The 57,671-nt window shown below is 47.2% G+C and carries 44 protein-coding genes and 1 pseudogene (1 of these 45 running past the window's edge); 10 read left to right on the forward strand and 35 right to left on the reverse strand.

Going from position 1 to position 57,671, the window contains the following annotated elements:
- Window positions 1–575: 575 nt before the first annotated feature.
- A complete protein-coding gene (locus ETR37_RS04325; protein WP_094238747.1) occupies window positions 576–1,172 on the reverse strand; it encodes a DUF5317 domain-containing protein in 597 nt (198 codons plus the stop codon).
- Window positions 1,173–1,580: 408 nt separating this feature from the next.
- Here ETR37_RS04325 and ETR37_RS04335 point away from each other — a divergent pair, with 408 nt between their 5' ends.
- Window positions 1,581–1,862, forward strand: a complete 282-nt coding sequence (locus ETR37_RS04335) for an AbrB/MazE/SpoVT family DNA-binding domain-containing protein (RefSeq protein ID WP_049626673.1) — start codon at window positions 1,581–1,583, stop codon at window positions 1,860–1,862.
- 20 nt (window positions 1,863–1,882) lie between these two features.
- Window positions 1,883–2,305 carry a type II toxin-antitoxin system death-on-curing family toxin gene (locus tag ETR37_RS04340; protein WP_129446928.1) on the forward strand — a complete coding sequence of 141 codons (423 nt, stop codon included), beginning with the start codon at window positions 1,883–1,885 and terminating at the stop codon, window positions 2,303–2,305.
- Between the two features lie 489 nt (window positions 2,306–2,794).
- On the opposite strand, the gene ETR37_RS04345 is transcribed toward ETR37_RS04340, so the two are convergent.
- The 3 genes from ETR37_RS04345 to ETR37_RS04355 are packed head-to-tail and all read right to left on the reverse strand — an operon-like array spanning window position 2,795 to window position 5,173.
- Window positions 2,795–2,941 carry a FeoB-associated Cys-rich membrane protein gene (locus tag ETR37_RS04345; protein WP_129446929.1) on the reverse strand — a complete coding sequence of 49 codons (147 nt, stop codon included), beginning with the start codon at window positions 2,939–2,941 and terminating at the stop codon, window positions 2,795–2,797.
- Window positions 2,942–2,956: 15 nt separating this feature from the next.
- The gene (gene feoB / locus ETR37_RS04350; protein WP_129446931.1) at window positions 2,957–4,951 is read right to left on the reverse strand and encodes a ferrous iron transport protein B; all 1,995 of its coding nucleotides are present in this window, start codon (window positions 4,949–4,951) and stop codon (window positions 2,957–2,959) included.
- Complete coding sequence (locus ETR37_RS04355) at window positions 4,952–5,173, reverse strand: FeoA family protein (protein ID WP_015374938.1); 222 nt, start codon at window positions 5,171–5,173, stop codon at window positions 4,952–4,954.
- Between the two features lie 227 nt (window positions 5,174–5,400).
- Here ETR37_RS04355 and ETR37_RS04360 point away from each other — a divergent pair, with 227 nt between their 5' ends.
- The gene (locus ETR37_RS04360) at window positions 5,401–6,360 is read left to right on the forward strand and encodes a bile acid:sodium symporter family protein (protein ID WP_015374939.1); all 960 of its coding nucleotides are present in this window, start codon (window positions 5,401–5,403) and stop codon (window positions 6,358–6,360) included.
- 161 nt (window positions 6,361–6,521) lie between these two features.
- Here the strand turns inward: ETR37_RS04360 and ETR37_RS04365 are convergent, their stop codons facing one another.
- From ETR37_RS04365 to ETR37_RS04390, 5 genes are all read right to left on the reverse strand, one after another.
- Complete coding sequence (locus ETR37_RS04365) at window positions 6,522–7,448, reverse strand: endonuclease I family protein (protein ID WP_015374940.1); 927 nt, start codon at window positions 7,446–7,448, stop codon at window positions 6,522–6,524.
- A gap of 63 nt (window positions 7,449–7,511) precedes the next feature.
- Window positions 7,512–9,017, reverse strand: a complete 1,506-nt coding sequence (locus tag ETR37_RS04370) for a Na+/H+ antiporter NhaC family protein (RefSeq protein ID WP_015374941.1) — start codon at window positions 9,015–9,017, stop codon at window positions 7,512–7,514.
- 171 nt (window positions 9,018–9,188) lie between these two features.
- Complete coding sequence (locus tag ETR37_RS04375; RefSeq protein WP_015374942.1) at window positions 9,189–10,037, reverse strand: metallophosphoesterase; 849 nt, start codon at window positions 10,035–10,037, stop codon at window positions 9,189–9,191.
- 60 nt (window positions 10,038–10,097) lie between these two features.
- A complete protein-coding gene (locus ETR37_RS04380) occupies window positions 10,098–10,673 on the reverse strand; it encodes a YkoP family protein (protein ID WP_033006121.1) in 576 nt (191 codons plus the stop codon).
- A gap of 458 nt (window positions 10,674–11,131) precedes the next feature.
- Window positions 11,132–11,437 (reverse strand): MerR family transcriptional regulator, encoded by a 306-nt coding sequence (locus tag ETR37_RS04390; RefSeq protein WP_081133016.1) that lies wholly within the window; start codon window positions 11,435–11,437, stop codon window positions 11,132–11,134.
- Between the two features lie 180 nt (window positions 11,438–11,617).
- Between ETR37_RS04390 and ETR37_RS04395 the strand changes: the two genes are divergently transcribed.
- Entirely contained in the window at window positions 11,618–11,833 is a 216-nt protein-coding gene (locus tag ETR37_RS04395) for a Fur-regulated basic protein FbpA (protein WP_015374949.1), read from the forward strand.
- On the forward strand, window positions 11,793–11,930 hold the full coding sequence (locus tag ETR37_RS19060) for a hypothetical protein (protein WP_015374950.1): 138 nt from the start codon (window positions 11,793–11,795) through the stop codon (window positions 11,928–11,930). Before ETR37_RS04395 ends, ETR37_RS19060 begins: the two co-directional genes overlap by 41 nt.
- A 225-nt stretch (window positions 11,931–12,155) precedes the next feature.
- On the opposite strand, the gene ETR37_RS04400 is transcribed toward ETR37_RS19060, so the two are convergent.
- The 8 genes from ETR37_RS04400 to ETR37_RS04435 all read right to left on the reverse strand — a co-directional run bounded on the left by ETR37_RS04400 (window position 12,156) and on the right by ETR37_RS04435 (window position 22,352).
- On the reverse strand, window positions 12,156–13,358 hold the full coding sequence (locus ETR37_RS04400) for a nitrate/nitrite transporter (protein ID WP_129446933.1): 1,203 nt from the start codon (window positions 13,356–13,358) through the stop codon (window positions 12,156–12,158).
- 199 nt (window positions 13,359–13,557) lie between these two features.
- On the reverse strand, window positions 13,558–15,705 hold the full coding sequence (gene nasC / locus ETR37_RS04405) for an assimilatory nitrate reductase catalytic subunit NasC (protein WP_129446934.1): 2,148 nt from the start codon (window positions 15,703–15,705) through the stop codon (window positions 13,558–13,560).
- An 11-nt stretch (window positions 15,706–15,716) separates the two neighbouring features.
- Entirely contained in the window at window positions 15,717–16,019 is a 303-nt protein-coding gene (gene nirD / locus ETR37_RS04410) for a nitrite reductase small subunit NirD (RefSeq protein ID WP_033006119.1), read from the reverse strand.
- Window positions 16,020–16,240: 221 nt separating this feature from the next.
- Entirely contained in the window at window positions 16,241–18,667 is a 2,427-nt protein-coding gene (nirB, locus tag ETR37_RS04415; RefSeq protein ID WP_129446935.1) for a nitrite reductase large subunit NirB, read from the reverse strand.
- 340 nt (window positions 18,668–19,007) lie between these two features.
- The gene (locus ETR37_RS04420; RefSeq protein ID WP_014195972.1) at window positions 19,008–19,412 is read right to left on the reverse strand and encodes a DnaA N-terminal domain-containing protein; all 405 of its coding nucleotides are present in this window, start codon (window positions 19,410–19,412) and stop codon (window positions 19,008–19,010) included.
- A gap of 18 nt (window positions 19,413–19,430) precedes the next feature.
- Window positions 19,431–19,832: an acyl-CoA thioesterase gene (locus ETR37_RS04425; RefSeq protein WP_063192686.1), complete on the reverse strand. Its 402-nt coding sequence runs from the start codon at window positions 19,830–19,832 to the stop codon at window positions 19,431–19,433.
- Between the two features lie 222 nt (window positions 19,833–20,054).
- The gene (locus ETR37_RS04430; RefSeq protein WP_129446936.1) at window positions 20,055–21,242 is read right to left on the reverse strand and encodes an iron-containing alcohol dehydrogenase; all 1,188 of its coding nucleotides are present in this window, start codon (window positions 21,240–21,242) and stop codon (window positions 20,055–20,057) included.
- A 75-nt stretch (window positions 21,243–21,317) separates the two neighbouring features.
- Window positions 21,318–22,352: a nitronate monooxygenase gene (locus tag ETR37_RS04435; RefSeq protein ID WP_129446937.1), complete on the reverse strand. Its 1,035-nt coding sequence runs from the start codon at window positions 22,350–22,352 to the stop codon at window positions 21,318–21,320.
- Window positions 22,353–22,526: 174 nt separating this feature from the next.
- On the opposite strand from ETR37_RS04435, the gene ETR37_RS04440 reads away from it, so the two are divergent.
- Window positions 22,527–23,078, forward strand: a complete 552-nt coding sequence (locus ETR37_RS04440; RefSeq protein WP_129446939.1) for a hypothetical protein — start codon at window positions 22,527–22,529, stop codon at window positions 23,076–23,078.
- Window positions 23,079–23,122: 44 nt separating this feature from the next.
- On the opposite strand, the gene xylB is transcribed toward ETR37_RS04440, so the two are convergent.
- From xylB to ETR37_RS04465, 5 genes are all read right to left on the reverse strand, one after another.
- A complete protein-coding gene (xylB, locus tag ETR37_RS04445; RefSeq protein WP_129446941.1) occupies window positions 23,123–24,622 on the reverse strand; it encodes a xylulokinase in 1,500 nt (499 codons plus the stop codon).
- Window positions 24,623–24,635: 13 nt separating this feature from the next.
- The gene (gene xylA, locus ETR37_RS04450; RefSeq protein ID WP_129446942.1) at window positions 24,636–25,973 is read right to left on the reverse strand and encodes a xylose isomerase; all 1,338 of its coding nucleotides are present in this window, start codon (window positions 25,971–25,973) and stop codon (window positions 24,636–24,638) included.
- A 235-nt stretch (window positions 25,974–26,208) separates the two neighbouring features.
- Entirely contained in the window at window positions 26,209–26,334 is a 126-nt protein-coding gene (locus ETR37_RS20055; RefSeq protein ID WP_205728137.1) for a hypothetical protein, read from the reverse strand.
- A 133-nt stretch (window positions 26,335–26,467) separates the two neighbouring features.
- The gene (locus ETR37_RS04460) at window positions 26,468–27,946 is read right to left on the reverse strand and encodes a glycoside hydrolase family 5 protein (protein WP_205728135.1); all 1,479 of its coding nucleotides are present in this window, start codon (window positions 27,944–27,946) and stop codon (window positions 26,468–26,470) included.
- 814 nt (window positions 27,947–28,760) lie between these two features.
- On the reverse strand, window positions 28,761–29,423 hold the full coding sequence (locus ETR37_RS04465) for an SGNH/GDSL hydrolase family protein (protein WP_013877023.1): 663 nt from the start codon (window positions 29,421–29,423) through the stop codon (window positions 28,761–28,763).
- 177 nt (window positions 29,424–29,600) lie between these two features.
- Between ETR37_RS04465 and ETR37_RS19360 the strand changes: the two genes are divergently transcribed.
- Both ETR37_RS19360 and ETR37_RS19365 read left to right on the forward strand, forming a co-directional pair.
- The gene (locus tag ETR37_RS19360; RefSeq protein ID WP_129446943.1) at window positions 29,601–30,164 is read left to right on the forward strand and encodes a helix-turn-helix domain-containing protein; all 564 of its coding nucleotides are present in this window, start codon (window positions 29,601–29,603) and stop codon (window positions 30,162–30,164) included.
- Window positions 30,151–30,657 carry an IS630 family transposase gene (locus tag ETR37_RS19365; protein WP_240673873.1) on the forward strand — a complete coding sequence of 169 codons (507 nt, stop codon included), beginning with the start codon at window positions 30,151–30,153 and terminating at the stop codon, window positions 30,655–30,657. The genes ETR37_RS19360 and ETR37_RS19365 overlap by 14 nt, the downstream gene beginning before the upstream one ends.
- Before the next feature lie 73 nt (window positions 30,658–30,730).
- Here the strand turns inward: ETR37_RS19365 and ETR37_RS04480 are convergent, their stop codons facing one another.
- From ETR37_RS04480 to ETR37_RS04505, 6 genes are all read right to left on the reverse strand, one after another.
- The gene (locus tag ETR37_RS04480) at window positions 30,731–31,462 is read right to left on the reverse strand and encodes a transposase (protein ID WP_483299676.1); all 732 of its coding nucleotides are present in this window, start codon (window positions 31,460–31,462) and stop codon (window positions 30,731–30,733) included.
- A 583-nt stretch (window positions 31,463–32,045) separates the two neighbouring features.
- The gene (locus ETR37_RS04485) at window positions 32,046–34,382 is read right to left on the reverse strand and encodes a glycoside hydrolase family 95 protein (protein ID WP_129446946.1); all 2,337 of its coding nucleotides are present in this window, start codon (window positions 34,380–34,382) and stop codon (window positions 32,046–32,048) included.
- Between the two features lie 110 nt (window positions 34,383–34,492).
- Window positions 34,493–37,291: a glycoside hydrolase family 3 C-terminal domain-containing protein gene (locus ETR37_RS04490; RefSeq protein ID WP_129446973.1), complete on the reverse strand. Its 2,799-nt coding sequence runs from the start codon at window positions 37,289–37,291 to the stop codon at window positions 34,493–34,495.
- Between the two features lie 47 nt (window positions 37,292–37,338).
- On the reverse strand, window positions 37,339–38,682 hold the full coding sequence (locus ETR37_RS04495; RefSeq protein ID WP_129446947.1) for a GH1 family beta-glucosidase: 1,344 nt from the start codon (window positions 38,680–38,682) through the stop codon (window positions 37,339–37,341).
- Window positions 38,683–38,696: 14 nt separating this feature from the next.
- Window positions 38,697–41,021, reverse strand: coding sequence for an alpha-xylosidase (gene yicI, locus ETR37_RS04500; RefSeq protein WP_129446948.1), 2,325 nt, complete (start codon window positions 41,019–41,021; stop codon window positions 38,697–38,699).
- Window positions 41,022–41,119: 98 nt separating this feature from the next.
- Window positions 41,120–42,796, reverse strand: a complete 1,677-nt coding sequence (locus ETR37_RS04505; RefSeq protein ID WP_129446950.1) for an ABC transporter substrate-binding protein — start codon at window positions 42,794–42,796, stop codon at window positions 41,120–41,122.
- A gap of 435 nt (window positions 42,797–43,231) precedes the next feature.
- On the opposite strand from ETR37_RS04505, the pseudogene ETR37_RS04510 reads away from it, so the two are divergent.
- A pseudogene (locus tag ETR37_RS04510) lies at window positions 43,232–44,461 on the forward strand (IS110 family RNA-guided transposase).
- Between the two features lie 181 nt (window positions 44,462–44,642).
- On the opposite strand, the gene ETR37_RS04515 reads toward ETR37_RS04510, so the two are convergent.
- The 6 genes from ETR37_RS04515 to ETR37_RS04540 form a co-directional block, all read right to left on the reverse strand.
- Window positions 44,643–45,557, reverse strand: coding sequence for a carbohydrate ABC transporter permease (locus ETR37_RS04515; RefSeq protein ID WP_129446951.1), 915 nt, complete (start codon window positions 45,555–45,557; stop codon window positions 44,643–44,645).
- Window positions 45,558–45,603: 46 nt separating this feature from the next.
- Complete coding sequence (locus tag ETR37_RS04520; RefSeq protein WP_129446952.1) at window positions 45,604–46,602, reverse strand: ABC transporter permease; 999 nt, start codon at window positions 46,600–46,602, stop codon at window positions 45,604–45,606.
- A gap of 187 nt (window positions 46,603–46,789) precedes the next feature.
- A complete protein-coding gene (locus ETR37_RS04525) occupies window positions 46,790–48,322 on the reverse strand; it encodes a response regulator transcription factor (RefSeq protein ID WP_164977980.1) in 1,533 nt (510 codons plus the stop codon).
- The gene (locus tag ETR37_RS04530) at window positions 48,315–50,120 is read right to left on the reverse strand and encodes a sensor histidine kinase (RefSeq protein ID WP_129446954.1); all 1,806 of its coding nucleotides are present in this window, start codon (window positions 50,118–50,120) and stop codon (window positions 48,315–48,317) included. The genes ETR37_RS04525 and ETR37_RS04530 overlap by 8 nt, the downstream gene beginning before the upstream one ends.
- Before the next feature lie 245 nt (window positions 50,121–50,365).
- Window positions 50,366–52,402: a beta-galactosidase gene (locus ETR37_RS04535; RefSeq protein ID WP_129446956.1), complete on the reverse strand. Its 2,037-nt coding sequence runs from the start codon at window positions 52,400–52,402 to the stop codon at window positions 50,366–50,368.
- Window positions 52,403–52,607: 205 nt separating this feature from the next.
- The gene (locus ETR37_RS04540; RefSeq protein WP_129446957.1) at window positions 52,608–53,249 is read right to left on the reverse strand and encodes a YesL family protein; all 642 of its coding nucleotides are present in this window, start codon (window positions 53,247–53,249) and stop codon (window positions 52,608–52,610) included.
- A 298-nt stretch (window positions 53,250–53,547) separates the two neighbouring features.
- Here ETR37_RS04540 and ETR37_RS04545 point away from each other — a divergent pair, with 298 nt between their 5' ends.
- Window positions 53,548–55,539, forward strand: a complete 1,992-nt coding sequence (locus tag ETR37_RS04545) for a cellulase family glycosylhydrolase (protein ID WP_129446974.1) — start codon at window positions 53,548–53,550, stop codon at window positions 55,537–55,539.
- 214 nt (window positions 55,540–55,753) lie between these two features.
- On the opposite strand, the gene ETR37_RS04550 is transcribed toward ETR37_RS04545, so the two are convergent.
- Window positions 55,754–57,671 carry the 3' portion of a glycoside hydrolase family 127 protein gene (locus ETR37_RS04550; RefSeq protein WP_129446958.1) on the reverse strand. 11 nt of this gene lie beyond the right edge of the window, so the window shows 1,918 of its 1,929 coding nt (coding positions 12–1,929); its start codon lies beyond the right edge, outside the window; its stop codon occupies window positions 55,754–55,756.

Genomic DNA, 57,671 nt, shown 5'->3' on the forward strand with positions numbered 1-57,671 from the left:
GCGTATACCGCACTCACCAAGTGGTGGGGATTTTCACGGAAAAATTAAATAAATGCTTCCATAATTCAATGCTTCTTTTATATAGGGCATATATAAAACTAAATATTCCCAACACAAGTAACGTAATATGTAAATTAAAAACAAATAAACAAGCCAAATAAATCGATGAATCCATAGAAATAGAGTTCCCTTTTGGGGGAAGGTAAATCAAAAAACGATTCACTATAAGAACAGAAGCTGTTAATACATAAATCAAAACCCAATCACTCAAAGAAAAAAATGAGACGGTCAAATGAAAAAAATAAACAAAGAGACCCAGTAAAGAAATCCCTAAAATATAGAGTTTGACACCGATAGACGATATACGATTTCCCATTCAAAATCACTCTCAGTAATTCAAAATTTATAAAAAAGCTAAGAGAGGCAGTTTTCAGCCCCTCGTCATTTCAATCGTTATTACACAATCATTATTACACAAGCTTCATACCCGATGTCAATGCAACAATCACAGACCCAATAATCAACAGGTTAATAAGAGTTTGTTTCCATTTCATAAATAAACTCCTCCCCTTAATTTATTGATTCGCAGGAGCGGCCGTTGTTTCTTTCTCAGCATCGTCTGCCCCATGCCGCGGTGCACTGAGCATCAGATGCTGGATGAACAAGAACGCCCCTACGTTCATCACGACGTCGCCGATACTGATGACTTGTTGGCGCGGGTACGGTGGAGACAGCGGAATGATGTCGCCGAGAAACGGCAGAAGCGTATCCGATGTGATCGCCTGGTGCTTGCCGTACAGACCGGCTTTTAACGCTTCGATGTATTCGCGGCCGAGAAATTGGGCGGCTTCGATCGATACCGGCATCCGTCCGCCGTTTACGGCCATGACGATAAAGTTAAGCAAGACGCCGGCGAAGATGACCGAAAACCCCGGCTGATGGCGGTTGAGCCATAAAAACGCGAGCCCGGTGATGTAGACGAGGAGAAAAATGCCGTTGCTCATGCTCGAGATCCATGCGACCCGCTCTTGCAGGAAAAAAACCACAAACTGCACCGCCAATAAGATCGGGAACAGCCAACCGCCGCGCAATTTCATGTTGGCCAACCCTTTCAGGCTTCCGCCGCGAAACCAGCCGATCAACAACGACAAAATGATTCCATCGTAAACCATAATGCTGTCCCCTTGATAAACAGAATTTTCTCTTTTTTCTAAACTAATGTCCTCACTTCTATTTTTACCGTTTTTTTCATTCCATGTAAATAGTCCGTTCGTCCTAACTACAAACAAATTTTGATGAATATCGTTTCCTTCTTTTCGTTTTCGTCATTCTTTGAAACAAGAAACGACAAAAACAGCGTCATGTATATCCATTGAATAGTGACAAAGAACCTACCCTCAATGGAATGATCCCCCGACTGCAAATGCGGCATGCGTTTTTCTCGTTGAAAGACAAAAAGCCCTTTTTTATTATTCCGTATTGCTTTTCGGAAGATCATTGTTATAATTGTTTATACAGTAATAATTTTATGGATAAAAACGTCCTTTTTGTCCATATTATGGAAAGGAGATGAAAAAGAAATGGACGCGGAAATGTTGGGAAGCAAGAATGACAAAACGTATACACGTCGGATTAGCCAAGTCGGGAATAGTTTGTCCGTTAGCATCCCGAAAGATTTAGCCACGATGCTAAACCTAAATAAAGGCGATGAAATCGAAATATATTACGACAAGGAACGAGGGGAAATCGTGATGAAACGCGCAAACCGAATTCCAAAAGGAGTCCGTCCTGAAGTCGCGATGGCGATGAACCGCGCGATCTCCAAATATGACGAAGCGCTGCGCAACTTGAAATATAGATAAAGGAGCAGCTGGAGGAAAACATGGTTTATTATTTGACAGCGGAAGAAATCATATTTATCCATTACACGGTCATGGAAATGTACGACGATGCAGAACAAGCGGGGATCCAATTCCCCGATAAATTCGCGTGGATGTTGGAAAGACCGAAAACGAAATTGTTCGGGGAGGAACAGTTCCCTTCGATTATTGAAAAGGCTTGCTGCTATTACCATTCCATCGCGACAGGTCATATTTTCCACAACGGCAATAAGCGGACGGCTTTAACCGTATTCGTCACGTTCCTTGATTTGAATGGATATGAGTTCACGATGACCAATAAAGAAGCGGAAAATTTCACAGTGTACCTTGTCGAGGATGCCAAGTTCCGAGGAAATGATTGCATCCAGCATCTTGCCCACGAATTAGAGAGTTACATCCGTCCCATCCAAAAACGAAAAGAGTGAGGAAAAGAGTGAGGAAAAGAGCGGGCCAAAGCCGGGTCAAGTTCAATTATTGCGTGAAATTCCATCGCCAACCCAGTAAACTTGGATGACAGGACCACAACGTCGTTTTTTGCTGCTTTGTTTTTACACAACTGTGCGAACCTTGATCCAAAGCCGCCTTTTCGCTATCCTCAATTTTTAGGTATTGTCAAAAGTTTATCCTCCACACTCACGGTCTTCCCTTGAGTTTCAACGGTTGAACGAAAAAAGCTTTCTACCCCCGGTGTTTCGGCCATCATTGAGGCAACAACACCCAACAGCCAAAACAAAGGGCGGCCTGATCTTTTGTCCTCCAGAGCCCGTTGAAACGGATGGTCCGTTGAAGCAGCTTACCCATTGTATCCCCGCTTATTTTTTGGCTATCCTACAACATGGAAGCGAAAGTCTTTCGTCGGAAAATGAGAAAAACGGATTCCGATCATCGTCAGGAATCCGTTCGTCTTGAACGGGTTACCTCTCCGTCCCGCAGCTGCCTCGGCAATGGTCAGCCACATGGCATGACGCGCACGCCCCTTTGGCGCTTTTTTTCACGTGGCGAACCAGCGTCCAGCCGGCGTAGGCAAAAATCGCTCCGCCGATCACAAGATTCACGATCATCGATTCTCTCTCCTTTCATGAATAACCAAGCATATGCCCAAACTGATAGACGGCAAACGAAATGACATACGCAACCGTCAGCGCGCATCCGATTGACAACAGCGTCCATTTCCGCGACCCGGTTTCTTTGCGAATCGCCGCCACCGTCGCTAGACACGGCGTATAAAGCAGGACGAACACCATAAAGCTGAACGCCGACAGCGGCGTGAAATGGGAGGCGATCACCTGCTTCAGCCCATTCTCCTCATGAACGTGGTAAATAATATTCATCGTCGACACCACAACTTCTTTCGCCAAAAAGCCGGTGATCAAAGCCGCGCCCGCCTGCCAGGCGCCAAAGCCAAGCGGGGCAAGCAACGGAGCGATGAGGCCGCCGATGGCGGCGAGAAAGCTGTCATCCATCGCGACGCCGACCCCATGCGGCCCGATATACGTCAACAGCCAAATGGCGACCGAACCGCCGAAAATAAAGGTTCCTGCTTTGCGGATGAATCCTTTCCCTTTCTCCCATGTGCTCCGCCATAACGTGAGCGCCTGCGGCACGCGGTATGGCGGCAGTTCAATGACAAACAGCGAACTTTCGTTTTTCAAGAGCGTCGATGAGAACAACTTGGCGAGCCCCAAAGCCACTACAATGCCAAGCACGTAAAGCGAAAAGACGACAAGCGCCTGTTCGCGGACGAAAAACGTGCCGGCAAACAAGGCGTACACCGGCAAGCGGGCGGAACACGACATAAACGGCAGCGCCAAGATCGTCAACAGCCGTTCTTTCGGCTGCTCGATCGTGCGCGCCGCCATCACTCCAGGAACGTTGCAGCCAAAGCCAATGATCATCGGGATAAACGCCTTGCCGTTTAACCCGATCGCTTCCATCATCCGGTCCATCACCATCGCCACGCGCGCCATATATCCGGAGTCTTCAAGCAAAGAAATGAAAAAGAACAAAATGAAAATTTGCGGCACAAACACCAACACCCCGCCGACCCCAGCGACAATCCCGTCCAAAACGAGTGCCTTGATAAACGGCGACGCCCCCGCCCAGTCGAGAAGACGGGACAGCCAATCAGTGAACGGCCCTGAGAAGAAAGCGTCAAGCTGATCGGCAAGCGGCGTCCCAAGCCAGTTAAACGTGAGCATAAACACGAGATACATCAGCGCCAAAAAAATCGGCAGCCCGACATAACGGTTTGTCACAACCACATCGATTTTTTCCGTCCATGTCAACGGTTTGTTCTCAAGCGCGATCGCCGCAACAGCGATCGCCTCACCGATCCAGCGGTCACGCGTCTCATAAATCTGTTCGGCGACCGAAGATCCGAGCTTCTGTTCCGCCTCTGCGCGGGCTTCTAGAAGCGGAGAAAGATCCAACCGCCCGCGCAAATAGGCGGCGATGCGCTCGTTTCCTTCAAGGAACTGCAACGCCGCCCATCGTTTGTTTCCAGGCACATCGTCCGGCAGCTGCTCGGCAATGCGGCGGATCGCGCGTTCCACCTCAACGCCGTAATCAATAAAAATGCGGGAATGGTGTCCGTCTTTTGCCGACAAAATGGTGCGCGATAACTCCTTTGTCCCCTTTCCCGTTCGGGCGATGACCGGAACAACTGGGACGCCGAGATGGCGTGACAGCTTGGCGGCATCGATTTTGACGCCGCGTTTTTCAGCGACATCCACCATATTCAAAGCGATGATGAGCGGGCGGCCAAATTCCAATAGCTGAACCGTCAAATGCAAGTTGCGCTGAAGTTGTGACGCGTCAACGATATTGACAATCGCTGAGCACGGCTCGGTCAATAAAAAATCGGTCGCCACTCCTTCATCACGCGACAGCGGCTGAAGCGAATACACGCCGGGCAAGTCGACCACCGAAACCCCGTGCTGGCGGAGCACTCCGATTTTTTTCTCGACCGTCACCCCGCTCCAGTTGCCCACATATTCATAAGACCCAGTTAAGCAGTTAAACAATGACGTTTTGCCGGTGTTTGGATTGCCAAATAAAGCGATGTAGGACATTTATTTCACCTCGATCGATGACGCCTCTTTGCGCCGCAAGCCGATCGCCTGTCCATCGATTTCGATCATCACCGGTCCGCCAAACGGCATCGCGGCTTTCAACCGCACCGTTTTCCCTTCTTTCACCCCTAGATGAAGAAGACGCTGTTTCAGTGCCTCCTGCTCAATGGCCAGACGGACGACGACCGCTGTTTCCCCTTTATGCAAATCAGTCAGCACCATGATCATTTCCCCCTGTTTTTCTATCCGTCTCTCCTGTGATTCAATAATGATTCTTCTTCTCAATTCCAATCATACCATAAGCAAAGAAGAAAGGAGTGACTTTTTTCACAATCATTCCTCATTGTCATCATTTCTTCAAAATTCGCCACCTCATCAGTTGAATTTTTCTGAAAAGTGTATATAATCTTTTGTATATCTTTCCCATCTTTGCTCAAGGAGGAAGCTCAATGAACACACTAGGAAAAATCAGCAACTTTGTCGGCAACACCTTTGCCATCTGGGTGCTTCTGTTTGGAGCGCTCGCCTTTTTCGCTCCCAGCGCATTTACGTGGATCGCTCCGTATATCGTGCCGCTTCTAGGCATCGTGATGTTTGGCATGGGATTGACGCTGTCAGCGAACGATTTTAAAGAGGTGTTCAAGCGTCCGCTTGATGTGTTAATCGGCGTCGTTGCCCAGTTTCTCATCATGCCGCTTGTCGCGTTTTTGCTCGCTTACTTTCTGCCGGTTTCACGTGAGGTGGCGCTCGGCATTATTTTAGTCGGCTGCTGCCCGGGCGGGACGGCGTCCAACGTCATGACGTATTTGGCGAAAGGGGATACGGCGCTGTCGGTCGCCGTCACTTCTGTTTCGACGATTTTAGCGCCGATTTTGACGCCGTCGCTCATTTTGCTTTTAGCGGGAAAATGGCTGTCGGTGTCCGCTGCCGCCTTGTTTTGGTCGATCGTTAAAGTCGTGCTGATTCCGATTGTTTTAGGGCTCATCGCCCAGGCGCTGTTCCAAAAGCAAGTAAAAGCGTGCATCCCGGCGCTGCCGCTCGTTTCGGTCATCGCCATTGTTGCCATCGTCGCCGCCGTCGTCGGGCAAAACCAAGCGGCCATTGCCAAAAGCGGGCTTCTGATTTTTCTTATTGTCGTTGTTCATAACGGATTGGGCTTGCTGCTTGGGTATTGGTTTGCCAAACTGTTTCGCCTGTCGCCGCCAAAACAAAAGGCGATTTCCATTGAAGTGGGCATGCAAAACTCTGGGCTTGGTGCGGCTTTAGCGACCGCCCATTTTTCGCCGCTCGCCGCCGTTCCAAGCGCTATTTTCAGCGTCTGGCACAATATTTCCGGCCCGATTGTCGCAACGTACTTCCGCAAACAAGCAGACCGCCAGGCAACGGATGAACAAACGATTTCCGCTTGACCTCTCTCACGCTTTGTTTAGCCGCAAAAAAGCTGTCTCCCGAAATGAAACGACCGTTTTTCGGAGACAGCTTTTCTGCCTATTATCACGCTGTTTTTCCGCTCTCGGACGATTAGGCGCTCTTTGGAAACAAAAAGCGGACATCCGCCCTCAATCTCATTTCACAGCGCCCCCTCAAACGGAAACACCATCCTTCCCGCTAGTTCCGGGAAATCAATGAACGGATTGCGGTTGCCTTGGATGAAGAAAATCGCGCTGTTGCGATGATGCTCATACACCGTTGGCGGAAATTGTTCGTGCCAACGGACAAGGAGCGGAATATCGATTTTGCGCCGGAATGATTTCGCGATCGCCTTCGGGTAGCGAAGCAGAAAGTAAAGCATCGCCCTTGCCGCCGTCCCTTTGCCGTATTCCGGCTCGAAATAGCCGTTATGGACGACGCCGCAGCGGTTTTGGATTTGCTCGTCGGGATCTTCCGGATTGTAAAACGGGAAATCCGCGTACGGAAAATTCGACCGCATCGTATTGCACTCCGGCTGGCAAACGAATAAATGATGCAAATCGCCTTTCATCGGTTCGCGGGCGCCAAACCACGACTGCGGGACAACATGTTCCGCATTGAATTTCCATTGCTGCTCGATCGTGTTCACCCGCTCGTGCACATCGCCCCATCCATTTTTCGTCCTTCTCAACAGTTGACGAAACTCTTCATAACGCCGCTTCATCGTTTCCACATCTTGAACGATCAGTGTTCGTGGATCTTTCCGCTCGCCGGAATACAAGCTGCGCACCGTTCCGTCCGGGTGCAAGTCGACCCATGTGTACAAATACTCATCCTTGCTGAAAAAATACGGCAGCCGCCGCTTATGGGTGTGCGCCGCCAGTTCATGATAGCGGACAAACAACATCAATCCGTCCCCTTCAAGCGGCAGATGGCGGTAATACCGTTCGCGCGCCCTCTCATCTTCTGCGGCCCGATAATACGCATCCTCCACCGCGAGCCGCTCATTCAGCTGCTCGAGCCGTTCTTTCGGATCTTCCTCCCGCCATTGGCCGAGCTCCTCAAGCCGCCGTTCCGCCTCTCCCATCAGCGTTCCCCTTTCTTTTTTCTTTTAGTGTATCACGGAAGGCGAAAGAGGGCGATAACGGCGTTAATGCAAAAGAAACGATGTCGCGCCGAACAAAACGGCGGCGATGCCGGCGGCGATCAACGACGGAATCAGCTTCGTTCGCGCGTATTCCATCACCGGCAAATCCAAAATGGTGCAAAGCGTCACCGTATTGTCGCTAAGCGGCGACGCAAACGCCCCGAACGTCCCGCTCGCAAACACCGCGCCGATGACCGGCAAAATGTTCGTTCCCGACTGGCTCGCTAGCGTTACGCCAAGCGGCATCAACATCCCCCACGTCCCCCACGACGAGCCGATGAAATAGGAAATGACAGCGCCAAGCAAAAACAAAATCGGGGCGACGAAAAACGGCGGAATCCATTCTTTGACATGGCCCGTAATGTATTGCGAAAACCCTAAATCCTCCGCCACAGCCGACAGCGCCCAAATGAGCGCCAGCATTAAAATGACGGAAATCAGCTCATTGCCGCCTTTGACAAAATGCGTCAACAAATCGTTCAATTTAAATCGCTGCCAAAGGAAGAAAGCAACTGTAATGATGACGGTAAACAACAGCGCCTCCAACATCGCGCCGAGCGCATCGCTTTGCAAAAACGCCTGCCAAAACGTTCTTGCCCCCCGGCGGCCGTCCCACCAGCTTAAAAACAACGTCAAGACAAGCACGATCGAAAGCGGAACGATCAAATTCCACGGCTTGACCGGCGTTTCTTTTTGGTAGGCGCGCGGGCATGTCTGCATCGCGTCCCCTTCTTCCCCTTGCGCTTCATTGGGTTCATGGTCAGCCGGCCGCTGTTCTTCCGCCATTTCGAGCGCCAACCGCTCGTTCCAGCTCCGAATCGGCGCCTCTTTCCGCTTTTCGCTTACTGCTGCTTGTTTTTGGCGCGAATAGACAAAAAAACTGTAGTAGAGCCCGACGGCAATAATGGCATACGAGAAAAAGTTAAACGGAATGCTTCGGACGTACACGATGTACGGCTCCGCGCCGATGCCGGCCGTATCAAGCGCCTTATCGATGACCGACACCATATAGCCGACAAACGCGGTGGCAATTGGGATGAGCGCGACAACCGGGTTGGATGTCACCTCAATGGCAAAGCCGATTTGCTGGGACGACAGCCCGAGCCGTTTGCGCAGCGCCTTCATGATCGGCGCGACGGTGACGATGCGAAAATCGGGGTCGCTAAACGTCACCATCGTCGAAATCCACGTCAGCAGCATAGCGGTTTTGGCCGATTTCACTTTTTGGCTGACGAGATGGACAAATCCTTTGATTCCGCCGGTGTATTTGATCATGCTCACAAGACCGGCGAACACATACAAGAAAATGATGATGCGAATGTTGTTCGTCTGCATTAAGTTGTCAACAACGTAATGAAGCATCGTCCGCAACCCGCCAAGCAAGGACGGGGTCATCAAATAACTGCCAACCAACAGCCCGACAAACAGCCCGGGGATGACTTGCTTCGTCCAAATCGAAATCGGGATGACAACTAAAAATGGCAAGAGAGCTTTCCACGACGGTTCCATTGGCCATTCACTCCTTTCTTTAAAAAGTATGGCGATGGTTTCCCTTGTCTATGCAAACTGTCATTGATTTTCCCCCAACAACGGGGAGACGAGTCTACACAAAAAGCGCGCCGCATGGTGGCACGCGCAAGCGAAACCGCTTTCCTACCTAAAAAAATAAAAAGCTGCCAATTAGACAGCTTTCACCGCTTCTCTTCGGGACGGCAGCGCCAACAAGTGGAGCGTCACTTCCGGCTTCGAGCCGATCCGGATGTTCACCCCGGTTTGCCCAAGCCCTTCGTTGATATAAAACGGTTTTCCCTCCCATTCATGATAACCTTTGATCATGTTCCGCTCGGTGAGCGTTTTGCTCATTTTCGCCAAATGGTACGGCTTTGGCCAATGAATTTGTCCGCCGTGGAAATGGCCGGACAACAAGTAGTCAAAATGATAGTCTTTCATATGCGGCACGATGTCCGGATCGTGCGTCAACACAAGGTTGATGCCGTCTTTCACGCCCGCATACGCCTTTTCGATGTCGCTGCGCCCCGTGTAAAAGTCATCGATGCCGATGATATTGACGGTTTGACCGTTGACGGTGATCGTTTTCGTCTCGTTTTGCAAGACGACGCAGCCGTGCGCCTCAAGCGTCGCTTTCAAGCGCGCAAACGGTTCGCCTTGCAGCACGTAATCGTGGTTGCCAAACACCGCATACATGCCGTACGTCGGTTTCAATGCATTCAGCGCGGCCAAATACGGACCGAGCTTGGCGATGCTTTCCTCACGGTCCAAAAAGTCGCCCGTCAACGCGATCAAATCGATCGCTTCCTCTTTCAGCTTTTCGTATAAATCGTCCGGGGTGATCGACAGTTTTTCAAGATGCAAATCCGATAGCTGCAAAATCCGAAGGGCTCCATCTCCATCCTCTGAACGACCGACTTGGACTTTATGCAAAACCGCTTCATACGTATTGCGGTGGGCTTTGCGAATGACCAAAGCAAGCAATGACAAGATTGCAAGAAAAACAAAAAAGAATGTCATCGTCTTCTCTCCTCCCTCGATACCCATTATAGTGAAATGGAGGAGAGAAGAAAGAGGGAGTTAGTGGATGAGATGGCAGCCGTACAACGAAAACAATTTTCCCTTTGACATCACCAAATATTTCGGCGGACGGACAAGCGGCATGAGACGGTGTTGGGCCACTGTCATCATCGGCCAATGGGATGCCATTTTAAACCAACGGTAAAATGAATTGCCAATGTTAATGACATCAAATCCGAGTCTCTCACAACCTTTGTTTAACATCGTCACGCCGATAATCCCTTTTATGCTGGCGGACTGTTCGTGATGGTAAAGATAATGGGCAACATACGGCAAACTGGCCTTCACTTGTTCGAAAATATAACGTCCTTTTTGAATATCGCTTCGATACTGCATCAGTTCGCGAAGCAGACGAACATTATGAAGGTGAATTTTCAACAGCCAGTCATTGGCCGCAATCGTCGTTCCGTCCGAAAGGTGAATGGTTTCACCCTTGTATCGAAGCAAACGGACGCGAAAAATGGAACGACAGCCGTTCTCTTTCCCACCAGCATATTCAAGGCGGGAACATGCATAATAGAGTGGATCCATCAGTCCCCATACAGACAACAGCCACTGCGTCGCTTTGCTTCTCATTGGCGGCATCCTTCCCCTGCTCGTTCTATCCATTTACATTATGGAATCGATCGAGCGGCATTATAAATGGAGAAAAAAGGAGAAAAGATCGCTGCATGACCAGTCGGGAGACGCGCGTACTGAGGTCCAGTTCCATTTCGTCCCCTGCTCGAGGCTTTATCAAAAAAAAGCGCGCACGAATCTCTGTGCGCGCCAAGCAACTATGCTCTTATTATTGGACAAACGCCGCTGTGTTTACATCCTGTTGGCACACGGCCAGGCGGTTTTCCGCATGCTCTGCTTCCAAGCAGGGATGCATCCAAAATTCGAATCTGTCCGAACCCCTAGAGGGCTGGTGATTTAGTACAAAAAGTTGCTGATCCCAGACGTTTTTCAATTAGAGAAACCTTGCGAGGCCATCTTTCTTTTTTGGCGAAATGCCGCTGATTTGCGCGTGACAGCCATTTTTCACCTGCCTTCTAGGAATGCATCCGAAAATGCGCATTCATTTGCCCTTTCAACATCCGCTCACGCAGCTCTTTCGTCATTTCCTGACGGATTTCCCACGTCGATACCCCTTCCTCGCGCTGATTGGCGATTTTCATCAACTGCTCCACATCAGCGAACGAATATTTGCGAATTCCTTTGGAACGGTCAGGGAACACCAGCTTCCGTTCCTCGTAATAACGAATTTGCCGCTGCGACAGCCCGGTCAGTTCACTGACAACCCCGATCGAAATGACTTTTTTGTATTTGTAGTGATCTTCTTGCGGATGAGCTGTCATACTCCTCACCTCAATTCGTTATATTTTCTAACGTAATTATACAAAAAATGATGTTAGCCCGCTAACTTTTGTAAATAAAATTAACATATTTTTTAAATTTCCTGTAAATGTGCTTAACACATTTGCTGTATGCTGAAGAAAAAGATGATATGGTAAAGGTAAAAACAGGGAGGGAATCGAATGGGGACATGGATGAGAAGCGCCGTGCGGAAGAAAAAGCAATTTTACATCGAACGACTGATGCAGTTCGGCTTAGCCGCCGACCGCGAGCGTCTCGAAGAGTGGACAATGGCCGAACTGCGCCGCGAATATGAACGATTCCACCCCGCCCAGACGATCGAAGGAGGACGCCGCCATGGACAAACAAGCCCTCGAACTGGCCAAGCGCATCATTGAACTTGACCTCGAGCGCGATGCGATGTTTGAACAGCTGATCGCCCTCATCGGCAATCAAGCGGATGAGCTGCTTCGATTTTTGCAAAATCGATTATAAAACGATCATGCGAAAGTGCCCTGAATTTCTTCACGGGCACCTTTTTTCACCCTCATTCTTCAATAGAAATCCTTCCGAAATCAGCGCCAAGGCTGGAAAAACTTAAGAAACGCCGCGAACCCCCCCTCTTTGTCAACCTAAAGAAAGGACTGTGTTCCACCAGTTTTTTCGTTCAATCAAACGATTTCCTTTGAAAGTTTGCAGCGTCTCTTTGGGTTACCCTATTCATTCTGCTGCTTTTTGAGAGAACGATTCGACCGCAACCGTAGTTCCTTGAAGGCGGCGAGCAGCCATTACCGCGGCCATGAAAACGAAGACCAGCATCCAAAACCCATACGCCGAAGAACCGGTCCACTGCTTCATCACCCCGAGCACGTTCGGCAGCAAAAACCCTCCCAGTCCGCCAGCGGCGCCAATGATGCCCGTCAACAAGCCAACCTCTTTCGGAAACCACGTCGGAACAACTTGGAACAACGCACCGTTCGCCGCGCCAAAACAAAGGAAAAGAGCAACCATCAATCCGAACAGGACGAAAAGAGACGGCAATGTACCGATGCAAGCCAGCAACAAAGTCCCAGCGGCAAACAACAAGGAAAGAAGCCGCATTCCCCCGATCCGGTCGGCGATATAGCCGCCAATCGGCCGGATGAAACTGCCCGCAAACACGACGGCGGTGACGAAATCGCCGGCCGTGACTTTGCTGATGCCGTATTCATCAAAGAAGAAAATGCCCAAGTAACCCGTCAGCCCCACAAATCCGCCGAATGACAAGCTGTAGAAGAAACAAAACAGCCATGCTTCTTTTCGCTGGAGGACTGCTCGGTATTCACGCAAGGAAATGGGCTTCACCGCTGTTGGACATTCACGCGCCAGCCAAGCGAACAAAAGGAAGACGACAACAAGCGGTACGAGCGCCAACCCGAACACCGCGTTCCAACCATACATCTCCGCCAGGCGCGGACCAAACAGCGTCGCCAGCACCGTCCCGCTGTTGCCGGCCCCGGCGATCCCCATGGCCAGCCCTTGATACTCTTTCGGATACCAGCGGCTCGCGAGCGGCAAGGCAACAGCGAAGCTGGCTCCGCCCACCCCTAATAAAAATCCGAGCGCATACACATCCGTCATCTGATCTGCAAACCGCCAGCCCCACACAAGCGGCATAGCCGTCACCGCCATGCCAAGCAGACCGGCCCGCTTCCCGCCCCAGCGGTCTGCCAAAAGCCCCATCGGAATGCGAAGCAGCGCCCCGCCCAACACCGGAATGGCGACCATCAGCCCTTTTTCCGCCGGTGTGAGCGCAAACTGTTCAGCGACAAACACCCCGAGCGCACCAAGCAAGTTCCAAATCATGAAACTAATATCAAAATAGAGAAACGACGACAATAGCGTCGGCGCATGCCCGACGCGCCAAAACGATTTTCTCGCCATCTTCCCCCAACTCCCCCTTGGCACAGAATGTTCGTTATGCTAAAATGGAAATGAAAGCGATTTCTCCACCTACTTCCCGCCGTATTGCCGGGAAGTTTTTTTTCTTATGGCGCGTCTCGGTCCGCGCGCCCCGCTGGGGATGATTCCCCGCCGCGGACGGAAAAGAGAGCGCTTTTTCCGGCGAAATGAACCACACAAGTCAATTTCTCCCTAAATCGACCACTGGCCGCACCCGAGCTGCGCACCGCTTAAACGCCGGCATGCGGCAATGCGGATCGAGCTCATCGGATGTGACGTTGTTGATTTGCCCAAGGCCGCTCCAGTGGAACGGGACAAAAATCGTATCCTCGCGAATTTGGTCATTGTATCGGCTGCGGACGACCGCCGCACCGCGGCGCGTTTCAATGCGCACAAGCATCCCTGGGCCGATCCCGTATCGTTTGGCCGTCCTCGGGTGGATTTCCACGACCGCCTCCGGCTGCCGCGCCGAAAGCGCCGGGCTCCGCCGCGTTTGCGTTCCGCTCAAATAATGAGCAAGCACCCGTCCGGTCGTTAAATAAAGCGGATACCATTCATCCGTCTCCTCTTTCTCCGGCCGAAACGGCAAAACCGCAAACCGAGCCTTGCCGTCCGGATGAGCAAACCGTTCCGTAAACAACCGAGGAGTCCCAGGATGATGCGGATCGGGGCAAGGCCAGTAGACACGTTCGCGCCGAAGCCGCTCATACGTCACACCGTAATAATCTGCTTTGCCGCCGCGGCTCGCCAACCGCAGTTCGTTGAAAATCTCTTCGGCTGACGTGAACGGGAAGAAGCGGCCTTTGCCAAGCTTGCAAGCGATATCACACAAAATTTCCCAATCGTGCTTCACCTCTCCCAGCCGTTTTCGCGCCGCCGGCCGAAAGCACACCCGCCCTTCGACGTTCGTCACCGTGCCTTCGTCTTCCAAATACGACGAAACAGGCAGCACGAGATCGGCCAGCTCGGCTGTTTCGGACAAAAACATATCCGCAACGACAAGAAACTTCAGTTTTTGCATCGCTTTGGCCACAAACGCCGCATTCGGGCTCGAGACGACGGGGTTCGACCCCATGACCAACAGCCCGGTGATCTCGCCCGCATCGATCTTTTGCATCATTTCATACGCTGACACCCCCTTTCGCGGCAGCTCATCCGGCGCAACGCCCCATACGCTTGCGATATACCGCCGGTGTTGCGGATGCTCAATGCTTCGGTAGCCCGGCAGCTGATCGGCTTTTTGTCCATGCTCGCGCCCGCCCTGCCCGTTCCCTTGTCCGGTGATCGAGCCAAACCCAGAGCCAGGACGGCCGATGTTTCCGGTTGCCAGCACGACGTTGATCCACTGTCTGACCGCCGCATAGCCGTCCGTCTGCTGCTCCAAGCCGCGCGCCGTGAGCACGATCGCATCGGCCGCCTCCCCGTACTTTCGCGCCGCCAAGCGAATCTTCTCTTCCGGCACGTCAGTCAGCCGGACGATCTCATCCATCTCCACTGCTTCTATGTGCTGTTTCCATTCGGCAAACCCAACCGTCCGCTCGCGCACAAACGCTTCATCGATATATCCTTCGTCAAGCAGCACTTTCCCGATGCCGACGGCCAGCGCCGCATCCGTTCCGGGCTTGAGCGGCAGGTGCAGATCCGCCAACGCCGCCGTTTTCGTTTCCCGCGGATCCACCACGATGATAAAAGCGCCGTTCTTCTTCGCTTCGTAAACATACGGCATCAACGTCGGCTGGCATTCGGCGACATTGGTCCCAGCCAAAATGATCGTCTGGGCGAGTGGAATGTCGGAGAGCGGATTCGTCAACCCGCGGTCAAGACCAAACGCGTCGTTCATCGCGGCCGCGGCCGCCGACATGCAAAAACGGCCGTTGTAGTCGATGTGCCGCGTCTTGAGCGCCACGCGGGCAAATTTCCCGAGCAAATACGCCTCCTCGTTCGTCAAGGATCCGCCGCCGTAAACAGCAAACGCATCGACTCCATCTTCCTTCTGAATGTAGATGATTCGTTCCGCGATCAGCGAAAGCGCCTCCTCCCAACGGACCCGCACAAACCGGCCGTCCACTTTCGCAAGCGGAACCAACAGCCGCTCGGGATGCAAAGCGTGCTGGTGGGCGTTCATCCCCTTTAAACAAAGGCGGCCGTTGGACGTCGGGTTGTCGGTCGGGACCGCCTTGTAGCGGCGCCGCTCTACAATCCGCTCCTCCACCAGCTGAAGCGTGCACTGGACGCTGCAAAACGGACATTGCGTCGCGGCAGCCGTTTCTGACGCCCGTTCTTTTTCCTTGGCGCGAAAGTAGCGCAGCAATTCGTTCGTCATCGCCATTCCCCCGCTTCCTACAGCTCGACATATACCAAGCCGTCTTTCACCGCCGCGCGGTACGTTTTGACACACCCTTCATCCGGCGCCTGTGCCTGACCGTCTCTTAAGCAAATTTTCCAATCATGAAGCGGACAAAACACATACTCGCCGCTGACAATGCCTTGCGACAGATCACCTCCTCTATGCGGACAGCGGTTTTCAACGGCAAATACTTGATCGTCACCCGTCCGGAACAACGCCAGCTCACGATTCCCGACCCGCACGCATTTTCCGAGCCGCTTCGGCAGCTGTTCCAATGTTCCCACTTCCACCTTCATCCTCTCTTCGTCCTCCCCCTGCATCGATGTCTGATCCTGTTTGGCCATTCCTTTACAAACTTTCATGAACAACAACGTAAAATCGTCGTTTCGCAAACGAAAACCTCGTTTCCGGCTGGACGATGGCCATCATTTCCCTCTCTTCGTTCCAGCATTGATCCTAACCCATGATCAATCCAGGCGGCGGAACATCAACTTTTTCCGCCCGCCGTCATCCCCCTTCATTCCACCGGCACCGGCTCTTTGTCGCCGATATCGCGGAACAACAGTTGCTGCAGTCTCTCGTTTTCGACGATGTCCCGCCACGGATCTGTTGTCGCGGAAAGAGCTTTGTGAAGCCGCTCAAGCAGCGCGCGGCGCGTTTCCACATCGAACAACACTTCGCGGATATGCTCGAGCCCGACGCGCTCCACCCATTTGGACGTCCGTTCCAAATAATGCGCGGACTCGCGGTAATATTGCAAAAAAGCACCAGTCATCTCGATCACCTCGTCTGCCGTCTTGACCGTGCAAAGCAAGTCAGCTGCACGCAAATGGGTGCCGCCGTTGCCGCCGACATAAATCTCCCATCCGCCCTCGACGCCGACGACGCCGACATCTTTAATGCCCGATTCCGCACAGTTGCGCGGGCAGGCGGAGACGGCCATTTTCACTTTATGCGGCGTTTTCAGCCGCTCAAATGTTTGTTCCATCCGAATGCCAAGCCCGGTCGAATCTTGCGTCCCAAAGCGGCAAAACTGCTTGCCGACGCACGTTTTCACCGTCCGAAGCGCCTTGGCGTAGGCGTAGCCTGACGGCATGCCGAGATCGGCCCAAATGCGCGGCAAATCTTCTTTTTTCACCCCAAGCAAGTCAATGCGCTGCCCGCCGGTGATCTTAATCATCGGCACGTTGTATTTTTCCGCGACATCAGCGATGTTCCGCAGCTGTTCGGCTGTCGTCACCCCGCCATATATGCGCGGCACAACGGAGTACGTGCCGTCGGCCTGGATGTTGGCGTGCAGCCGCTCATTGACAAACAACGATTCCGCTTCTTCATCGTACTCGCCCGGATACAACATGCCCAGGTAATAATTGAGCGCCGGACGGCATTTGGAACAGCCTTCCTCGTTTTTCCATCCCAATACACTCATCACTTCTTTGACCGTCATCAGCCGTTTTTCTTTGATCGCTGCAACCACTTCCTCGCGGCTTAGGTCCGTGCAGCCGCAGATCGTTTCTTTCACCGCATACCGGTTCGCTTCTTCACCAAGCATATGCTCAAGCAGCTCGGCGACAAGCCCTTTGCATCCGCCGCACGAGCGAGACGCGTTCGTATAGTCGCGCACCTCGGCGACCGTCTTAAGCCCGTGTTCGGCAATCGCCTGACAAATCGCGCCTTTTGTCACCCCGTTGCAGCCGCAAACCACATCGGTGTCGGCCATCGCCGCCGCAAGGCTTCCCTTCCCGCCTAAAGCGGCTTGGGCAAACAGCGACAGCGAGAGCGCCTCAACCGAATCGCCGCGCTGGATCATATCGAACAGCTTTCGACCTTCGCTCGTATCGCCAAACAGCACCGCCCCAACGATTTTCCCTTGGCGAACGACGACTTTCTTGTACACCGAGCGTGCTTCGTCATACAGTTTGATCGACTCCGTCCCTTCGCCATCCATAAATTCACCAGCCGAGAACACGTCGACACCGGACACTTTCAGCTGAGTCGCAACGACCGATCCTTCATACGGCTTTCCTTTTCGGCCGCAAATCGCCTCTGCCAGCACTTTCCCCTGCTCATAAAGCGGAGCGACGAGCCCATACACAACACCGCGATGTTCCGCGCATTCACCGACCGCGTAAATGTGCGGCACGCTCGTTTCCAAGTAGTCATTGACAACGATCCCTCGATTCACTTCAATGCCGCTTCTCCGCGCTAAATCAACATTCGGACGAATACCGACCGCCATCACCACCAAGTCGGCGGCAATGGACGTACCGTCCTTAAACCGCACTCCCTCCACACGGCCGTTGCCGAACAATTCGGCCGTCTCCTTGCGAAGCAAAACGTTCATCCCTTGTTTCTCCAGCTCCCGCTGCAGCAGCTTGGAAGCGGTCGGATCAAGCTGGCGTTCCATCAAATAGTCGAAAATATGGATGACATCGACATCCATTCCTAAGTGAAGCAGGCCGCGCGCCGCCTCCAAGCCAAGCAAGCCGCCGCCAATGACCGCCGCTTTTTTGTACGTCTTCGCATATTCGATCATCCGCTCGCAATCTTGGATATCGCGAAACGCCGTCACCCCGGGCAAATCGGCTCCCGGCACCGGCAAGATAAACGGATTCGACCCTGTCGCGAAAATCAATTCATCGTATTCGACTACCCGCCCACGGTCGGTCCGAACAAGCCGCCGCTTGATGTCGACTTCCGTCACCGTTTCGCCGGCAAACAGCCGAATGCCGTTTCGTTCGTACCATTCCCAACTGTTCAACGTAATGTCATCAAGGCGCGTATCTCCTTGCAGCACCTTCGACAACAAAATGCGGTTATAATTCGGATGCGGTTCGCTGCCAAAAATCGTGATCTCAAACGCCTCGCGGTCAAGTTTTAAAATCTCCTCGATGCAGCGAACCCCTGCCATGCCGTTGCCGATTAACACGAGTTTTCGTCTCACGTCGCCATCCCTCCATCTTCGTTACCTTGTTTATCGTCATCGATGCAGCCAAAGCCAAATCGTCATCACCAACAGCTCCCATAATCCGACCGTTCTTGTTCGCATCACCCTCACAATTTCCCCTTTGCCTTGGCTGTGCCCATCATATCACGTCAAACATGAAGCATGCATTTTTTATGTGATATTATATAACGCGATTTTAACAAAAAAACATATAAAAAATCAGATTAATATACGTATTTGTCGGAAATATGTAACTTTTTATAACATAAAAAAGCGACCTTCCGCTTGATGGAGCGGAGGCCGCTTCTTGTTGGAGGTTTGCTCGTTAAGGGGATCATCAGTGAATCGGACGGGATTCCAGCAGTTCATCGATGATGCGCGCGTAGTGGTCAATGCGCCGCTCCAGCTCCTCCATCTGCCGCTCAAGGCGGGTGACGTATTGACGGAAGGTCATCGGAGCGCCGAATCGCTGTTCGAGCCGCTCTTCGATTTTCTGCCGCTCGCCGTGGACAGAGACGAAGATGCGCATCTCGCGGCCGAACACTTCGCGGACGGTTTCACTGATGAGTTCGCCGTATCTTGTTTGCAGCCATTCACATTGAATGTCGTTGAGGCATTCGATGATGAGCCAATCGTCATCCACCGTCGCCGACGTCGAGGCAAACCACGTGTCAAACGACGGGCCGGGCAGCTTTTGCGCAAGCTTCGTTTTCACTTGCTCCCAAAGATGATGCTCCTTCACGCACTCACCCCCTTTCGTCTACTCGCCTGGCTGCCATACATGTTCGCGCAATTTCGCCCGAATGTCATCCGGAATCGGTTCAGGCCGCCCGGTGTCAAAATTGAAATTGACATACACCGCCCGGCCTTTCGCGCACACCACCCCGTTTTGGTGGATTTCTTCATAAATCGTAAGGCTTGTGTTGCCGATGCGTTCAATGCCGGTATACACGGTCACATCTTGCCCATAATACATTTGGTTGACATAATCGACTTCCATGCGGATGATCACCATTCGCCAACGTTTGAATGACAAATCAGGCGTAAACAGCTTGAAAATTTCATGCCGCCCCGCTTCAAACCAAACGGGCACGGTCGTATTGTTAATATGGCCGACGCCGTCCGTTTCTGACACGCGCGGCGTAATGACAGTCGTAAACACGAACGCCCCTCCTCCACAAGAACTGGAATCGTCTTTTGTCGAATTTCGGCGGCTGATGTATATGTGTTCGCTTCACGACGTGGAAATTCCTGCTTCACCATCAAGAAAACATGAAAAACGTCGCCCCTTGAGCGGAAGGGGGATCCAACCTGAGGAGCGAGACCCTATTTCCAACAGCCAAAGAAAAAACAGGAGCCTGAAGCAGCCCCTGTTTTTGTGTTCTCACTTGTTGTTCGGTTCCACGATCGCCCCGGCAAACGCGGCTTGGTAAATCGCGCGGATGTCGGCTTCCAAAAGCGGCATCGGGCTGCGGGCGAGCAGCCGTTTTTGCTGGACGGCGTCTTTCGTCAGACTTTCTAACGCGCTTTCCGGAATGCCAAAACCGCCGAGCGTCTTCGGAATGCCGACATCGGCGACGAGGCGCTCGAGCTCCTCGACGCAGCGGTGCGACGCCTCCTCCTCTGATAAAAAGCTTGAGTTGCCGCCAAGGGCGTTTAACATGTCCGCCATTCGTTTCGTGCAGCTTTGGCGAATGTAGCCCATCACATATGGCAAGAGCACGGCATTTGATTCGCCATGGGCGATATGAAACTGTCCGCCAAGCGGATACGCGAGCGCATGCACGCCGGCCACCCCGGCGTTGAAAAACGCCAACCCAGCCAGGTAGCTGCCGTTCGCCATATCGATGCGCGCCTGTTGGTCCGCTCCATGTTCCACCGCCTTGCGCAATGAGCGGGCAATGAGGCGCATCGCCTGAAGCGCCAAGCCGTCCGACGTCGGGCTCGCATTGACCGACACGTACGCCTCGACCGCATGGGTGAGCGCATCGATCCCAGTCGCCGCCGTCACCCGCGGCGGGACGGAAACCGTAAGCTGCGGGTCGACGATCGCCACATCGGCCAGCAAGTAGTCATGCGTCACGACATCTTTCGTCGTGTCTAGCGACAAGACGGAGATGTTCGTCACCTCCGACCCGGTGCCTGATGTCGTCGGAATCAATATTTTCGGCAATCCTTTTTTCTCAAGCGTTCTCGTTCCCGTCAAGTTTAAATACTCGGCGACCGAACCTTCATGCACGGCCAACACAGCGGCCAGTTTCGCCAAATCCATCGCGCTGCCGCCGCCGACGCCGATGACAAGGTCAAACTCTCCGCCGCGGGCAAACGCCACCGCCTTTTCCCCCGTTTCAAGCGGCGGCTCCGGCACAACATCCGTATACACATGCACGCTGCATCCTGCTTGCCGGAGCGGGGACGTCACTTGCTCGACGAGGCCAATTTTTTCAAGCGCTGGATCGGTGATCACCAACACGTGTGTGCCCCCAAGCCTTTTCACTTCCGGAACTAACTGCGTAAGCGCCCCCCAGCCGACATAGCTGAGCGGCGGAAAGACGATGCGGGATGCGGTCATGGTTTTCTCTCCCCCTTATTCAACATTTTTTCGGAAGAATGAACGCGTTTTCTTTCCATCCGCATAACCAAACTCCTATGCTCGCCAAGCTTCCTCGAGCTCCCTCTTCAGCTCTTCGACAAGCTCCGCCGCCGGAAGCTCCCGCGCCAGCCGATATCCCGTCCCGGCCCAAAGCGACATTCCCTCCGGGTCGCCCGCCTTGGCGGATGCGGCGCGCAGCGGCTTCGTCATATGGTGCACATGCGGATACGCTGCCGGCGCCAAGGCGCGATACTCCGCCATAAACCGGTTCACAAGCCCGCGCGCCGGCCGGCCGGTAAACGCCCTCGTCACGGCCGTCTCCACAAACCGCGGATCGGCAAGCGCCTGTTTATGAAGCGGGTGCGCCCCGCTTTCCGGGCAGCGCAAAAACGCCGTCCCGAGCTGCACCGCGCTCGCCCCGGCTTTAAGAGCCGCCGCAATGCCGCGCCCATCCATGATCCCGCCCGCCACCACAAGCGGAACCTGAACCGCCGCCCGCACTCGGGCCAGCAGCGGAAACAACTCAAGCGCCTCATCCTGTTCCGGATCGTTGCCAAACGACGCCCGATGCCCGCCCGCTTCCTCCCCTTGCACACAAAGCGCATTCGCCCCTGCTTCAGCAGCCATGCAGGCTTCTTCCCTTGATGTCACCGTCACCATGACAAACGACCCGGCCTTTTGCAAGGCGGCGATCACTTCTTTGTCCGGGCAACCAAATGTAAAGCTCACAACCGGCACTCGCTCCTGAAGAAGCACATCAAGCTTCGCCGCCCAGTCGTCGTCCTCCCATTTCGGCTCGCCGACTGACGCCCCAAACCGCTCCGCCTCCGCCGCCAGTGCTACACGGTACCGTTCGACCGCCTCCTCATCCACTGTTTTGTCCCCCGGCACAAACACATTTACCCCAAACGGCCGATCCGTCAACGTCCGAAGCTCGTGAATTTCCTTCCTCATGGCCTCCGCTGTCTTGTACCCGCCGGCCAAAAACCCAAGCCCTCCGGCGTTCGACACCGCCGCGGCCAGTTCAGGCGTCGACACCCCGCCTGCCATCGGCGCTTGAATGATCGGGATGGGAAGTGTAGAGAACATGGCAATACCCTCTTTCTGCATTAGCGGTTGTCCTATCCTCATTTACGGTTTCTTAACTCTTTCGCGTTTTACTCAAGAAATTCCTTCATCGTTGCGTATAGGAGCATTTTGATTCTCCTACAAAGGGATAAAAAACTGATACGGCGAAGAAATAACGAGACACAGGCTGTCTTTATGAAAGACTATGACGGGGATCAAATAATGAAGCAACTAAAAACCAAAATCGAAAACAACGAGGAACTAACAGAACGAGATGAGTTGAATCTTATCTTTTTACCCTTGATGAAAAGTACTGTAGACTGTTCAGAACGAGCAATTGAGGCAGTAGAATTAGCCCAAAAGATTACAGATCCAGAAAAACAATTCCGCTTATTGTCAACGATTATTGCTGTGTCGGACAAATTTATCGATGAGAAATACGTTGAAAGACTAATGGAGGCGATCAAAATGGTGAGAGTACTTCGGGAATTGGAAAAAAGAGCAGAGCTGAAAGGGAGAATTTTTGAAAGCCAACAAGCCATCAAAAAATATATGAAAGCCCGATATGGAGTAGCGGCAAAAGAAATACAGGACAAAGTAGATACGATCACCGATTTGTATATATTGACCCATCTGTTAGATGACATTTTCGGAGCTGAAACACGTGAAGAAATCGAACGACTAATCGACGAAGCGATCACAAAACAATCACAGATGAACAAAAGCACAAAACAGCTGGGAAAATAAAATGGTTTCTCCCCCAATCCGCCAGCCGGTTTGGGGGAGAGAAGTCACGGCCGAAACGCCTTTAACTGTTTCGCCAGTTCTTTCGTATGCGGATATACATCGCGATAAATCGCAAACAGCTCTTTGTATTTCGCCGCCGCATCCGGCCGCGGTTCGAAGACGGATTCGACTTGTTTGAACGCATCCGCGCATTGCTTGAGCGAATCGAACCAACCGACGCCGCACGCAGCGATCATCGCGGCGCCGAGCCCCGGCCCCTGTTCGTTTTTCAGCTTCTCGACCGGCAGACCGAAAATATCGGCTTGGATTTGCAGCCACTCGGCGCTTTTCGCCCCGCCGCCGATCGAGACGACCGAGTCGATCGTTTTGCCGCTCGCTTTGATGATCTCCACCGACTCGTTGAGCGAGAACGTAATCCCTTCCATGACCGCGCGGGCGAAATCCCATTTCGTCTGCCGCGAGTCGATGCCGATAAACGACCCGCGAATATCAGCGTCCGCATAAGGCGTCCGCTCGCCGACCAAATACGGCGTAAACAACAACCCGTTCGCACCGATCGGCGACTCGGCAGCGCGCTGGACGATCTCGGCAAACGGCACGTCTTCCGCAAACGTCCGCTTCCACCAATCAAAGCTGTAGCCCGCTGCCAGCGTCACGCCCATGATATAGTAAGCATTTGGCTCAGCATGGTTGAAATAATGCACTCGTCCAGCGAAATCTTTTTCCCCGCTTTGTTCATAGGCAAGCACAACACCCGATGTGCCGATGCTTGACATCATGCGGCCTTCTGCCAAAATGCCCGCGCCAACCGCGCCGCAGGCGTTGTCCGCCCCGCCGGCGAACACGTTCACCGATACCGGCAGCCCGGTCTGTTCGGCCACCTCCGGACGCAGCGTCCCGACGAACGCCGTCGCCTCGACAAGCGGCGGGCAAAGCGTGAGATCGACGCCGACCGCCCGGGCGATCGCCTCGCTCCACGTTTTCGTTTTGATATCCAACAGCAGCGTCCCCGCCGCATCCGATACATCCATCGCGATGTGCCCGGTCAAGCGGAAGCGGACGTAATCTTTCGGCAACAAAAACACCCGCGCCCGCTCGTACAGTTCGGGTTCATGATTTTTCACCCACAGCAGTTTCGGCAGCGTAAACCCTTCGAGCGCCTCATTTTTGGCAATGGAAAGCAGCTGGTCGCGGCCGACCTTCTCTTCAATTTCCCGACACTCTTCCGTCGTTCGCGTATCATTCCACAAAATCGCGTTGCGCACGACATTCCCATCGCCATCAAGCAGCACAAGCCCGTGCATCTGTCCGGAAAAACTAATCCCCACGATCGACTCGGGGGAAACGCCCGCCGTCTCCCACACGCGGCGGAGCGCGACGATCGTTTTTTTCACCCAATCGTCCGGGCGCTGCTCACTATAACCGGAATGCGGCTGGTAAAGGGGATAGGACTCGGTCCATTCCCCTTTCACCACGCCGTGTCGGTCGACAAGCAGCACTTTGACGGCACTCGTTCCTAAATCGACGCCAATGACGTATTCCATCCTCATCCCTCTTTCACGAACGGGATGCGCTCGGCACGCTGACTTCCAACAAGTATTGATTCAACAGCGTTTTCAAGCGCTCAAGACGGCCGGACGTATTGCGAATGTCGCCAAGCTGCAAGGCGTACTGCTCCAGCTTGTGGAAGTCCGCCGTCCCTTCGACGATCTCGCGGCCGATGCCTTCCGTATAGCTTTTGTACCGCTCTTCGATGAACTGTTCAAATACGCGGTCTTCCAACAAGCGATGCGCGACTTTCAAGCCGATCGCAAAGCTGTCCATCCCGGCAATATGAGCGTAGAACAAGTCTTCCGGTTCAAACGAGCCTCTTCGCACTTTCGCGTCAAAGTTCAAGCCGCCGCGCCCAAGGCCGCCGTTTTGCAAAATTTCATACATCGCCAACGTCGTCGTATACAAATCGGTCGGGAATTCGTCCGTATCCCAGCCAAGCAGCATATCGCCTTGGTTCGCATCGACCGAACCGAGCATGCCATGGATGCGGGCGACGCGCAGCTCATGTTCAAACGTATGGCCCGCCAACGTCGCATGATTCGCTTCAATGTTGAATTTGAAATAATCCTTGAGCCCGTACGTTTGCAAGAATGCCAACGCTGTCGCGACATCAAAATCGTATTGATGCTTCGTCGGCTCTTTCGGCTTCGGCTCGATCAAAAACTGGCCGTCAAAACCGATCTCTTTCGCATAGTCGACCGCCATGTGCAAGAAGCGAGCCAAATTGTCAAGCTCCAACTTCATGTCCGTGTTCAGCAGCGTCTCATAACCTTCCCGGCCGCCCCAGAACACGTAGTTTTCCGCTCCGAGCCGCTTCGCGATCTCCAGCCCTTTTTTCACTTTCGCCGCCGCATAGGCGAACACATCGGCATTGCATGACGTTGCCGCCCCGTGAACGAAGCGTGGATGGCTGAACAAGTTCGCTGTATTCCACAGCAGTTTCGTTTTGCTTGTTTTCATGTATTCTTCAATCATATCGACAATTTCATCCAAGTTTTTGTACGTCTCGCTGAGCGTTTCCCCTTCCGGCGCGATGTCGACGTCATGGAAGCAGAAAAACGGAACGTTTAACTTTTCAAACAGCTCAAACGCCGCCTCCACGCGCGCCTTCGCCAAATCCATGCCGCTGTACTTATTCCATGGACGAATCATATTGCCGACGCCAAACGGATCCGATCCATCCCCCGTAAACGTATGCCAATACGCCACCGAAAAGCGCAAATGCTCTTCCATTGTTTTATCGCCGACTTTTTCTTCCGGATTGTAAAACTTAAACGCAAGTGGATTTTTCGATGTTGGACCTTCGTACACGATCGTCTCGATATTTGGGAAATAAGCCATATCTAACTCCTCCTTAACTTTTAGTAGATTGTCAAAAAGAAATACTTGCTTTTGATTTAATTATAACGCTTTCAACTTTGTTTGTCTATCATATAAACTAAGTTTTTTATAACTATTTATAAAGTAATCGAAATCCGCTTAGTTATTTTGCCCATAGCCATCGCAGCAAGGCATCCTGACAAACGCACCTATAAAAGCAGCTCGGCTTTTGATAATTTATATTAAATTGATTTTTTCAAGCTGATTCATCAATTTTGCGGAGATTTCCTGTATTCTTTGATTCAATCAGCTCATTGACCAAAGCGGCTGTTCGATAAAATTTCACTCTTTTCCCTTGATGGTTACAGGATTCTACACCAATCGCTGTAGCTAAATGCGTCTTGCCTGTGCCTAGGTCAAGTCCAAATTATTATGTAAATTCTTCTTTGATAGAAAGCATGGAGTTGAGACTTGACAACGCTCGATTGCTTATTGGAATTAATGAAACTGTACATTTATAAACTTATACTGGACTGATTTGCATATTTCTTCAATATATCAAGCAGACCATAATTGATTTTACAGTTTTTAAACGCGAACGATTGCATAATATCGTCAATTTTTTCTTCCGATAAACCTTTAAAAAGTTTTGCATATGCTGGCTGAATCAATGCCCCTGTATAGACTGTTAAAATGGCTTGAGAGAGACAAGCAACATTATGACTATGCACAATATCGGGATCTCCAATCACTTCTTCCAGATGAGCCGCCAATTCTTCAACCGCCTTTCTTGCCTTAAAGCCCGGAAGCCAAACCATCCAATCATCCGTATTTAGTGCATGTTTCAGCTTAATAATCGGAGCGATTCGCTGCATATATTCCGATTCCGGATCCAGCGTAACAAGCCCCATTACCCCGACATCTTTATAGGTCCATGTGGTCCAATGCGCCCCAAACTCTTCGAAAATACTAATTTGATCGTCTATAGCCCGCAAACGGTCAGGAATTTCATTGGCCGGTCCATTATACACTGAACCAAACTCCCCTACCCAAAGCGGAACATGATATTTTTCGGCAAACTTTGTGCCTTGGTGATTTTTAAATTCCTGCCTTTGCACTTCTTTATCCCAATATTTTCCCCCTACAACACGGGCATTTTTAGCATCTGCCACTCCCGGATATGGTCCTGGTCCAAATCCTGCCGCCGTATAGTTATGGCTGCTGTAGACCAGATTATCTGCAAACGGTGCTTCCAAGCCTTCGAACAAAGTCGAATATTTATCCCCTTCAAGAAAAATAATATGGTCAGGATCGATATTGCGCACAGCCTCGACCGTCCGTCTGTAAATGCGATTGATCCTGTCCCAATCCGGCTTGTAGTTGTTGAAAAACGTATGTGGGTAATCTCCGTGCGGTGTATTCACGCAAGGTTCATTCATCAAATTATAGCCGGCAATGACTGCTCTTCCCCGATAACGCCGTGCGAACTCTTCCCACAATGCGACAAATCGATCTTGATATGTCCGGTCATGCCAAAATAGGCTATGGCGGATATCATTATCTGAATGCCAGTGAGTATTTTGATACCCTTGCACAGCGTGAAGATCTAAAATAACGTACAACTCATGTTTCTCACACAAATTGATGATGTGATCCAAACGTTCAAATCCGCTTTCCTTGTAAGTAAACGGACGCTCATCATCCTCAAAATGCCGATAATTCAAAGGCAGACGGATTACATTGGCCCCCCAGCTCTTAATAAACCGAATATCGTCTTCTCCAAAGAAATAATGTCGCATTCTCTCAAACAAAAACTCTGCCTTCCCTTTTCCAATAACTTCAGCAACCGTATGGCGCAATGTATGCTCTGAACCCGTATAGCCGTTAATAAAATCCTCCATATTCATCCAGCCACCGATGCAAGTGCCTCTTAATTGAATAGGATTGCCTTTTTGGTCTGTAATCTTATTTTTAGTGACCTTAAGCATTTCCATATTTATCTCATCCCTTCTTCTGATCTATTTTTTAGTAAAAGGGGTATCATATTGCCGTCAGACGTCATTAATTCTAATCAAGATCAATAACCGTCTCGGATTTTGGAGCAATAAACATCCTCTTGGCATTTTCGATTAAGTTCAGAACAATATCGCCGCTTATACCCTCTTGTTGACAACCCGGAATGCCAAATTCTTAAAAACCGCTTACAAAAAGTTACCCAACAAATAGGACACATAGCTCTTACCTAAGTCAATTTTCGCCCTTAACCTATTTTTATTTTTCTCTCTCACTTTCGGACTCAGTCTAAGGTGTGAAGCTTTTTCCAAAGAGCATCACCGTTTATGCCATTTTGTATTTCCCCCCTTCTAGAAGGCTGGTGAAAAACGGTGATTTCTTCAAAACACCTGTCCGTGAATACAAAGAAGGACTGTTGTTGTGCTGTTTTTCTATTTGAGCAAAGCCCCTGTTGGAGCGTTTCCTACATTAAATCACCAACCTTCTAGAGATAGCCCTCTTTAATCTATGTCTTTATCCTTCTGTATACAAAAAAGCAACAAATACTTTTCTCAGCTGCCTACTGAGTATTAAATCCTATCAATTCCGATTAACATTTAAATAGTTTGTTTATACTATAAACTATTCATCTTTATTTTATCACTATTTTAAGAATATTATAACTATTTGTTTATGAATTCCAGGAATTGTCTATCATTTTTTTGGGTTAGAAGTTCAGTGAAAAAGTACACCCCAAGGGGGATGACGAGTAGATTCAGCCAGTAATGGCCGGTCAGCCCGATCGCCATATCCCCCTTATCTATTGGACTTATCCCAATCAAAACCGATCGCCTTCAAAAAAGCCCTTGCCAAAATCATATGCCCTGCAACGGACGGGTGAACACGATCCCAAGCTAATGCTGCAGGATAAAGAGTTTTCAGTACTTCATTAAACGCTGATTGGGTATCAACGAATATACTGTCTGTTTCTTCGGCAATCTTTTTGACGACTTTGCCATACTGATCCATCGTCCGGCGCATCGGGTCGTGTTCATTGCCTTCTATATAGAATGGAGTCATAAGGATTATTCCTGTAACGAGCGGTTTTGTCTCGACCACTAGGCTACGGAGTGTTTCCTCGTATTCGTCCAAGTACACATGCTTTTCTTTTATAAACGGCAAATCGTATTGCCGCCAAACATCGTTAATGCCAATCATGATTGATACCCAGTCTGGTTTTTGGGCAATGACATCTTCTTGCCATCTCGCTTTTAAATCCCGAACCGTATTGCCGCTAATTCCTTTGTTGACAACCCGGATGCCAAGTTCCGGATAAACCGCTTGCAGAAGACCATTGACATAAGAGACATATCCTGTGCCTAACGCTCCGAATAATCCTTCCCCCTCTGGCTTGGCGCGGTCGCAGTCTGTTATAGAATCGCCAATAAATAACAGTTTTTGTCCTTGGCCGATTTTCATTTTCTCTTCTCCTCCTTGAAAATTGCTAAATTAACGCTCCAACTAAATTACATGAAATATAGGCTTTTCAGGGATAAAATATATACATGCACAATGAAACATTAACGTCCGTATAAGTTGTTCCCACCCCGGTTATACTGCTCCTAGGAAATTTACGGAAAAAGGAGCGGAACAAGGATGAAACGGTTAAAAATTACCAACGACCACGGATGGACATCACGCACTCTCCGAAAGCAAGAGAGGAAAATCAAAAATGTTGCCCTGCGCCAACGCGTCATGGCTGTTCGCTTGGTCATGGAAGGATATCTGGGAAAAGACGTCGCTGCCATGCTCCATCTATGTCGCCAAAGTGTCGCCTTTTATGTGTCCTTATTCAACGAAGGTGGGCTCGATCTCCTGCTCGATCGGAAATCTCCACCAGGCCGGGAACCGTTTTTGACACCGGAACAGCAACAGGAACTGAAACAGACGATCTTGACCCGAACCCCGGCGGAACTCGGTTGGGACATCGCTGCTTCTTGGAATACGCGGATCCTTCAGTCCTATATCCGTGAACATTACGGGGTGACCATGTCCCGGGAAGGAATTCGGAAACTCTTGCATCGAATGAGACTGTCTTGGACCCGCCCCACCTATACCTTAGCCAAAGGCGACGCCGAACAACAGCAGGCGTTTAAAAAACAAATGGAGCTGATAAAAAAACCTAATCACTCCCGATATGATTCTTTTGTATGTCGATGAAACGCACATCCGGTCGTATCAAATCCTGCGAACCACTTGGTCGGAAGTGGGCCAACAAAAGCAAGTGCCCACCTATGGCCACCATGCCCACGTTTCGCTTTTTGGGGCCGTGAATGTGCTCAATGGAGAAACCATTCTTCACCGGGTGGCGGCCGCCAATGCCACCACGTTTTTGGATTTCTTGAGAATCCTCAAAAGCCATTACCCTGACAAATTGATGGTGCTCGTACTGGACAATGCTCGCATCCACCATGCCAAGATGGTCAAAGAATTCTTGCGCCAAGAGGAGGAATCGTTTCACCTGATCTTTCTGCCTCCATATTCCCCGCAGCTCAATCCGATCGAACGCTTGTGGAAATGGATCAAAGAGACGGTCATTGCGAATGTGTTTCATAAAGATCAAATAGATATTGATCGAGCCATTGCCCGGTTTATGGAATATATTGATCAACAACCGGAAGAGGTGCTTCGACGCTTGGGGTGTGCTGCGTGATGCAAAGGTTAACTTTTCAAGGTGCATTTATATAGATAGGTATATTGAAAAAACCCGTGGTGCTAGTTGAGTATTAAAGCTCAACTAGCCCAAGTGTCACCAACGAATACGCTAATAAGATGCCATCCAGCGCCACTTCAAATCCAGTAATGGAATTGGCGCGAATCTCCGTGATCCGATACTGGTCGACGAGAATAGAAAACACCGTCTCGATCACTTTGCGTTTCTGTTGAATCCACTTCTCCCATGCCTTGGACGGGCGATGTTTCTGTTTTTTTCGAGACGGAGTCCAAAGGGCCATTTGGTATTCTTCGTACAGCCTCTTTTGCAAGTCACAGCTAATGAACCCTTTGTCCCCGAGGTTATAGGGATGAGGAATTTGGGTCATCACGCTTTCGGCTGCGATTCGATCGTGACAGGATGCTTCGTCACCACATATCCCATGGGCAAACCTTGATCGGTCACTTGAAGGTGCAGCTTCAACCCGTAGTACCATTGCTTTTTGGAAGCGCAATACCCGATGTCGGCGATTCCTTGAAACCGTTTTGCACGGTGTATTCTCGCGGCATGGCACAACTCTAACCGCCAAGCTATCGACCACGGCATAGGCATGATGTTGGCCGCGTTTCGCCAGTTCATAGCGGATCCATTTCATCGCCCAACGCAGCGCCCGGCAACGACGGTTGTATCGGGAACGTTCGAGGAACTGCCCGTTGGTAAACAAATTTCCAGTGACCAATCGATGCCATGCTCGTTCGGAGGAAAAGCCGAGCAGCTTCCCTAAAATGTGAATCGCTATAATCACGTCATCTTCCTACTTGACTAAATGGCGGTTGCGGTGTTGAAGGTGCATCTGAATCGACGATAGTTGGACAGAGACAAAAAAGAAAATGGCGGCGTATTGCTTTTGAATCTTAGCTCGATCTGTAGTAAAATGAAAGTGCTCTTGCATGGGGATTCTCCTTTCAATGTTTGGTCGCACTTTCATTTTAAGGAGATCCACCAGCAAGGACTATTTTTTTGCTTGACCGGGTGGTTTATCTAGCACCACGGGTTGATAAAATAAAAAAGCTGGGCAGTACGGTTCGTAAACATTCCGACCAGCCAATCCATTTGCCTTGCCGTTTCATTTGGTCCGTTTTTTATACGTTCACACTGATCACTGTACGACGATTCCTGTTTCCATCAGAAAACGACAGGAGCCAAGCGACGGTTTGATTACGTGCTCTGTCGAATATACGGGAGACGTGTTCCTTCAAGGATGGTGTATAAAAAGCGCTTGATGCGCAACGTTGTATGGACACCTAAAAGACGTTTCTTGGCTTTGCTTGTCATCAGCTGTTGCAATCACAGTTCGTCCCTCATAGTTTATTCCAAACTTAGTACAACTAGCAACGAGAGTTTTGAAAATTCCCACACTGATCCTTTTTGTGGGCTCGCTCAATAAAGTATACCCTATTTTTCTTCGTTTCAAAAATAATACAACTGTTTTCATTAATGTTAAATTTTACATCCTCCCCTTCCTGATCCGTAACCTTAAACCGTCCTTGGATATAAATTTTGCAATCATTTCCCTTTAGCGACCGTATTTTAGCCTTTACCAATTCACAATCCTCCCAATATATATCTACTTCAAATGCTCCCCTAGCGCGCAATCCTCTGACAGATCCGCTCTTCCATGATCGGGGTATAGCGGGCAACAAACGGATTCCGCCATCGTGGCTTTGCAGAAGCATCTCGGCAATACCTGCTGTCCCCCCAAAATTCCCATCAATTTGGAAGGGAGGGTGGGTATCAAAAAGGTTGGGCAATGTAGACCGCTTTAACAATTCCAATATATTCTCGTAAGCCTTTTCGCCATCCCCAAGCCTTGCCCATAAATTAATAATCCAAGCTCTGCTCCAACCGGTGTGCCCGCCGCCGTGTGACAGCCTACGCTCTAACGTGACCCTCGCTGCTTTTGCAAGCTGCGGAGTGCGTTGCGGCATAATTTGCTGGCCTGGATAAAGCGCGAATAGGTGGGAAATATGCCGGTGGCCCGGCTCTGCTTCCTCATAGTCCTCCATCCATTCCATTATCTGTCCGTATTTTCCTATCTTTGGTTCCGGAATTAGTTTGATTACTTCTTCTAGGTGGCGGCGAAAGTGTTCGTCAATGGAAAGAGATTTGCTGGCTTCGATACAAGCCGTAAACAGCGCGTGCAAAATTTGATTATCCATGGAAGGCCCCATACACAATGTGCCTATCTCGCCATTTGGCAAAATGTATGAATTCTCTGGTGAAACAGATGGATTGGTTACTAAATACCCATCTTCCGTTTCAGATAGAAAATCAAGGAAAAAGATTACAGATTCTTTGATCGTTTCATAACTTTTCTTTAAATGCTCATCATCCCCTGTAAATTGATAATGCTCCCACAAATGCAAGCAAAGCCATGCTGCTCCCATCGGCCAGTATGTAGCGGGCAAATATACATCTTGTGGTGCAGTATCGCCCCAAATGTCTGTATTATGATGGGCTACAAACCCACGGCAACCATACATCACTCTCGCCGTATGACGCCCATTCGGGCGCATCCGTTCTATTAGATCAAAAAGGGGTTGATGACACTCAGAAAGATTGCATACCTCCGCCGGCCAATAGTTCATCTGTGTATTAATATTGATCGTATATTTGCTGTCCCATGGCGGCAACATCTGATCGTTCCAAATTCCTTGCAAATTGGCCGGCAAAGAGCCCGGGCGGCTGCTTGAAATCAACAAATACCTGCCAAATTGAAAATACAATTCGATAAGTCCAAAATCTTCCTTTCCACTCTTTACCCGCTCCAACCGTTGATCAGTCGGAAGCTGCTCAAGCTCTCGTTCATAATGATTTGTCAAATGAAGGTCCACTCGATTATATAAAGCTGTATAATCATGGATATGTTCGGCTTTTAGTGCATCATAATCGAAAACACGCTGCAGTTTCATCAAACAGGAATTTTTTGGATCTTTGGAACGAAAACTAGTTTCAGCCGCCAACAACAACGTGACTGCATTTGCCTTCTCTACAATGATATGTTCACCAATAGTCTGAACGCTCCCCCTATCCGGAATGGCTTTCAATGCCGCCGAGAAATCGGATCCACCTTTTCCGCCGCAATTTCCATACATGAAAATGCTATCTTGGTTCATGCGTTTTATTTCGTCCATATATCGGCCATTTCCTCTTGTCATTCTAACTGTAAACGAAATAAAACCATCCCGGTCGGCCGTTAGACGAATGACTAAAAGGCCCGCTGGGTAACTTGAAAAAATCTCCCTTTGATATCGGACACCGTTTGCGGTATACCGAATCGTTACTATCCCATTGTTTAAATTTAACTCCCTATGGTAGTCTTCAACATTGTGATGCCCAAAATCAATATATAAATCGCCCAAAGGCATATAATGCCGCTGCGTCTCAGGTACACCAGACAAGGCGAAAACGGCTAATTTTTCAGCCTCTTTAATTTTCCCCTCCTGTATTAAACGCCTAATTTTTGGGAGATAAAGGAGGGCATCGGGGTTGTTTCTGTCTACAAATCCTCCATACCAAACAGAATCTTCATTCAACTGAATATGCTCAACATCAGTCTTCCCGTAAATCATGGCACCTAACCGGCCATTTCCTATTGGCAATGCTTCATTCCACGTCATCGCAGGTTGCTTAAACCAAATTTTTCTCAATCTGTCCTTGATCACTTATTCCAACTCCTTTACTGCGAATATGTCCGCAAAAACCTCTGTTTTGCAGGTATCTGCCGCCTGTTGAAAAAACTTCAACAACTTCCTGCTATTGATTATTGATTCATTCAGCAAATGCGAATCCAATCTAACTGGACTGTTCCGCTGAACGTTATATAAATATCGTGCAGCCCTTCTATTTTCTCAAGCAAAGGAACCTCTATCACTTGAAAGGATGCTGTTTTCGAAGCAGCATATTTTCCAGCCAAAAGCCCGTCGGGAGACTCGATTCGCACCTCAATAGAGGCCTCATCCACTTCAACGCTCAAACATGCTAGAAATGTTCGACCGGCTTTGTTCATATCAACTCGATGGAAAGTAATCCAACTCCTTGGACCGTTGCTTCTTACACAATAACCATTTTTTTCCTTGATATAAACAATATCTACAGACTGATAGTCATCAAAATGAACAGCTTTAGTATCGATACACAAAACATGGGGAGGAATTTTCTCTCCTTTTACAGTAAAATCTGCCTCTGCGTAAATACACTTGGATGAACTCCCTACCATCACAGTATACGTTCCTTCTTCAACTAAGTACCTTTCTTCCGACACGTTCCATATGGCCAGATCTTTAGCATACAAGTCGAAAGAAACCTCTTTACTTTCCCCTTTTTTTAAATGGATCCGTTTAAATCCCTTAAGCGTCTTTAGCGGTCTTGGCACTGCTGATTGGTTGGCGCGAACGTAAAGCTGCACAACCTCATCCCCATCATAATCGCCGCAATTCTCAACCGTTACGGTGACTCTTATGCTTTCATCAAGCTCTATACAATGCCTGTCTATCCGAAAATCTCTATATTGAAAGGTTGTATAAGACAGCCCGTGCCCAAATGGATATAATTCATCACCATCAAAATACTGGTACGTTCTTTTTCCTTTAATGATGTCATAATCCATGATATCGGGAAGCTGGTCTGCAGAACGGTACCATGTCATGCTTAGTCTTCCTGCAGGATTGTACTCCCCAAACAATACATCTGACAATGCCCTTCCTAATTCCTGACCAGCATGAGAAGTATAAAGAATAGCCGGCACATGTTCATCTGCCCAATTCACCGCAAATGGATAACTGCCAACAATCACAACAATCGTATTTCGATTTGCTTCGAACACCTTTTGAATAAGCAGTTCTTGAGCTGGCGGGAGTTGAATATCAGGACGGTCGATACATTCTTTTCCGTTAATAAAAGGATTGTTGCCGACAAATACAATCGCTGCCTCAGCTTGTTTAGCAGCTTTTACCGCCTCGTCGATCCCACTGGCAACGACGTCGATCTCAAAATCATCAGAGGATGGAAATTGCTCCCGAACAGCCAGGGCTCCATCATTTTGTACGAACACATCATTTCCATTCCACGATTTCATCTGTACATAGTTTCCATTTTCATTGATTTGAAAAACCTCTTTCACAAACCATCCTTTTGCCTCCTGCGACACCGCTGCTAAATAATTGTCATTATCAACCGCAACAAACTTTTCATTGCTCGCAGAATGCAGCGTATGACTTCCCCATCCCCAATCAGCATGAATAAATACCTCTCCCTGATCAGCCGTCTCCCCGGTCGCATACAACAAATGCGTTTTTTCATCCAACCGGATATATTTCCCTGTTAAAACTGAGCGAATTCGGATGCGGTCAAGCCCATCCGCATATATTACTTTGTCTCCTGCTCTTTCTACAATGCCCTGCAGAGGGGTGATTTTGTATGGCGGTGTGCCGCTGTACCAGTCTGTATGCACCTCGTTCGCTAAAGAGCCGATGACCGCTACTTTATCGATCTTATCGATTTTTAAGGGAAGAATCCCTTCATTTTTTAACAAGACGATAGATTCTCGTGCTGCACGCAAGGAAAGTCGGCTATGTTCTTCGCAACATAATCGGCTCTCAGGAATAAACGAGTAAGGATTTCGTTGCGGCGGATCAAATTCTCCTAATCGAAAACGAACACGAAACGTATTTTTTAGTGCCTCATCTAAATCTTTTTCTGTTAACAATCCCTCTTCCAACGCTTGGCGAATAGCTGGGAGAATAATATTTTTGTCATCCGTAATGCTGTCAACCCCGTTTTTAATAGATAATGCGACAGCTTCTGCATATGAATCCACATATCGATGCTCCCGAACCGTTCCTACCACGTCACCCGCATCGCTGACAACAAATCCATCCATTCCCCACTGTTTTTTTACTACATTTTTTACATCGCCACGCACATTACAAGGCACTCCATTCACCGCATTATAAGCGGTCATAATTGATTGCACTTTACCTTCTCTCACCTGCATTTCGAACGCCTTATAATAATACTCTCTCATATTACGCGGAGTTACTGTAACGGAACACTCCCCACGATCTTTTTCATTATTGTTAGCGAAAAAATGTTTTAGTGTTGCTGCCGCCTTTAAATAATATTGATCATCCCCCTGTATTCCTTTAATAAGCGCCGTTGTCAGTTTTCCGGTTAAATAAGGATCTTCACCATATGCTTCCTCTGTCCGCCCCCATCTAGGATCTCGCACCATATCGACAGTCGGCGCCCAAATCGTCAGGCCATTTAGCTCTGGATCTTTTTGATAATAAATCCTCGCCTCGGTCGCAATCACATCTCCGATTTGCTTCATTAATCCTTCATTCCATGTACATGATAAACCGATATTTTGCGGAAACACAGTCGCCTTCCCCAACCAAGCAACGCCGTGTGCGCCTTCCGTACCATGCTTATATTTCCTAATTCCCAGCCGTTTTATTTCGTCTTGATATTGGCACATAAGATGGATCTTTTCTTCTAGCGTTAAGCGGGAAATTAAATCCTCTACCCTTTCGTCGATGGGGAGTTCGGGATTTTGAAAAGGATAAGAAACCATCACAAATAAACACTCCTATTATTCAATTTTTTCTTTAAGTCGGAATCCTACGACTCAACTCGTCCCGTTTTAATGACATTTTGATACCAATAAAAACTATCTTTCTTTACCCTTTCCAATGTATCGAAGTCGACAAATACAATTCCGAACCGTTTGCTGTAGCCTTCCGCCCATTCAAAATTATCTAACAGTGACCACGCCATATATCCTTTGATCGGTATCCCTTCCTCAATACATCTCTGCACTTGAATAAGGTGCTGCTTCATATATTGAATTCTCCGCCGGTCATGAACTTGGCCGTTTACCGGTTCATCGTTGATGCATGCTCCATTTTCTGTAATATAAATAGAAATATTAGGATATTTATTTTTAATGTAACATAAAGATTCATATAGTCCTCTTGCATCGATTGGCCAACCGATATCCGTCTTCTCATATCCCACGTCCACCGCTTCACTTTGGAGAATCCCTGCATCTTCACGGAATCGATTGACGCTAGCGGAGTAATAGTTTACTCCTAAAAAGTCAATCGGCTGCGATATTGTCTCCATGTCTCCCTGTTGAATAGGCACCGTTACACCAGCTTTTTGAAAATGAGTCATCAAAACATCTGGATACTTTCCAAAAAATATAGGGTCCATGAACCAATCCCCAGTCCAAGCAATGGTGCGCAAACAAGCCTCCACATCTTCCTGCTTAGATGTAAACGGAACGGCCCAGCTAATGTTTGGGGCGATTCCAATTTCACCATCTATCCCCATTTCTCTAAACTTTTGAACCGTTTTTCCGTGCGCAATCAACAAATGATGGGCAACGTTTGTTGCCAACTGTAAATCTTTATACCCAGGAGCATGCGCTCCAAAATAGTTCGATAAATAGGAAATGCACCATGGTTCGTTAAACGTAATCCATTTTTTAATTTTTCCGTTGAACTCGGAAAACATTAAGCTGGCATACTCTACAAAATCATCAATGGTTTGGCGGTTATTCCACCCCCCTTCTTCTTGCAACACCTGTGGCAAATCCCAGTGATACAATGTGCAAAGAGGCTCGATTTCATTTTGGAGCAATTCATCAACCAACCGGTGATAAAATTCCAACCCCTTTCGGTTAATATCCCCCCTTCCTTTTGGAAAGATGCGGGGCCATGAAATAGAAAAGCGGTACATATGAACACCGAGTTCCTTCATTAACGCAATATCTTCCGGGTAACGATGGTAACTGTCGCACGCAATGTCGCCGTTATCCCCATTCAATACATTTCCCGGCGTATGGGAAAATACATCCCAAATAGACAATCCTCTCCCATCCTCGTTAAATGCTCCCTCAATTTGATATGCAGCTGTTGCCACTCCCCACTTAAAATCTTTCGGAAATTGAAAGGTTGTCATTCTCCATCCCTCACTTACAATAAAATTTCGACTTCCTTTGCATACGGTTTAGGAACTACCTTCAGTCCGAGGGGTGTGCTTTCACAAACAGCACCTAGGAGGCTGGAAAATTGATCGATCCCCCTTAAAACCACTGACCAATGTTTCGCCGTTTCCTTGCCCGCTGTAATAATTATTTTGTTTCCTTCGCGTCTCGCCAGTACAGACTGTTCCATTTCTCCGTCTGTATTGTAAATATGTGTGCTTGCCGTTTTTCCGTCTTCCAGCTCAAAAACATGAAATTCAACATGATCCATATAATCGTAAACCGGAGTCGTATCATTGCTTCCGATCGCAATGATTGAGTTGGGCCTTACAAATAAAGGCAGGCTCATATAATCGTAAGTTTCTTTCAACCATCTTCCACCTTTTATCTGTTTGTTAGATAATAGGTGAGTCCATACCCCTTCCGGTAAATAATAAGATGCAATGCCTTCCCCATTAAAAATTGGCGCAACTAATAGCGAATCTCCAAACATGTATTGACGATCAAGATAGTCGCAAGACGGGTCATCTGAAAACTCGAGAACCATCGCCCTCATCATCGGTATTCCTTCATTAGCTGATTTTACTGCCTGGGCATATATGTACGGCATTAATTTATATTTCAATTTGGTAAAAAATCTTGTGACATCGACGGCTTCCTCATCAAACAACCATGGAACCCTGTACGATTGATTGCCATGCAAGCGGCTATGGCTCGACAATAGCCCAAATGCCGTCCAACGTTTGTACAAGTCCGCTGATGCGGTATTTTCAAATCCTCCTATATCATGGCTCCAAAACCCAAACCCTGATAATCCGAGAGATAATCCGCCGCGCAAGCTTTCCGCCATTGATTCGTATGTCGCATAGCAGTCCCCACCCCAGTGAACAGGAAACTGTTGGCTCCCAACTGTGGCGGACCGTGCGAACAAAACAGCTTCATTTTTCCCTCTCTTTTCAACTAGCACTTCGTAAACTACTTTATTGTACAAGTACGTATAATAGTTATGCATTTTTTGCGGATCGGCTCCATTGTAATAAACGACATCGGTAGGGATTCTTTCTCCGAAATCTGTCTTAAAGCAATCGACCCCCATATCCACTAACCTTCTCAAATGGTCCGCATACCACCGGCAAGCTTCCGGATTCGTGAAATCGACAATCCCCATCCCCGGTTGCCATTTATCCCATTGCCATACATCGCCGTTCTCTTTTCGCAACAAATACCCTTTTTCACACGCTTCTTGAAACAGCTTGGAACGTTGGGCAATGTAAGGATTGATCCAGACGCATATTTTCAATCCCTTTTGTTTAAGTCTTTCAATCATTCCTTCCGGATCAGGAAATATATCCCGATCCCACTCAAAATCACACCAATGAAACGCCTTCATCCAAAAACAGTCAAAATGAAAGACACTTAACGGAATGTCACGGCTTAACATTCCGTCTACAAATCGGTTCACCGTTTCCTCGTCATAATCCGTTGTAAAGGAAGTCGTTAACCACAAACCGAAAGACCATGCTGGAGGCAAAGAAGGTTTGCCAGTCAGTATCGTGTAATTATTAAGCACACTTTTTAATGAGTCTCCTCCAATTATGAAATAGTGAAGCGACTCTCCCTCGACACTAAATTGCACTTTCGATACCCTCTCGGAACCGACTTCAAATGATACGTTTTCCGGGTGATTAACAAATACACCATACCCTCTGTTTGAAAGGTAAAACGGGATATTTTTATAAGCTTGCTCTGTGCTCGTTCCTCCATCTCGATTCCATATTTCCACCGATTGCCCATTCTTCACAAAGTGGGTAAACCGCTCTCCAAGGCCATAAATGTTTTCTGCCACAGATAAATTTAGTTCTTCCCGAATATACGTCTTTCCATCTGGCCCAGTAATATGCGCCATTGACTTATACTCGCTGCCTGTTAGTCTTTTGTTATCATAAAAATATTCCACTTTCCAATTTCCTTGTTTAGGGATATGGACAGCCATCTTTCCGCTTTTCATGATAACCATGGAATCCGAATCGATAATTTCAACAGAAACGTTAGCCTGTTCATTGATATGAAAATGAGGGAAACGTTTTTTTCTTCCTTGATGCCGATCAATACGGACGGAAATTACATCCGCCATCGGTGAAGAAAACGTAATGGTTAATAACGGTACATCGAGCTGGGCTGACCGCTCTGTCACATCTTTAGGAGCGACCAATACTTCAACCGCACGATCTTTAATATAAGTTCGATACGGTTGAATCGCATAAATGAAATGAAATCCCTCACGTGTTAGCCAGTTGCCATCAATAAACTTCATCTTCTCACCTCTTGTTCTATGAAGGGGAAGAAGGAGCCGGTTGCTAATCTTCAACTGCTCCTTAACCCCTCTTCCCATTTGAGAGTTGAACGTTAAATTTAATTGTCCTGCCACAGTTTGACTCGTTCTTTAACTAGTTTCGTATACTCTTTCTCAGCCTTTTCGACCCCTGCTTTTTCTAAGTCTTCCATAAATTGATCCCATACTTTATCAAAATCAGACGGTTTTGCCAAAATCGCTTCTGGAATCCGTTTTTTCACAATGTCAAGCAATCTTTGATTGATGACGCTTAACTCTGAATTAGCAGGAACTGGTATATTCCAAGCAGCTCCCCATGGTTTCACTGGAAACTCTTCTTTTTGCGGATATAAATCTTTCCACATTTCTACCCCGTAATGTTTAAGTACATCTTTTTCTACATCGGTGTAAGATGCTTTAACTTGTTCCGGAGACGCAATCGTATATGTTTGCCCAGTAGAATCTTTCACACCATCTCCATAGGACGGAGCAAACCCTTTTAATACACCAATTCCTGTTTTCTTCGAGTAGTTTGCATCATTATTTCGTTTTTCCATTTCTTCTTTCGGAATGACTCGTTTTCCGTCAACAACTTTATAATGGACGCCTTCAATCCCCCAGTTTTGTAAAATTTGACCTTCCTCGGATGCCAAGTAGTCAATAAATTTAATAGCACGGACTGGATCTTTGCAGTCGACACTAATGCCGATTCCCCATCCTCCTAAATACCCTGTATCTTGGAAATTATGATGTTTATATTCCTCGGTTAATGTTACTGGATACATTCCGTACATTCGGTCATATTTTCCTGCCTCGCGCAATGCTCTTTGGGCATCGGCTACTTCCCAATCGGCATCGATCAATCCTAATACACGACCAGACGAAATTTTCGCCAAGTATTGATCATATTTTTGAACAAAGCTTTCAGGATCCAGCAATCCGATGTCGTTCATATGATTCAGCCACCGGAAGTATTCTTTTTCTTCTGGCCGGCGATAATGCAAAGTCGCTTTGTATGTTTTTGGATCAATATAGTATTCTCCGTCATCAGGCGCGCCCGTCGCCCAGAAAGCAGGGTTGGTCGTTGAGATCATAATGCGCCAATCGTCGGCTAAAAGCGATAACCCAATCGTCGGCTGCCCATCAATCGTAGGATGTTTTTCTTTATATGTCTTAATGGCATTTTCGAAGTCTTTGACTGTTCTGATTTTAGGATAGCCTAACTCCTTTACAACAGCATGCTGGAGCATGAACCCGTTTCCTGGGCTCCAGTAAGTTTGATCAATCGGAGCTGTAGGCAAGATATAAATTGAAGGGTCATCTTTGCTCCATTTCAAACGGCTTAAATACTTTCCATATATTTTCTTCAGATTAGGTGCATATTTTTCAATCAAATCTGTTAAGTCAATCAGAGCTCCTGCTTCTACTAATTTATCAGCATTCCCTTTCGGCAAGATTAAGTCCGGGTACTCGCCGCTTGCGACCATAAGGGCGATTTTTTGCTGCCCGCCATTCACATCAAATTCGGCTTTTAATTTTATGCCTGTTTTTTCTGTCACTTTTTTGCTAACCGGACTTTCCATATTATCCCATTGGGAATGTGGGTCTGCGCTGAATAACGTTAACGTAATGGGCTCATTTGACCCTTTTTTGTTTTTTTCGTTGGCAGTTTCCTTCGAGGTGGCACTGCAGGCACTACTCACTAAAAGGATCAATACAAACAGCAATGAAACGATTTTGTTTCTGAGCTTGCTCATTTCCTTGTTCCCCCTCGTATAGTATGTTTAGAAAGATTTTTTAATCGAATTTCCAGTTGGATATGCTCCTTGATAATCGCATATTCTTGGGTGACTTGCCCACGAGTGAGGGGCGCGCCCCTCACTCGTGGGTCGCACCACATCGGGGTTGGACTTTTCGCGATGTTCCTGGATAATGGTCTTAAGGATCATCGGGGACACTCTTCTTCCCCCTGTAGCTTTGACTACTTTCAAAGTCTGTCTCCCCGGCTCCTGTTCGGACTTCTAACCCGCAGGCTGTTCCCGTTGGTTTCCCATGCTGGAAGGAGCAGCTTCCAGGCAGCCCATGGCCCAACGTGAGTTCTCATACGCGAGGGTGACTGGTCAACAGGCGCAGTCCGGGGGCATCCCGAAGAGTCCCAACCCCTCGATCCTATCATGATTGGAGGTGATCTCATGAAACTCTACGTCGGGATTGACGTGAGCTCAACGGACTTACACACATGCATTATGGATCAAGAAGGAAACACATGCGCCCAATTCAAGGCGGACAACCATCTCCTTGGCGCTACCTTCCTTCGCGATCAAATCCTCCTGTGGGCAAACAAACGCCAACCATCCGAAATTCTCATCGGGATGGAAGCCACTTCGGTCTACAGCTGGCATCCGGCGATGTTTTTCCACCAACAGGAGGAACTCAAGCAGTGGAATGTCAAGGTGTTTACCATCAATCCAAAGCTCATTCGCAAGTTTAAAGAAGCTTACACCGACTTGGATAAAACGGACGGCATCGATGCGTGGATCATCGCCGATCGGCTTCGCTTTGGTCGCTTGAAAGTGACGGCTGTCATGCAAGAGCAGTTTATCGCCCTTCAACGGCTCACTCGCATGCGCTATCATCTCGTCCATCAGCTGACTCGTGAAAAGCAGTACTTCCTCCAACACTTGTTTTACAAGTGCAGTTCCTTTACTCAAGAGGTGGACAGCTCCGTTTTCGGACATGCCATCTTAGAGCTTCTTCTCGAGTCGTTTAGCTTAGATGAAATCAGTCAGATGGACGTGCAACAGCTTGCCGATTTCTTGCGCCAAAAAGGACGCAATCGCTTTGCCGATCCGGAATGCATTGCCAAGTCCATTCAGAAGGCGGCTCGTTCGTCGTATCGGCTTTCCAAGTGTGTCGAAGACTCGATCGACTTGCTTTTAGGGCTATCGATTCAATCCATTCGTAGCCTTCAAGCGCAAATCAAAGAGCTGGACAAAGCGATTACTCGCCATTTGGAAGGCATCCCGAATACGTTACAAACGATTCCCGGCATTGGTCCGGTCTACGCCGCTGGCATCTTAGCCGAAATTGGACAAATCGAACGCTTTGACAACCAAGCTGCCTTAGCCAAATATGCAGGTCTTACGTGGTCGAAGCACCAGTTCGGTCGGTTCCAAGCCGAGGACACTTCCCTCATTCGTTCCGGTAATCGCTATCTCCGTTAATACCTAGTGGAGGCTGCCAACTCGGTACAACGGCATGATGCGACGTTTCGCGCGTACTACCGGAAGAAGTACGAGGAAGTGCCAAAGCACCAACACAAACGAGCCCTCGTCCTCACCGCTCGAAAACTCGTGCGTGTGATCGATGCGCTGCTACGCAACGGTCAAATCTACACGCCAAGAAAGGGGGAAGATCGATAAGGGTATCGATCTAACTGATTTTGTATCAAAACCCAGTTAATGACATCAGACAAGACTGGGCTTCTTAAGTATTGCCTTTTTTCGGGTCATCGGACAAATGAATTTCCAATTTCGATGATTTTTCACCTTGACATATTACCGCAGGACTTTGACTAAATTTATATAAAAATTTATATTGCTTCTAACTTTTGACTGCTCCTAACGTCATCCCTTGGATAAAATACTTCTGTAAAAATGGATATACAAACAAAATAGGAATAATTGTTATCATTGTAATTGCCATTTTAATGGATTCCGGAGAAACGCGCTTCGCTGCCTCCTCACCATTGATTCCTCGAAATACGTTTGGATCCGTCGAACCCATCGTCGTATTTTGTAAAATTTTCATTAATTCATATTGCAACGTTGTCAGCTTTGGATTGGAACTGTTATAAAGATAAGTATCAAACCAAGAGTTCCAATGCCCCACGGCAATAAACAAGGCTATTGTAGCTAGCACAGGAGCGCAAAGAGGTAAAATCACTTTAGTAAATATAGTGAAATCGTTGGCCCCATCTATTTTGGCAGATTCCTGCAAAGAATACGGTAATGTATCCATATAAGAACGAATAATTAAAATATTGAATGCGTTTACCAACCCTGGCAAAATATAAACCCAAAATGTATCGACTAAATGCAACTTTCTGATTAGCATATATTCCGGAATCAACCCGCCTGAAACATATAAGGTTAAAACTAAGACGATAGAAACGAACTTGCGGCCTTGGAAATCCTTGCGGCTTAACGTATAGGCAACCATCGCTGCTGAAATCACGCCAAGCACTGTCCCAATGACCGTGCGCAATACAGAATTAATAAACGCGGTAACTAAGTTGTTATATTGAAATATGGCTGCATAGTTATCGAGCGTAAATTTCCGCGGCCAAATATATATGCCGCCCCGAACAGTATCAATAGAGTCATTAAGAGAGATCGCCAGCACGTTCAAAAACGGGTATAGTGTAACAATAAACACAAAGGTTAGAAACAAGTAAATGCAACCGTCAAATATCCAATCTTTCCAATTTTCTATTTTTAGAGATTTCTTTTTCCTCATTGTGAATCTCCCTCGGACAAATAAAGTTGATTGAACAAAGGAATCCCTATATAACACTTTGATTGGTAAATTTTTTAGAAAGCCTATTAGCTAATAGCAACAGTATAATGCTCATTGCAGAGTTAAAAATCCCAACGGCTGTACCGTATGAAAATCTTCCTAACCCAATCCCGTAGTTTAGTGCATATAAATCCAGCACTTCGGAATAGTCGATAACTAACGGATTGCCTAGTAAAAATTGTTTTTCAAAACCAATGGAAATAAGATGACCGATTGATAAAACAAGCAAAACGATAATAGTAGGAGTCATTCCAGGCAATGTGATATGCCATATTTGTCTTAATCGACTTGCCCCATCCACTTTCGCCGCTTCATAAAGCTGCGGATCGATGCCGACAATAGCGGCTAAAAAGATAATAGAATTCCAACCCATTTCTTTCCACAAATCAGACAATGTAACAATGATCCAGAAAATCTTTCCATTAGCCATAAATTGGATAGGCTTATCAACGATATCCAACTTCATCAGCAGGTCGTTAACGATTCCATCAATCGATAGCATTTTTGTCACAATTCCGGCTGCGACAACCCATGACACGAAGTGGGGCAGATACGAAACAGTTTGTATAGTGCGCTTAAAAAATTTCAATCTAACTTCATTCAACAAAATGGCGAAAATAATCGGGACAATAAACCCGACAATAAGCCCCATAATGCTCATGGCCAACGTATTTCTCAACGCAAGATAAAACCGGTCGTCTTGGAAAAGTTCGATAAAGTGATCAAGTCCTACCCATTCTTGTTCCCAAAAAGACCGCTCAGGCTGATAATTTTGAAATGCCATGGTCCATCCCCATAGGGGAACGTACTTAAAAACGATCACCCACGCAACAAAGGGAAGAGACATCATATACAATAGTTTTTGCTCTTTAAACGTTTTCCAAAATCGTTTTCTAGGCTTAATACCTAAACCTTTATCGCTCTTCTTTATGTCTTTAGGATTAACATCTAAACTCACATCCCCTTTTCCTATTGCTGGCTGCATACTTACTGTCCCTCCTTTTTCTTTTATCATATATGGACTGAAAGCGTTAAGGTACCGCCAAAATTAGTAGAAAATTCAGTTCTAAATTTTACACGTCCCTAAAAACTAAAAGGGGTTCCCCTCAGAAGAACGCTCAACATCCTTCTAGGATACCCCTCGCACATGTAAAGAGAGAACTGCACAAGGTTTACCACGTACTAACGCTTGCATGGCTTTTACGAAATTGCGCCGGAGACATTCCTGTATATTTTCTAAACTTTTTGTGAAAATAATCGACATTTGCATATCCAACTTGTTCAGCTACCTCATACACTTTATACCCTTCAAGGAGCAATCGTTTTGCATGGTGAATTCTTACCTTATCGAGATAAGTATTGAAATATTCTCCCGTATAATTTTTGAATAGCTTGCCTAAATAGGCGCTGTTGTAATGAAACAGCTCAGCCAGATTCTCTAGCCGCAGATTTTCATTATAATGTTTATCGACAAAGTCAATAATTCTCTTCATATTACTATTGCTTTTTCCGTCACAAACAATTTCTATGATTTTTTTACATAATTCTGCCATGTAATCTTGAATATCCGGTAAATTTCTTAAACTATATATCGCAGTTATTTCGGAAAAATATGTCTCCAGTTTTGGTTTAACGGTTGGATTTGTATGATCAAATTTATTGAGTACTTTTGCCATTATTTTTACAAAATCGTTTTTTATTTGTTGCTCATCGTAGTCAAAATGAATCATATGATGCCCTATTTCTTGCAATATAGTTTTGCAAGTATATAAATCCCCTATTTCCAACGCATAAAATAACTTTTCACTATATTCTCGAGCAGAATACGAACTTCTTAACAAATGGGCGGTCGTGGAAGAGCAGGAACGGCTAGTTAACAGCCCCTCGCGGAAATAGAAGCTTTTTTGAATGAAACGATATGCTGTTTGAAACGATTGTGCAATTTGTTTGATGTCGTAAACTGCTTCTCCTATTGCTACGTAAATCTTTGAATCGCCTACAACCTCCTTCACTTGTTCATAAAAACAGATCTCGCTTTGGTATGATTTTAACCCTTCGAATAACAATACAACGGCCCATTCTTTATACGGGATAACAAGACCGCGATCAGATCCTTCAATAAGCTGCACGATAGGCGCCTGATCGCCTCTATCATTAATTATTCCGGCAATCAAAGCTACTTGATAAGAAGGATAAGATAAATGAAACTCTTTACACAATTGTTCAATTTTAGAATCAGAGTAGCTATGCCCGCCCAAAAGCAACACACGGACAAATTCATTACGAACTTTTTTTCTCTCATCCTCCCAAGCTCGCAGCATCATCCTTTCCTTTTCAATTTTTTCGACAATTGTTTGTAAATACTCTATCAACTCCTCTTCGTCCAAGGGCTTCAACAAATAACCATCCGCGTGGAGATCAATAGCCTTTTGCGCATACTGAAAATCCGCATATCCGCTTAATATAAGGAAGTGGGTTTGTTGATTCTCCTCTCTAATTTTTCGGATCAAATATAGTCCGTCCATCTCTGGCATTCGAATATCAATAATCATTAGCTCCGGTTGAAGGGCTTTAAATTTCTCATATCCCTCTTTCCCATTACTGGCCGTTTCTACAACCTCGAACCCATATTCATCCCATGAAATCAACGCTTTTAGCCCCTCGCGGATCATCGGCTCATCATCAACAATAATCACCTTATACATTTGTTTCACTCCCCATCGGTATTGCAAAACGAACGACCGTTCCTTCTCCTTTTTTACTTTCAATCTGAAGACCGCTTCTTTTTCCATATGCCAACTGCAAACGCTGGTGGACATTACATAACCCAATTCGGTTCAACTGACTTTCTGTTTGATCTTCCAAACTTCCATAAATCTCTCGCAGTTTCGTTTCTTCTATACCGACCCCATTATCTACGACTGATATATGCAATTCTTTTTGCTCATATATTTCAGCTTTCACAATAACTTCACCTCCACTTCCCTTATTTTCAAGGCCATGGATGACAGCGTTTTCAACTAATGGTTGAATAATCATAGGGGGAACAAGTATGTTCTCTGCCTGTGAATCGACGTCCAATCGATAACTTAATCGATCGGAATATCTAAACTTTTGAATTTCTAGATACCACTTTACGTTTTCCAGCTCGTCTTTCAACGGTATACTTTTTCCTTCCACTTCTATACTTCTTCTTATCAGTTTGCCCAACACTTTTACGATATAGGCAATTTCCTTTTCTCCTTTCAAATAAGCCTTCATCCGAATAGCTTCCAATGTATTGAATAAAAAGTGAGGGTTGATTTGACTTGCAAGCATCTTAAATTTTATTTCACTCTGCCGTTTGGCCAGCCTGTTTTTTTCCTCATTCGCCCGTTGAGTTTCCTCGATAAGACGACGAAGGTTGCAAACCATATGATTAAATTGCTCAGACAACTGTCCGATCTCATCTTCCCCATCTACTTCAACCATTGTATTTAAGTTTCCAGCTGTCACATGTTTCATCTGCCTAGTTACAATAGATAATCGTTTCGTAAGAAGCCATGAAAACCAAATAGTTAGGACTAGTGCGATTCCCATTCCAATTAAAACGATGATGCCCCCCATTATGCTCAGCCTCTTTGCCCCCTGCAAAATATCACTATTGCTCACCACAGAAACGACTTTTAAATGTTTTAAACTTGTATTTGGAAGCAATGTATCGATAATAACTTGTGAGCGTTTTCCAGCCACAATCCCTTCTTTTACAAGCGGAACATCATTAAAGGATGGCGACCATTGAATGAGTGTACTCAAGTTTTGGCCTATGATTTCATTTTGATTGGCCGCAACAATACGATTGTTTTCGTCTACGATCATTGTTAAGTACGGTTCTTGCTCAATAATCCATTGGAGCTGGGCAGGATTCACTGTGATCACAAGAATCCCGTAAGTCTTGTAATCAGGAAAATCGATTCTTTTCACCAAACTTAAGTACCAACGGTTTCCTTTTGTCTCATCAGGAATATAAAACCAATGGGTTAGGCCTCTTTGTTTTTCGGCTTGTTGGTACCAAGTTGATTGCTTTATTCCATCACTTGTCGGTATAAAACTCCAATTATTGAGCATCGAAGGATTATCAATATAAAAACGAATGTTGGAAATCTCACTGTTATAATATTGAAGATAATACTTAAAATCCCGGTATTCTTGATAGGCCTTAACCACCTGATAAGTCGTTTCATATGATCTGTTCACTAAATCTTTTAACCTATCATCAAACTGAAGCGTATTTAAAATGTAAACTGGCGTTCGCAGCACTTCAACTATTCTTTTTTTAACTCTTTCTATATTACCTTTTGATTGGACAACCGCTTGATCAATGGCACTTTTCCGCAGTTCGTAAGTTAAAAACATCCCAACAATCATAACCGGTATAAATACAACAATAATAAAAGCGATGATTAATTTGTTTCTTAGCTTAAAATTTCTGAATCTTGCAATTCCCTTGAAGTACAGCTGCACGATTTGATCCCACCATTTTTAAACACGAGTTTGTGTACAGTTCATGACGTCTTTTGCAAACGGAAAATATCCATTAGATTAATGCTTTCCATCTAGCGAGGAAAATTGACGGACCGTGAACCGACAAAAGCTTAGAAAACTTTCACGGCCAAGTTTTGCCCCGTCAAGGCATAAAAATCGCCGTCCAAAGCCCGTCCATTTCCGCAGAAAACGTGCGATGAACAAAAAACCTAGAGGTATAATCTCTAGGTTTCGGAATATTCAAGAATTGCAACGCCATATCGAGGCAAGTTTATTTGTTCGGCGACTGTTCGTCCCGTGATGATATCCCGCGCCTCCATCTTTCCAATCGGAACCACGACTTCGTGAGCATTATGATTTAACAAAAACAGGTAAGCATATCCATTTTTCACCCGTTTTGAGACTTCTACACCTTCTACTTTTTCGATTAATGGTTGAATCCCTTTTTCAGCGCAAATAAACATTAACAATTCTTCTAAAAACTGATCTTCTGGGCTCGTTGCTATATACCACGCTTCCCCATGATAAAACTTATTTCTCGTTACCGCGGGCATTCCTTTATAGAAATCCTCGCCATACTCGGCTATCACTTCGGCCCCTTCCGAATGAATCAAATCAAATAAGAGATTGCACGAATAGGTTTTTTGTGATAATCCTATTTCCTTTTTCATTTCGATCGTATTTTTTCGTTCTGGCGGCAAGGCGTCAATCTCTTCGGACCAAATGCCGAGGATAGGGCGAAGTTCCCCAGGATACCCCCCTAACACAACTAAATCGTTTTCATCAACGATTCCACTAAGAAAAGTAGTAATGAATACTCCGCCATTGCGAACAAACTCTTCAATCTTTTGTGCATATCCTTTTTTTAACATATACAAAACCGGAGCAATGACTACCTCATATTGTTTTAAATCCGTTTCTGTATGGATAAAATCCGCCTGAATATTTTGTTTAAATAAGGCGCGATAATATTTGTGCACCTCGTCGATATATTTTAAAGCAATACTTGGCCCGCTTGAATACTCAACAGCCCACCAGTTCTCCCAATCAAATACAATTGCCACTTTCGACGGCACGGTTGCGCCAAGTAATGTATTTCCCATTTGCTTTAGTTCCGTTCCAAGTTCCATTACCTCTTTAAAAACGCGTGTACGATCATGGCCTACATGATCAATCACAGCCCCGTGAAATTTTTCGCACGCCCCTCTTGATCGTTTCATCTGGAAAAATAAAACAGAATCCGAACCTCTGGCCACAGCTTGGTAACTCCATAATCTCATAACGCCCGGGCGCTTGAGGGAATTGTATGGTTGCCAGTTTTGTTGGCTAGGAGTCTGCTCCATCAGCAAAAATGGCTGCCCATCTTTTAACCCTCTCATTAAATCATGCATCATCGCCGTATAACTAACCGGCGTATCGATGGACGGATAGTTGTCCCATCCTATTACGTCCATATGCTTAGCCCATTTGAAATAATCGAGCGGTTTATACGCCCCCATAATATTTGTAGTCACAATCGTTTCCGGCATCTCTTTTTTTATCTCTTCATATTCTAATAAATAGCATTCTAGCATACTATCGGAATTGAATCTTGCATAATCTAACGATATGCCTTGAAACATCGTTTGGTTTTCCCCGAAGTGCTCGCTTAAAAGGTTGGGAGCAACGATCTCATCCCAGTCATAGAACAAATGCCCCCAAAACATTGTATTCCACGCGCGGTTTAAGTGATCCAACGTTTTATATTTTCGGCGCAGCCACACTCTAAATGCCTTTTCACAATTTTCACAGTAACAAGCTCCGCCAAATTCATTTGAAATATTCCATAGTATGAGGGAAGGGTGGTTCTTATACCGTTGCGCCAACTTGCGAACGAGCTGTTTTGCAAATCTTCTATATGTCGGGCTATTTGGACAAGAGTTATGTCTTCCGCCAAATTTCCTCTTCTTTCCGTCAAACTCTACACGCAAAATATCTGGATATTTCTTTGCCATCCATGCTGGATGCGCCGCCGTACCTGTACCTAAGCCAAACCAAATTCCATGCCGGTCTAATAGTTCAATCACCTCATCCAACCATTCAAAATTGTATGTAATCTCATCCTTTTGATTTAATGCCCATGAAAAAATATTTAGACGTACAAAGTTAATATTGGCTTTTTTTAACAGTTCGATATCCTTCTCCCAATCATTTTTGTCCCATTGCTCAGGATAATAGTCCCCGCCGTAAAGCATATTCGGCAACCGAGAAAGCGTATTCATTTCTATCTCTCCTATACAAGTTAATTATACTTCTTTCTACGTCTAAACAGTTCTTATTACGTAATGATAGCACTCGCATTTTTATTTGTCTATATTATAAACAAAGTTTTTGTATAATTGATAATCAAGAAATTCACATCATTGCACAAATGCGTTGCAAAACAGGATGCCTCCCCTCGATTGCCATTTTCCTCATGTGCTGGCTTTATTCCACTTGTCGCATCGCAACCTGTTTTTCTTCTGTTTTGCGGAACACCTGCAGAGCATTGCCCATGACGATCAGAGCGAGTAGGCTAATTCCAAAAAACGGAATTAATCCTGGAATATATACTAAAGCAATAAGCAACGCACCGATGCTGATCATCACGCCAATGGTCCTAAACGGATTGACCATGCCGATGAGGAAAGCGTATTTGATATATTGCCAAAATCGCAGCTCGTAATGCACATAAAGAGGGAATACGTATAACAAGGCCACTGTATAAAAAATCAAAACGAGAGGCAATATTGCAATGAACGGGAATCGCCAGACGGCTGGCAGATGCCCAATATAAAGCACATCAATCGAGAAAACATAAGCCATTGCCATAAGCAACAGCCCGATCCGATTTGCCCTCCAAAATTCTGATTTATATGTTTGGATAAACGTTTTAAATATCGGTACATCATCATCGTGAAACAGAAGCCACTTCCTGACGATTGTAAATAACGCCACCGTTGCTGGGGCGAAGCCAAGAAGAACAAAACCGATGATTGTAAAAAGGATCCATAGAATATTAATATAGGCTAGTCTAGAAATCCACTCGCAAATTCGGTATAATTTCCCATCTAGCAAACCGGTACGCATTATTCATCCACCCTTATTTTGGATTTTAATTTTAGTATACCATAAGAGGAAAAAAGAAGGGAGGCTTTGTTTATCCTCCCGTTCAAAGAGCGGGAATAAAACGGCCGATTGCTTGACTGCAAGAGTGTTTGTGTTAAATCATTTAACCTGTGAAAATGACCTTAAACTTTTCATGTATTTTCTCACAGATTTTTTATGTATTAGTAGACTGAATTATATGATATTTTTTACTTGTAAGCGATTTATCAAAAAGGGGGAGTGTCATTTGAAACGTATAGGCAGGATTTTTTTATGCGCAATGCTTTTTGCTTATGTATTTTTTGCCGGCAAGCCGTTGCTATCAAAAGCAGAAGACAATAAAGCGTCGGCATACGACATCAATGAATATGCAAATAGTATGCAACCGGGGTGGAACTTAGGAAATACATTTGACGGATTTGATACAGGAAAGATCGTGCTTGACGAAACTGCTTGGGGAAACCCGCGGGTTACAAAAGAGCTTATTGACAAAATTGCTGATGAAGGGTTCAAAAGCATTCGTATTCCAATTACTTTCGATACGAGGTTATCCGATGGGCCAGACTATACAATTAATCCTGAATTTTTAGCCCGGATTGAACGAGTAGTCAACTGGGCGCTTGAGGCCAATCTCAAGGTAATGATCAACATTCACCACGATTCGTGGAGATGGATTGCCGATGGAATGGTTCACGACCACGATAATACAGTAGCTAAATTTAAAGCAATTTGGACCCAGCTTGCTGATCGTTTTAAAGATTATAATTTGGACCTAATGTTCGAAAGTCTTAATGAACCTCAATTTTGGGGGGCTCCCGAAGATAGCCAACGCTACTTAAATGAACTGAACTCCTTGTTTTACTCGATTGTTCGTCATTCAGGCGGCAATAACGACATACGGCCTCTTGTTTTGCCTACATTAAACACCGGATCAGAGCCCGAAAAACTTGATGCCCTATATAATTTTATTACACAACTGAACGACCCGTACATTATTGCAACGATTCATTATTACGGATTTTGGCCATTCAGTGTCAATATAGCTGGCCTGACAAACTTTAATGAAGAGACGAAAAATGACATCATTCATGCATTTGATCGTGTTCACGATAAATTTATTAAAAACGGCATTCCAGTTGTTATTGGGGAATACGGGCTGCTCGGATTTGACCGAGGCACCGGAACAATTCAGCAAGGAGAAAAGCTCAAATATTTTGAGTTTATGATCCACTATGCACAAGAAAAGAACCTTATCCATATGCTGTGGGACAACGGCCAACACTTCGGAAGAACTTCATTTAAATGGTATGACGCGGAATTCGGCGAAATGCTGAAAGCTAGCTGGAATGGCCGTTCTGCAACTGCTGATGCAAACTTTATCTATTTAAAACAAGGAAAACCTGTTCAAGATGTTACAAGGATCTTGCAGTTAAACGGAAGGAAATTCATTTCCCTCCAATTGAATGGAAAAGACTTAGTTGCGGGGAAAGATTACGAGATTAACGGCAAGTCCTTAACAATTAAAGCAAGTCTGCTATCAAAACTAGTATCGAATAAAATCAGGGAAAAAGCAGTATTGACTGCCACATTCGACAAAGGTGCAAACTGGTATTTTCATATTTTCAATTATGATACACCAAGTTTGTCAGATTCTACTGGAACAGTCAGCAACTTTACGATACCTATAAAATTTAATGGCACACATTTAAAAACGATGGAAGCGAAGTATGTCGACGACGGTAGCAACGCCGGCCCACAAAACTGGACTTCGTTCAAAGAATTTGGCTATGCATTCTCGCCTGACTATGAACATGATGTCGTTACGTTCCCGTACGGAAATGAACGTTTCTTTAAAGAGATTGAAGATGGCCGGAAAGTAGAATTAACTTTCTATTTCTGGAGCGGAGAAACTGCAAAATATTATATCACCAAAAATGGCGAGAATGTTGTTGGTATTGCCGTCAAAGATCAAAATTCTAGCAGCAAGATTCCGCCGCGAAAAGTATATTGGGACGGTGCGGATCTGAAAAAAGGGCAGATAGGCCGTCTGACAGTGCAAAAACCGATCAACCTATGGAAACGGACGGCAGATGGGCGTCTGCAATTTGTCCGCATCTTGAAACCGGGGGAAGTCTACCGGGTATACGGGTATGACACGCGTTTTGGCGGCCAGTATGCAGTAGGCGCCGGGTATTATGTGACGAACATCAAAACGCATATCCGCTATGAAACACCATCGAAGCAAAAGTTAAAGTTGGTCAACGGTCAGTAAATAGTGAAAAAAGCACGGCTGTTTGCTAAGGGGAGAACTTCCCCTTGGCGAACAGCCTTTTAATTGAAGTGGTAAAATGAACTTTTCTGTCCACAGCTATGATTACCCAAAATTAGAAATATTTCTCGAAGTGTCATTTTCTAAGATCCTCTACCAAAAATATCAGTTAGAGCGACTTACACGATTTGCTCAACCATCACTATCGTTTTCTACCTTATTTCTCATTCACCCACACCACCATCTCCCCTTCTCCCCGATTGCACCAAGCGTAGTAAGGAATCGCGCGAAACGGAACTTTATATGTTCGGGGTTCAATAGGCCGATACAACTCATCATTCCATGCCGACTCATCGACCCGCTCGGCGATGCCGGTGATTACCACGACCCCTTCCAGCAAGTCCGGCTCAAAGTGCGCCTCAAGCTTGGCGTCGCGCGGGAGGAACAAATTTGCCAAATTCGGTCCGTTATCAATCTCTTCCAAACAATAGACGATCGGCCCGCGCTGCAACGCAACCTTGCCGGCGTTGGCACGCACTTGGGGATGAGCCTTGATTCGTTCGATCGGCATCGGGAAATAGAGCTTGATTTCATCCCCTTGTTGCCACACTCGGCGGATATAAGCGTACCCTTTTTTGATCAGCGGAACAATGTCTACTTTTTCCCCGTTGATCGTTACCTCCGCTCCCCGACACCATCCAGGAATGCGTAGTCCAAGCGTGAATTCTCCAGCCGATTCCGGCGAAACCGTCAATCGAACCGTTCCATCCCAAGGATAATTCGTCTCTTGCATGATTTTGACCGAACGTCCGTCGATTTCTGTCTGAATGTCACTGCCGACATAAAGGTGGACGAACAATGCGTCCGATGTTTGCAAATAAATGTAATGACCGATCGATGCAATGAGCCGAGCTAAGTTCGGCGGACAGCACGCGCAGCTGAACCATTTTTGCCGCACCGGTTTCACATGGCGTTTGTCATGGCGTTCGCATGCCTTCGGCCACACTTCGAGCGGATTGACGTAAAAGAACTTCTTGCCGTCCAAATCCATGCCGCTGATCGTTCCGTTGTATAGCGCCCGTTCCATCACATCCGCGTACTTCCCGTCCATCTCCAGTTCCAGCATGCGACGGGCCCAAAACACTAAAGCGATCGATGCACACGTCTCGGCATAGACCGTGTCATTCGGCAAGTCAAAATCAAACGTAAACGATTCGCCAAAAGCGCTTGAGCCGACGCCGCCTGTGATGTACATCTGCCGTTTCGTCACGTTTTCCCACAACGTTTGGCATGCTTGTTTCAACGACTCGTCTCCCGTTTTCGCCGCCAGTCCGGCCATGGCGGTATACATATAGAGCGCCCGCACCGCATGCCCGACGGCTTGTTTCTGTTCCCTGACCGGAATGTGTGCTTGATGATAGCGGTATCCGCCATCATACCAAAACGGTTGCGTTTCCCCCCTTGCTTCTTTTTCCTGATCAAAATAGTGCGGCTGTTGCCCGCGCTGGTCAATAAAATATTGGCTCAGTTTAAGATAGTTCTCATTTCCAGTCACCTCATACAGTTTCAACAGCGCCAACTCAATCTCTTGATGTCCGTCGTATCCAGGAATTTGGCCTTCTCCCCGGCCGAATACCGTGCCGATATAGTCAGCGTATTTGCACATAATGTCTAAAAAGCGACGTTTGCCCGTGGCTCGAAAATAAGCGACAGCCGCTTCGATCAAATGGCCGGCGCAATACAACTCATGGTTGTCGCGCAAATTCATCCAACGCTTGCCAGGCTCCTTGACCGTATAATACGTATTAAGATAGCCGTCCGGCTGCTGAGCCCGTCCTAACAATTCAATTACGTCATCCGCGAGTTTTTCCAATTCCGGATCGCGCTTCGTCTCTAACAGGTACGCCACCGCCTCCAACCATTTTGCCACATCGCTGTCTTGAAAGACCATACCGTAAAACTCCCCATCTGATTCACCGGCGGCGATGCGAAAATTTTCGATCGCATGGCTCGGTTCGGCATCAGGAATGCGGTCGTTCAGCGCTTCCCATTGATACGGGATGACCTCATGGCGCACGACATCGATATACCGTTTCCAAAACTGATCCTTGAGGTTCACGTTTGTTGCTACTTTT

Source organism: Geobacillus sp. PK12, assembly GCF_004123125.1.
Taxonomy (GTDB): domain Bacteria; phylum Bacillota; class Bacilli; order Bacillales; family Anoxybacillaceae; genus Geobacillus; species Geobacillus zalihae.

Excerpts from the sequence above, each read along its gene's own strand:
- ETR37_RS04325 (WP_094238747.1), bottom strand. The coding sequence starts at position 1,172 with ATGGTTTACGATGGAATCATTTTGTCGTTGTTGATCGGCTGGTTTCGC.
- ETR37_RS04335 (WP_049626673.1), top strand. The coding sequence starts at position 1,581 with ATGGACGCGGAAATGTTGGGAAGCAAGAATGACAAAACGTATACACGT.
- ETR37_RS04340 (WP_129446928.1), top strand. The coding sequence starts at position 1,883 with ATGGTTTATTATTTGACAGCGGAAGAAATCATATTTATCCATTACACG.
- ETR37_RS04345 (WP_129446929.1), bottom strand. The coding sequence starts at position 2,941 with ATGATCGTGAATCTTGTGATCGGCGGAGCGATTTTTGCCTACGCCGGC.
- feoB (WP_129446931.1), bottom strand. The coding sequence starts at position 4,951 with ATGTCCTACATCGCTTTATTTGGCAATCCAAACACCGGCAAAACGTCA.
- ETR37_RS04355 (WP_015374938.1), bottom strand. The coding sequence starts at position 5,173 with ATGGTGCTGACTGATTTGCATAAAGGGGAAACAGCGGTCGTCGTCCGT.
- ETR37_RS04360 (WP_015374939.1), top strand. The coding sequence starts at position 5,401 with ATGAACACACTAGGAAAAATCAGCAACTTTGTCGGCAACACCTTTGCC.
- ETR37_RS04365 (WP_015374940.1), bottom strand. The coding sequence starts at position 7,448 with ATGGGAGAGGCGGAACGGCGGCTTGAGGAGCTCGGCCAATGGCGGGAG.
- ETR37_RS04370 (WP_015374941.1), bottom strand. The coding sequence starts at position 9,017 with ATGGAACCGTCGTGGAAAGCTCTCTTGCCATTTTTAGTTGTCATCCCG.
- ETR37_RS04375 (WP_015374942.1), bottom strand. The coding sequence starts at position 10,037 with ATGACATTCTTTTTTGTTTTTCTTGCAATCTTGTCATTGCTTGCTTTG.
- ETR37_RS04380 (WP_033006121.1), bottom strand. The coding sequence starts at position 10,673 with ATGAGAAGCAAAGCGACGCAGTGGCTGTTGTCTGTATGGGGACTGATG.
- ETR37_RS04390 (WP_081133016.1), bottom strand. The coding sequence starts at position 11,437 with ATGACAGCTCATCCGCAAGAAGATCACTACAAATACAAAAAAGTCATT.
- ETR37_RS04395 (WP_015374949.1), top strand. The coding sequence starts at position 11,618 with ATGGGGACATGGATGAGAAGCGCCGTGCGGAAGAAAAAGCAATTTTAC.
- ETR37_RS19060 (WP_015374950.1), top strand. The coding sequence starts at position 11,793 with ATGGACAAACAAGCCCTCGAACTGGCCAAGCGCATCATTGAACTTGAC.
- ETR37_RS04400 (WP_129446933.1), bottom strand. The coding sequence starts at position 13,358 with ATGGCGAGAAAATCGTTTTGGCGCGTCGGGCATGCGCCGACGCTATTG.
- nasC (WP_129446934.1), bottom strand. The coding sequence starts at position 15,705 with ATGGCGATGACGAACGAATTGCTGCGCTACTTTCGCGCCAAGGAAAAA.
- nirD (WP_033006119.1), bottom strand. The coding sequence starts at position 16,019 with ATGAAGGTGGAAGTGGGAACATTGGAACAGCTGCCGAAGCGGCTCGGA.
- ETR37_RS04430 (WP_129446936.1), bottom strand. The coding sequence starts at position 21,242 with ATGACCGCATCCCGCATCGTCTTTCCGCCGCTCAGCTATGTCGGCTGG.
- ETR37_RS04435 (WP_129446937.1), bottom strand. The coding sequence starts at position 22,352 with ATGTTCTCTACACTTCCCATCCCGATCATTCAAGCGCCGATGGCAGGC.
- ETR37_RS04440 (WP_129446939.1), top strand. The coding sequence starts at position 22,527 with ATGAAAGACTATGACGGGGATCAAATAATGAAGCAACTAAAAACCAAA.
- xylB (WP_129446941.1), bottom strand. The coding sequence starts at position 24,622 with ATGGAATACGTCATTGGCGTCGATTTAGGAACGAGTGCCGTCAAAGTG.
- xylA (WP_129446942.1), bottom strand. The coding sequence starts at position 25,973 with ATGGCTTATTTCCCAAATATCGAGACGATCGTGTACGAAGGTCCAACA.
- ETR37_RS04460 (WP_205728135.1), bottom strand. The coding sequence starts at position 27,946 with ATGGAAATGCTTAAGGTCACTAAAAATAAGATTACAGACCAAAAAGGC.
- ETR37_RS04465 (WP_013877023.1), bottom strand. The coding sequence starts at position 29,423 with ATGAAAATCGGCCAAGGACAAAAACTGTTATTTATTGGCGATTCTATA.
- ETR37_RS19360 (WP_129446943.1), top strand. The coding sequence starts at position 29,601 with ATGAAACGGTTAAAAATTACCAACGACCACGGATGGACATCACGCACT.
- ETR37_RS04490 (WP_129446973.1), bottom strand. The coding sequence starts at position 37,291 with ATGGTTTCTTATCCTTTTCAAAATCCCGAACTCCCCATCGACGAAAGG.
- ETR37_RS04495 (WP_129446947.1), bottom strand. The coding sequence starts at position 38,682 with ATGACAACCTTTCAATTTCCGAAAGATTTTAAGTGGGGAGTGGCAACA.
- yicI (WP_129446948.1), bottom strand. The coding sequence starts at position 41,021 with ATGAAGTTTATTGATGGCAACTGGCTAACACGTGAGGGATTTCATTTC.
- ETR37_RS04505 (WP_129446950.1), bottom strand. The coding sequence starts at position 42,796 with ATGAGCAAGCTCAGAAACAAAATCGTTTCATTGCTGTTTGTATTGATC.
- ETR37_RS04515 (WP_129446951.1), bottom strand. The coding sequence starts at position 45,557 with ATGAGGAAAAAGAAATCTCTAAAAATAGAAAATTGGAAAGATTGGATA.
- ETR37_RS04520 (WP_129446952.1), bottom strand. The coding sequence starts at position 46,602 with ATGCAGCCAGCAATAGGAAAAGGGGATGTGAGTTTAGATGTTAATCCT.
- ETR37_RS04525 (WP_164977980.1), bottom strand. The coding sequence starts at position 48,322 with ATGTATAAGGTGATTATTGTTGATGATGAGCCGATGATCCGCGAGGGG.
- ETR37_RS04535 (WP_129446956.1), bottom strand. The coding sequence starts at position 52,402 with ATGAATACGCTTTCTCGGTTGCCGAATATGCTTTACGGCGGGGACTAT.
- ETR37_RS04540 (WP_129446957.1), bottom strand. The coding sequence starts at position 53,249 with ATGCGTACCGGTTTGCTAGATGGGAAATTATACCGAATTTGCGAGTGG.
- ETR37_RS04545 (WP_129446974.1), top strand. The coding sequence starts at position 53,548 with ATGCTTTTTGCTTATGTATTTTTTGCCGGCAAGCCGTTGCTATCAAAA.